Annotated in this window: 48 protein-coding genes; 4 read left to right on the forward strand and 44 right to left on the reverse strand. The window is 42.3% G+C overall.

The features are described from left to right. The 13 genes from RT269_RS17350 to RT269_RS17410 all read right to left on the reverse strand — a co-directional run. A partial coding sequence (locus RT269_RS17350; protein ID WP_313184441.1) for a PHP domain-containing protein occupies positions 1-448 on the reverse strand: 448 nt, incomplete at its 3' end. 26 nt (positions 449-474) lie between these two features. Beyond that, a complete protein-coding gene (locus tag RT269_RS17355; RefSeq protein ID WP_313184443.1) occupies positions 475-1,473 on the reverse strand; it encodes an ROK family protein in 999 nt (332 codons plus the stop codon). Positions 1,474-1,778: 305 nt separating this feature from the next. After that, complete coding sequence (gene dgoD, locus RT269_RS17360; protein WP_313184444.1) at positions 1,779-2,924, reverse strand: galactonate dehydratase; 1,146 nt, start codon at positions 2,922-2,924, stop codon at positions 1,779-1,781. Continuing rightward, complete coding sequence (locus tag RT269_RS17365; protein WP_313184446.1) at positions 2,921-4,315, reverse strand: PTS galactitol transporter subunit IIC; 1,395 nt, start codon at positions 4,313-4,315, stop codon at positions 2,921-2,923. Before RT269_RS17365 ends, dgoD begins: the two co-directional genes overlap by 4 nt. 24 nt (positions 4,316-4,339) lie before the next feature. Further along, complete coding sequence (locus RT269_RS17370; RefSeq protein ID WP_313184447.1) at positions 4,340-4,618, reverse strand: PTS sugar transporter subunit IIB; 279 nt, start codon at positions 4,616-4,618, stop codon at positions 4,340-4,342. Between the two features lie 58 nt (positions 4,619-4,676). Continuing rightward, on the reverse strand, positions 4,677-5,144 hold the full coding sequence (locus RT269_RS17375) for a PTS sugar transporter subunit IIA (RefSeq protein WP_313184449.1): 468 nt from the start codon (positions 5,142-5,144) through the stop codon (positions 4,677-4,679). Positions 5,145-5,156: 12 nt separating this feature from the next. Then, the gene (locus tag RT269_RS17380; RefSeq protein WP_313184451.1) at positions 5,157-5,774 is read right to left on the reverse strand and encodes a bifunctional 4-hydroxy-2-oxoglutarate aldolase/2-dehydro-3-deoxy-phosphogluconate aldolase; all 618 of its coding nucleotides are present in this window, start codon (positions 5,772-5,774) and stop codon (positions 5,157-5,159) included. A gap of 55 nt (positions 5,775-5,829) precedes the next feature. Next, positions 5,830-8,742 (reverse strand): sigma 54-interacting transcriptional regulator, encoded by a 2,913-nt coding sequence (locus RT269_RS17385; RefSeq protein WP_313184452.1) that lies wholly within the window; start codon positions 8,740-8,742, stop codon positions 5,830-5,832. Between the two features lie 432 nt (positions 8,743-9,174). Continuing rightward, the gene (locus RT269_RS17390; protein WP_442913829.1) at positions 9,175-10,605 is read right to left on the reverse strand and encodes a 6-phospho-beta-glucosidase; all 1,431 of its coding nucleotides are present in this window, start codon (positions 10,603-10,605) and stop codon (positions 9,175-9,177) included. Next, positions 10,592-12,013 (reverse strand): PTS transporter subunit EIIC, encoded by a 1,422-nt coding sequence (locus RT269_RS17395; RefSeq protein ID WP_313184456.1) that lies wholly within the window; start codon positions 12,011-12,013, stop codon positions 10,592-10,594. Before RT269_RS17395 ends, RT269_RS17390 begins: the two co-directional genes overlap by 14 nt. Next, entirely contained in the window at positions 12,010-13,872 is a 1,863-nt protein-coding gene (locus RT269_RS17400) for an FAD-dependent oxidoreductase (protein ID WP_313184457.1), read from the reverse strand. Before RT269_RS17400 ends, RT269_RS17395 begins: the two co-directional genes overlap by 4 nt. Beyond that, positions 13,866-14,654: a hypothetical protein gene (locus RT269_RS17405; RefSeq protein WP_313184459.1), complete on the reverse strand. Its 789-nt coding sequence runs from the start codon at positions 14,652-14,654 to the stop codon at positions 13,866-13,868. Before RT269_RS17405 ends, RT269_RS17400 begins: the two co-directional genes overlap by 7 nt. A 202-nt stretch (positions 14,655-14,856) precedes the next feature. Next, positions 14,857-15,678: a MurR/RpiR family transcriptional regulator gene (locus tag RT269_RS17410; protein WP_313184461.1), complete on the reverse strand. Its 822-nt coding sequence runs from the start codon at positions 15,676-15,678 to the stop codon at positions 14,857-14,859. Positions 15,679-15,878: 200 nt separating this feature from the next. Here RT269_RS17410 and RT269_RS17415 point away from each other — a divergent pair, with 200 nt between their 5' ends. Continuing rightward, positions 15,879-16,676, forward strand: a complete 798-nt coding sequence (locus RT269_RS17415; RefSeq protein WP_313184462.1) for a helix-turn-helix transcriptional regulator — start codon at positions 15,879-15,881, stop codon at positions 16,674-16,676. On the opposite strand, the gene RT269_RS17420 is transcribed toward RT269_RS17415, so the two are convergent. Then, positions 16,668-17,825, reverse strand: a complete 1,158-nt coding sequence (locus RT269_RS17420; RefSeq protein WP_313184463.1) for a glycoside hydrolase family 88 protein — start codon at positions 17,823-17,825, stop codon at positions 16,668-16,670. The two genes, RT269_RS17415 and RT269_RS17420, sit on opposite strands and share 9 nt — an antisense overlap. 231 nt (positions 17,826-18,056) lie before the next feature. Continuing rightward, complete coding sequence (locus tag RT269_RS17425; RefSeq protein ID WP_313184464.1) at positions 18,057-19,067, reverse strand: zinc-dependent alcohol dehydrogenase; 1,011 nt, start codon at positions 19,065-19,067, stop codon at positions 18,057-18,059. Positions 19,068-19,213: 146 nt separating this feature from the next. Between RT269_RS17425 and RT269_RS17430 the strand changes: the two genes are divergently transcribed. Beyond that, positions 19,214-19,765 (forward strand): TetR/AcrR family transcriptional regulator, encoded by a 552-nt coding sequence (locus tag RT269_RS17430; RefSeq protein ID WP_313184465.1) that lies wholly within the window; start codon positions 19,214-19,216, stop codon positions 19,763-19,765. Positions 19,766-19,837: 72 nt separating this feature from the next. On the opposite strand, the gene RT269_RS17435 is transcribed toward RT269_RS17430, so the two are convergent. The 28 genes from RT269_RS17435 to RT269_RS17570 all read right to left on the reverse strand — a co-directional run bounded on the left by RT269_RS17435 (position 19,838) and on the right by RT269_RS17570 (position 43,672). Further along, on the reverse strand, positions 19,838-20,116 hold the full coding sequence (locus RT269_RS17435; RefSeq protein ID WP_313184467.1) for a hypothetical protein: 279 nt from the start codon (positions 20,114-20,116) through the stop codon (positions 19,838-19,840). Further along, on the reverse strand, positions 20,109-21,212 hold the full coding sequence (locus RT269_RS17440; RefSeq protein WP_313184469.1) for a GntR family transcriptional regulator: 1,104 nt from the start codon (positions 21,210-21,212) through the stop codon (positions 20,109-20,111). The genes RT269_RS17435 and RT269_RS17440 overlap by 8 nt, the downstream gene beginning before the upstream one ends. Before the next feature lie 20 nt (positions 21,213-21,232). Continuing rightward, positions 21,233-22,087 (reverse strand): ABC transporter permease subunit, encoded by an 855-nt coding sequence (locus tag RT269_RS17445; protein WP_313184470.1) that lies wholly within the window; start codon positions 22,085-22,087, stop codon positions 21,233-21,235. Between the two features lie 193 nt (positions 22,088-22,280). Next, complete coding sequence (locus RT269_RS17450; protein WP_313184471.1) at positions 22,281-22,733, reverse strand: metallophosphoesterase family protein; 453 nt, start codon at positions 22,731-22,733, stop codon at positions 22,281-22,283. 156 nt (positions 22,734-22,889) lie between these two features. After that, the gene (locus tag RT269_RS17455; protein WP_313184473.1) at positions 22,890-23,330 is read right to left on the reverse strand and encodes a hypothetical protein; all 441 of its coding nucleotides are present in this window, start codon (positions 23,328-23,330) and stop codon (positions 22,890-22,892) included. Then, positions 23,327-24,850 (reverse strand): Y-family DNA polymerase, encoded by a 1,524-nt coding sequence (locus RT269_RS17460; RefSeq protein WP_313184475.1) that lies wholly within the window; start codon positions 24,848-24,850, stop codon positions 23,327-23,329. The genes RT269_RS17455 and RT269_RS17460 overlap by 4 nt, the downstream gene beginning before the upstream one ends. A 340-nt stretch (positions 24,851-25,190) precedes the next feature. Beyond that, positions 25,191-25,712, reverse strand: a complete 522-nt coding sequence (locus RT269_RS17465) for a dihydrofolate reductase family protein (protein WP_313184477.1) — start codon at positions 25,710-25,712, stop codon at positions 25,191-25,193. A gap of 278 nt (positions 25,713-25,990) precedes the next feature. Next, complete coding sequence (locus RT269_RS17470) at positions 25,991-26,449, reverse strand: cupin domain-containing protein (RefSeq protein WP_331664189.1); 459 nt, start codon at positions 26,447-26,449, stop codon at positions 25,991-25,993. 43 nt (positions 26,450-26,492) lie between these two features. Continuing rightward, the gene (locus RT269_RS17475; protein ID WP_313184480.1) at positions 26,493-27,578 is read right to left on the reverse strand and encodes an ethanolamine utilization protein EutH; all 1,086 of its coding nucleotides are present in this window, start codon (positions 27,576-27,578) and stop codon (positions 26,493-26,495) included. A 24-nt stretch (positions 27,579-27,602) separates the two neighbouring features. Then, positions 27,603-27,875, reverse strand: coding sequence for a EutN/CcmL family microcompartment protein (locus tag RT269_RS17480; RefSeq protein ID WP_312443029.1), 273 nt, complete (start codon positions 27,873-27,875; stop codon positions 27,603-27,605). A 13-nt stretch (positions 27,876-27,888) separates the two neighbouring features. Then, the gene (locus tag RT269_RS17485; protein WP_313184482.1) at positions 27,889-28,506 is read right to left on the reverse strand and encodes a hypothetical protein; all 618 of its coding nucleotides are present in this window, start codon (positions 28,504-28,506) and stop codon (positions 27,889-27,891) included. A 5-nt stretch (positions 28,507-28,511) separates the two neighbouring features. Beyond that, positions 28,512-29,147, reverse strand: a complete 636-nt coding sequence (eutD, locus tag RT269_RS17490) for an ethanolamine utilization phosphate acetyltransferase EutD (RefSeq protein ID WP_313184484.1) — start codon at positions 29,145-29,147, stop codon at positions 28,512-28,514. A gap of 4 nt (positions 29,148-29,151) precedes the next feature. Next, positions 29,152-29,895 (reverse strand): hypothetical protein, encoded by a 744-nt coding sequence (locus tag RT269_RS17495; protein WP_313184485.1) that lies wholly within the window; start codon positions 29,893-29,895, stop codon positions 29,152-29,154. Positions 29,896-29,987: 92 nt separating this feature from the next. Then, positions 29,988-30,287, reverse strand: coding sequence for a BMC domain-containing protein (locus RT269_RS17500; RefSeq protein WP_013272190.1), 300 nt, complete (start codon positions 30,285-30,287; stop codon positions 29,988-29,990). A 60-nt stretch (positions 30,288-30,347) separates the two neighbouring features. Beyond that, the gene (locus RT269_RS17505; RefSeq protein WP_313184487.1) at positions 30,348-31,826 is read right to left on the reverse strand and encodes an acetaldehyde dehydrogenase (acetylating); all 1,479 of its coding nucleotides are present in this window, start codon (positions 31,824-31,826) and stop codon (positions 30,348-30,350) included. Then, entirely contained in the window at positions 31,813-32,334 is a 522-nt protein-coding gene (locus tag RT269_RS17510) for a BMC domain-containing protein (RefSeq protein ID WP_313184488.1), read from the reverse strand. The genes RT269_RS17505 and RT269_RS17510 overlap by 14 nt, the downstream gene beginning before the upstream one ends. Positions 32,335-32,345: 11 nt before the next feature. Then, positions 32,346-32,999, reverse strand: a complete 654-nt coding sequence (gene eutL / locus RT269_RS17515) for an ethanolamine utilization microcompartment protein EutL (RefSeq protein ID WP_313184490.1) — start codon at positions 32,997-32,999, stop codon at positions 32,346-32,348. A 32-nt stretch (positions 33,000-33,031) separates the two neighbouring features. Next, complete coding sequence (eutC, locus tag RT269_RS17520; RefSeq protein ID WP_313184492.1) at positions 33,032-33,937, reverse strand: ethanolamine ammonia-lyase subunit EutC; 906 nt, start codon at positions 33,935-33,937, stop codon at positions 33,032-33,034. Further along, positions 33,937-35,316 carry an ethanolamine ammonia-lyase subunit EutB gene (locus RT269_RS17525; RefSeq protein ID WP_312501315.1) on the reverse strand — a complete coding sequence of 460 codons (1,380 nt, stop codon included), beginning with the start codon at positions 35,314-35,316 and terminating at the stop codon, positions 33,937-33,939. Before RT269_RS17525 ends, eutC begins: the two co-directional genes overlap by 1 nt. A gap of 19 nt (positions 35,317-35,335) precedes the next feature. Next, positions 35,336-36,766 carry an ethanolamine ammonia-lyase reactivating factor EutA gene (gene eutA / locus RT269_RS17530; protein WP_313184493.1) on the reverse strand — a complete coding sequence of 477 codons (1,431 nt, stop codon included), beginning with the start codon at positions 36,764-36,766 and terminating at the stop codon, positions 35,336-35,338. Positions 36,767-36,794: 28 nt separating this feature from the next. Then, positions 36,795-37,139, reverse strand: a complete 345-nt coding sequence (locus RT269_RS17535; RefSeq protein WP_313184495.1) for a BMC domain-containing protein — start codon at positions 37,137-37,139, stop codon at positions 36,795-36,797. Between the two features lie 19 nt (positions 37,140-37,158). Continuing rightward, positions 37,159-38,298, reverse strand: a complete 1,140-nt coding sequence (locus RT269_RS17540) for a 1-propanol dehydrogenase PduQ (RefSeq protein ID WP_313184497.1) — start codon at positions 38,296-38,298, stop codon at positions 37,159-37,161. A gap of 76 nt (positions 38,299-38,374) precedes the next feature. Beyond that, complete coding sequence (locus RT269_RS17545; RefSeq protein ID WP_313184499.1) at positions 38,375-38,953, reverse strand: cob(I)yrinic acid a,c-diamide adenosyltransferase; 579 nt, start codon at positions 38,951-38,953, stop codon at positions 38,375-38,377. A 5-nt stretch (positions 38,954-38,958) separates the two neighbouring features. After that, on the reverse strand, positions 38,959-39,396 hold the full coding sequence (locus RT269_RS17550) for a EutP/PduV family microcompartment system protein (protein ID WP_313184501.1): 438 nt from the start codon (positions 39,394-39,396) through the stop codon (positions 38,959-38,961). Between the two features lie 16 nt (positions 39,397-39,412). Beyond that, entirely contained in the window at positions 39,413-39,757 is a 345-nt protein-coding gene (locus RT269_RS17555; RefSeq protein ID WP_313184502.1) for a BMC domain-containing protein, read from the reverse strand. Positions 39,758-39,946: 189 nt separating this feature from the next. Continuing rightward, the gene (locus RT269_RS17560; protein ID WP_313184503.1) at positions 39,947-41,935 is read right to left on the reverse strand and encodes an FAD-dependent oxidoreductase; all 1,989 of its coding nucleotides are present in this window, start codon (positions 41,933-41,935) and stop codon (positions 39,947-39,949) included. A 22-nt stretch (positions 41,936-41,957) separates the two neighbouring features. Further along, complete coding sequence (locus tag RT269_RS17565) at positions 41,958-42,398, reverse strand: aconitase X swivel domain-containing protein (RefSeq protein WP_313184504.1); 441 nt, start codon at positions 42,396-42,398, stop codon at positions 41,958-41,960. Between the two features lie 2 nt (positions 42,399-42,400). Continuing rightward, positions 42,401-43,672 carry an aconitase X gene (locus tag RT269_RS17570; protein WP_313184506.1) on the reverse strand — a complete coding sequence of 424 codons (1,272 nt, stop codon included), beginning with the start codon at positions 43,670-43,672 and terminating at the stop codon, positions 42,401-42,403. A gap of 174 nt (positions 43,673-43,846) precedes the next feature. On the opposite strand from RT269_RS17570, the gene RT269_RS17575 reads away from it, so the two are divergent. Then, a complete protein-coding gene (locus RT269_RS17575; RefSeq protein ID WP_313184508.1) occupies positions 43,847-44,446 on the forward strand; it encodes a TetR/AcrR family transcriptional regulator in 600 nt (199 codons plus the stop codon). Between the two features lie 671 nt (positions 44,447-45,117). Next, positions 45,118-45,774, forward strand: coding sequence for a CatB-related O-acetyltransferase (locus tag RT269_RS17580; protein ID WP_313184509.1), 657 nt, complete (start codon positions 45,118-45,120; stop codon positions 45,772-45,774). A gap of 91 nt (positions 45,775-45,865) precedes the next feature. Here the strand turns inward: RT269_RS17580 and RT269_RS17585 are convergent. After that, on the reverse strand, positions 45,866-47,169 hold a 1,304-nt coding region (locus RT269_RS17585), incomplete at its 5' end, for an ABC transporter substrate-binding protein (protein WP_313184511.1).

Genomic DNA, 47,169 nt, shown 5'->3' on the forward strand with positions numbered 1-47,169 from the left:
TCTGATTTCTTTTATCCTCCAGAGCAACTTCAGCAATCATTTCACCTGTCACTACACCTTCTATGGCGAGATCCAAAACTTCTTCTATTTCAAGATGAATACCTAAATCCTGCACCAGATGTATTAGTTTTGAAGAAGCATCTTGTTCTTTCTTTAAGATATCCATTTCATTTTTTTCAAATTCAGATACTGTCGGATCAATCCCATATCCTAAAAGATGGAGATTGACTCCTTCAAATTGACAATCAAGCTCAATAGCACGAATAAATTCGATACCCAATTCATTTGCTGATTTCTGAGCATCTCCTATCCCTCGTACGGAATTATGGTCAGCTAATGCAACCGTCTTTAAACCATGTTGTTTACACAGCTCCATGAGTTGTGATGGCGTATATTCACCATCGTTACTAATATTGGAATGCATATGTAAATCTAACTGATTAACCATTTCAAGCCCTCCTTGCTACGATTTTATTAATTTTCTAATTTTGGTTCCAATGGTTTTAATGAAATTTGTTTTATACCTTCTGCAAAATCTTTGCCAAAGTCACTTGATACAATAATGTCAGGCATTACTTCTGACTTAATTGTTTTTTTACAGTCCTTTATAATGAGATCAATCGCTGCTTCAACGAGATTTTCTCTGTAAACGACAAGGATATCCGGATTTAAAAGGCAGGTGAACGTAATGATTAATTTCTTAAGTGCCACTGAAATATTTTCTGAAACATATGCTGGATTCTTCCAATCAAACCCATCCGGAAGAAATTTAGCTTCACCAGCAAAGCCATCTTTTCCTTTATACATATCACCGTTGATAAAAACACCTGCACCTAAAGGATATTTCTCCGGAATATAAATGCCAACCACGTTTTTATCGTAACATTGATTAGAAGTACAATATCCTAGTACAGCTGCATTAACATCATTTTCAAAGACTACAGGTATTTGAAATTGGTTTCTCAAATGTTCCACAAGGGATCTCCCTTCAAGAGATATATAATCACTGTTCTCCATCTTCCCTCTGATTTCCTGTCCTGGCATACCAATGCCGATCACTTTAATGTTAGGATACTTTTTCAGCATTTTCTCGATTATCAAATCAAAACTACGTTCAGATATTTCATCTAAGATAATCTCGTTGCCTTCAATCACTTCCCCATATAGATTGACAACGGCAACATGGGTTAAATCCTTCATTTCATACTCATTTGTATAAATAACTAATGCCATACTGTATTCCTCATTAAAGGAATAGACTACCGCTGGTCTGCCGCCACTGGACACTTCCAGCTTATCAAGCAGTATCTCTCCATCTCTCAAAAGCACTTCAACAAGTGAATTAATTGTTACCACGCTTAATCCTGTCAAATTTGCCAATTGAGGCTTTGTTGCTTTTTTATTTTCTTTTATCACCCGTCTAACCGTATCTAAATTGATTTGTTTCATTAAATTTACATTTCCTACAGCCATACGACTCTCCTTTATTAAAGATGCTTTATAAAGTATCTTTACTTTATCAGATATGCAGCTGATAGTCAAGTTGATTATATACATTCTATTCCCGCTAAGGCTGCCTTTGCCTTAGAAAGGGCCTGTCCTCAAAATGCAAAAGACAAACTATCAGCTTTATGCCAATAGTCTGTCTTTTGCTGCCACATATCGTTTGCAACTGCTCAATCTAAATGTTCCCTGATACGTTCAATCAGGCGCCTGAATGTGCGATCCCTTTTCTTTTATATGATTTAAAACTCCCCGTATGTCAACTAGCAAAAATCCTACCACTCAGCTTTTGTTCCATCATAATGCTTCCAGTTCGGATTCGACCAGTTGAGTCCTTCCATCGATACTTCTTTCACCTTTTCTTCGTCGATGATAAGACCCAATCCCGGTTTATCCGGTAAGCCGATAAAACCGTCCTGATATTGGAATATTTCTTTATTTTCCACAAAATCCAGGAGATCAAAACCTTTGTTATAATGAATTCCCAGTGACTGCTCCTGGATAAAGACATTGGGGCTGCAGGAATCAATTTGTAAGGTAGCCGCCAGTGCAATAGGACCATAAGGGGCATGGGGAGCAGCTGCGATATCATAGGCTTCTGCCATGGCGATAATCTTCCTGGTTTCCATAATCCCGCCGGCTAAAGCTACATCCGGCTGAATGATATCGATATATCCGCTTTTCAAAATATCTTTAAATCCCCAGCGTGTATAAAGCCGTTCACCAGTTGCCAGCGGCGTCACCACATGCTCTGCCACTTCCTTAAACGCCTCCTGATTTTCACAAAGCACAACCTCTTCTAAAAACATTGGCCGGTATGGCTCCAGCTCTTTTGCCAAAACTTTTGCCATCGGCTTATGTACACGTCCGTGAAAATCCACGCCAACATTCAAATCGTTACCAAAAGCTTCTCGCAGAGCGGCAACCCGTGCCACCACTTCATCAATTTTCTTAAAATTATCAATATAATGAAGTTCCTCTGTCGCATTCATTTTTACCGAATCAAAGCCTCTGTCCACCCGGTCTTTTGCATCCTTTACCACATCGCTGGGACGGTCGCCCCCAATCCAGGAATAGACTTTAATCCGTTCTCTGGCGGCCCCTCCCATCAAATCGTAGATTGGCGCCTGATAGTATTTCCCCTTAATATCCCAAAGCGCAATCTCAAGCCCGGATATGATCGTCATATTAATCGGACCGCCGCGGAAAAATACACGGTACAATTCCTGCCAGAGAGTTTCAATCTCCAACGGATTTCTGCCAATCAATCGTTTTGCCATTTCTTTTGTACCGGCTGCTACTGTCTCGGTCTTCGTCCCGGAAACCATCTCCCCCCAGCCCTCGATGCCCTCGTCAGTGACTATTTTCACAAAAATCCAACGGGGTTTTACTGTATATACGATTACGTCTGTTATTTTCATACTTCTGCTCCTAAACTTACAGCTTCCTTCTGCTTTTTCTCTTCTAATATTCTGGCTCTCTTCTTGTTCAAATTACTCATAAATACCCAGGTACCGGCGATAGCGGCAATCAACAGCGGAATGCTGATAACCAGATTACCGATAAATGCTTTGTAAACTAAAAAGCTGACAGTCAGGCTGGTTGCCGCAAACGAGGTTATGTAACTTCCATCTGCTGCCAGATTTAAGCCAACACTGGTTGCTAACGCGGTAAGAACCGGCGCGGTAGCAGTACCGGCAAGCAAAATCACACCAGTACAAACAAGTCCCATGATAATATTCTTAAATAAATTGCCCCTTGTAATAGCCACGACCAAAGCAACACGGAAGGTTACTACTGCCAGATCAGCAAACGGAAGAACACGGTTTCCAGGCAGAACAGCCGCCATTAAAATCGTTAATGGTATAACAATCAGTGATGTTGTAATAACATCCGGATTACCAACTACCACTGCAGCATCAAGTCCAATAAGAAATTTCCTGCCTTTGAATTTACTTTGAGTGAATTTTTTTGCCGCCTCGGAAATTGGCATTAAGCCTTCCATAAACAAAGAAGTCATCTTAGGAATCAAGACCATAACTGCAGCCATATTCACACCCAATGCCAGGATTCCTGATACCGGGTATTTAGCCAGGGCACCAATGATACAGCCTAATATCAATCCCATCATGGTTGGTTCACCGAAAAAGCCTAAATATTTCTTAGCGTTTTTCACATCAAAGTTTAGTTTGTTAATTCCTGGAATTCGGTCAAGCAGCCAGTTAAGAGGCGCCGCAATGATCACAGAAGACAATGCGGACATTGTCGGCAGGGAAACACCGGGAATCCCAAAATAATCTTCCACTAACGGCGCCGTCCAGTCTGAGAGTTTAAAGGTAATAACCGCCATTACCACGGTTGCCGCGATTCCCAACGGGATACTTTTCGTGACATAATAAACCATAATACCGACAATTGCCATGTGATGATAGTTCCAGATGTCAACATCAAGGGTATCCGTAGCCTTAAGTACAAGCATAATAATATTCGTTGCCAGTATACAGAAAATCAAAATAGCTATAATTGGTGACGACCAGGTCACCGCGGCGATCGCTCCCCAACCCACATCCAGAATATCAAGTTTAATCCCAAAGTTTTCTACCATTGCCTGGGCCGCTGGTCCCAGGTTTGATTTCATCATATTGATAACCAGATTAATACCTGCAAAACCGATTCCAATTGTCAGTCCTGAACGAAAAGCTTTTGCTAATTTCACGCGAAAAATCAAACCGATGATCGTAATAATAATCGGAAGCATCACAACCGCTCCGGCAGCCAAAATCGTATTAAATATAGAATATATAATCTGCATGATCACTTCTCCTTAGTTTTATATTTACTTTAACATTGCAATAATTTCATCCAACGTCGCTTCTTCTCCGATTCCTGTCAAAAGAGAGATTGCTCCAATCACCGGGATTCCCACATCCCCACCGGTGAACTTTCCTGTCGTAACCAGTAAGTCGAAGTTTTCCGCTTTGGATTCCACCTCCAGAAGCTTGCACTGTGTAACCGCAACGTCAATACCGCTGTCTTCACATTTCTCTTTTATTTTTGTACCTACCACTGTTGATGTTGCAATTCCATTTCCACAAGCTACTAATATTCTTTTCATTTTCTTCTCCGATCTGATTCCGTAATTTTTAAATCCTGGTTAATATTAGATTTCATATTTACTGCTGTAATAAATGGCTGGATATAATATCGTAAACAGGTTTTGTGTCGATGGCTGTTACAATATTTTTTAAATTGTCCTGATCTTTAATTAACTCCACAACCTTTTGAAGCATCTCCAAATGACCATGTGCCTCTTTTAATGCCAGGACGATGATGATATTCACATCAATTTGATGGTCCGGTTCATCCATCGCACTGAATTTTACCGGTTTTTTTAGTATTCCCACACAGATTGCTGCCTGATTGACATAACTTGTATCCGCATGGGGAATTGCAATATTGATTTCACCTGTTGACAGACCTGTCGGGAACATAGCCTCACGCTCCAGAATAGCCTCTTTATACCCCTTTTTCACATAGCCTTTATCCAGCAAGTAATCCGTCAGCTGTGTCAGTGCTTCGGTATTTTCCTCTATTCCTTCCAGTTCCAGTATCAATGATTCATCAAAAACTATTTCGCTCATTCATATTCTCCTCTATATCAGCTGTTCTGTCAGCTTCTGTACAGATGCTTTTAGCCCGGACAGATTTTCACTGATTATATCCTCTTTTTCAAACAATCCGGAACCTATTCCCGCATAAGCAGCTCCGGCATTAAAAAACTCCTTGACATTACTGCCGTTTACACCGCCTACTACCATCAGAGGAAGCCTGCCAAGAGGTGCCTGAATATCCTTTAAATAAGCTGCTCCCATGATTCCTGCCGGAAACAGTTTGATAATATCAGCTCCGTCCCTTATGCCCTGCATAATTTCTGACGGAGTCAGAGCCGCAGGGACAGAAATAACCCCCTGCTCTTTGCATAACTCAATAATTTCCTTACTGAATGTAATGGGAGATAATAAGAATCTGGCACCTGCTACAATTGCTGCACCTGCCTCCTCATAGGTGGTTACCGTCCCGGCACCGACCAGTATATCATTACCGAATTCTTTACTGATGCTTTTGATAATCTCTATCGCATCAGGCGTATTCATCGTAATTTCAACTGATTTTATTGCGGTGCCGAGAAGACTTTTCACCACGGTTCTGATTTGAGAATGGGTATACCCTCTCAAAATGACTGTAATCTTTGGAAAATCTTCCTTTTTCATCTTTCCACTCCTTTCTTGCCTCTACGCTATTATATAGAGCAAGAACCGTGCCAACTTAATTGACCGGTTTTGTGTCCAGACGAAGATTTTCCCTGATTTCATTGATAGAATTGCTGTTTCTTATTAAACTTACCAGGTTTTCGCTGCTTAACACTTGATAAAGCTGTTCAAAATATTTTTTCGAATTTTCATCCAATGCCAGTACAAAGATCAGATCGACCGTATTTGTACCATCCCACATCACTGGTTTGTCCAGTTTTGTGATCGATATGACCGGCTTTGTAACACTCGCCGGATCACCGTGGGGAATTGCTATACCACCTTTTAAATAAGTGGTCATCATTCCTTCCCGTTTATAAACACTTAGTAAAAACCGCTCGTCCACATACCCCTCGCTTGTCATCGTCTCGATCGCCTGATCTAAAAGCTGTTCCTTTAACCGGTATGGCGGATTCACAAAGATTAATTCCGGTGTAATGACCTCACCAAGAATAACATGATCCAACAATAAACTGTTTTTAATGATTTTCCGAAGCTTTGAGATACCGGAAGACTGATAGATATCGTCCAGGGAAAGAAATGGAATATCTTTTACTTCCGGATCAATTGTCCCAACGATTGCGAGGATTTCATATTGAGCCGCTTCCTGTAAGATAATTTGTTCCACATCTTCATTTTCTATATAGCCTCTGTTTATGATGACAATATTGTCCAATACTGATTTTAACCGCTCTGAGATAAAATCCCGAAGCATTTTTGCTGCTCCCTGCCCGGTGATACACAGACAAAGAACCGCTCTTTTATGCTGAATCTTATTATATTTGGCTGTTTTAGGCTGCAGCGTTTTTTTACTGCCAAGTTCATCTACAATTGTTTCGATTGGCTCTTCTGTCCAAAGTACTTTATGAAGGCACTCGATCACCATTAAGGTATCCACCCTCCCACAGACGGCAACCGGGATTTTTGTTTCCTGCCTGATTTTCTCTGCGAATGTCAGGAGGGATCCCATATCTGCAAGCAGGATGCAGCCCCGTCCCTGGTTTCTTTCGATTACCAGTTGTTTTGTTTTCTCATAGGCCGCCGCAGGATCCTCACTAAGCGCCATCTCCAATGCTGCGGCGTGGTTTACCCCCAGAATTTTATTGGCGACCTCTGCCATCCCCCCCGCGACTCTGCCATGAGACAGCACGATCACTGCCGTTTTTCCCTCCGTATCAACATGTCCGCCCTGAAACTTCTTAAGATACATTGCCAAAAAGACTGCCTCGTCGGTTGGAAGCATCACATAGAATTTATAATTGACCTTATCAACAATATGAGCTGCAACCTGATATTCTTTTGCATGCCGCTTTTTAATTTCTTCAAAGCTGCTTCCTAGCGCCACTTTTCGCTCTTTGGTTATATCCAGTGACGCACGAATATGAATGGCCATGGGAAAAATAATCGTATCCTTAAGTCCTGGTAATTCTTTCTGCGCTTCCTGATATATATATTCCGTTATTTCCAGCACATCTTCTCCTACAATCGCGGACAGCTCATGCAGGCTGAATTTGGACTCTTCCATTTTGCGGATCTGTTGAACCAGCGTTGTTTCAACCTCATCTTGTAATATCCGGCTGATCTCTTCTGCTGCTATCCCATTTTTCAAAAGCTTCGTATATCTTTCTTCCAGCTGCTCGTAAATACCAGTACCGTTCATCTTGTGTAAACGTCCTGAAAACTGCTGGTATCCAGCCTCTGAAAAAAGGACATCCCCGCTGATTAAATGGCGTATGTCATTAGGAACCGATTGATTGATACAGCTCTTTAAATGCTCCGGAAGGTTATCCGTAACTACCTCAATCGCTGTTTTATTATGAAGCTTTGCCTCTAAGAATGCCTTCGCACAGCAAACCTGGATATCTGATTTCAACTGACCGATATTACCGGGAAATTCAGCCAAAAGCAGACAGTTTAATACCGACTGGTTTACATGGATATCACGCCCAAGCCGTTCCCGTTCCATCGAAAGATAAAACTCGATAAACTGCCATTTTTCCTCCATCGGCCGTTCCGTTAATGCCGGAATTTCAATGCTCATTGGAATACGCCGGCGAAAAGTTAAAAGCAGCGAGCTTTCCGGATCCTCCGTCGTTGCCGCAATAATCAAGGGATGGCTTTCACGGCTGGTTTCTGCTTCTCCCAAACGGCGGAACCTTCCTTTATCCATTAAGTAAAACAAGATCTCCTGCCCTTCTGCCGGGAGTCTGTGTACTTCATCCAGAAACAAAATACCTCCATCACATAACTCTACAATTCCCTTTTTATGTTCTGTAGCTCCGGTAAATGCTCCCTTCGTATATCCGAATAACTGAGCCAAAAGCAGCTGAGGATTATCGGCATAATCAGCACAGTTAAACTCAAAATAAGGAGCTTCTTTTTGAAAGTTATCCGTTCTGACTGCAAAATCATGCATCAGCTCTGCTAAGAAACTCTTGCCAACACCGGAAGGACCATATAACAGCGTATGCAGCCCTTTTGGCGGATACATGACTGCCGCCTTGGCCTTACTGATTTGATTTTTCAGACTACCGTCCGATCCGATAATCTTATGGAAAATGTCATCTTGAAACTCCTGCTTATTATCATTAACCGGTGTTTCATCCTGAAAAGATTTGATCACCGGCTCCCATAATTCAGGGTAAGATTTGTGAAGCTGTCCGACTGTAAACTTTCCGATCTTAAATCCTCGCTGCTTTAGTAATTCTGCCAATTTACGATCTGATACCAATCCCATTTCATAAAATAAACTCTGAATCTCCTGAAGTAATCGTTCTTTTCTCCGTTCTGATGAAGCAGGGATTCCAGTTTCTATCCGGACTTTCGTTATATTTTCACGCAGTGTTCCCAATTCATTGGCTATGGCTTCATCCGTAAGAGGATTCCGCTTATCCTCCTGCCCGATTATTAACTTTATTTTGTCCCTCATAACTCTCCCTTCCTCACTGGCAGATAATATTTATGTTCTAAAAAAGATTCTATCACCATGTTATCATATCCGCAACTCTGCGCACAGAGAAAGTCTGCGGCAGATGAATCCATGGACTGGCGGGTGACATATTAAATAATTTTCTCCTGTCTGTAAAGCAAAAAACGGAGAATTGAAGTTGTTCTCAAAATATTCTTAAGCCAGCCCCAGGGGGATATTCAACCGTATTCTGGTATTTATTTTTAGTATATCATAAAAATATTCTCAGGATTTGATTAAAAAAATGAGCGGCTGCAGGCCGCCCATTGGAATTTGTATTTCAGATATCAAATTTTATTATGTATTTATCAAACTAGAATTCAGAAGTCAGTTATTCGACCAAATGCGCTTCACAGGTGGGTTCAAGGGCAGGATACATTGCATCTTCCGCGTTTACTGCTGCACGCTTAGACCATTGGATGCAATTACTTCTTTGTACCAATAAAAGCTGTCCTTTTTCATTCGCCTCAGTGTACCACCTCCAAAATCATTCCGGTCCACGTATATGTAACCATAGCGCTTGCTCATTTCTCCGGTAGTTGCGCTGACCAGGTCAATGGGGCCCCAGGTAATATAGCCAAATAGATCTACCCCATCTAAATCAACTGCGTCCATTGCCGCTTTGATATGCGCTTTCAGATAATCGATGCGGTACTGGTCATGGATCTTCCCATCCGGCGAAATCTCATCTTTAGCGCCAAAGCCGTTCTCAACAATCAGCAGCGGCTTTTGGTATCGGTCATACAGTTCATTTAGTGTAATTCTTAAACCGGTGGGATCAATGCCCCACCCCCACTGACTGCATTCCAGATAAGGATTTTTGACATCACCGTCCACATTGCTTAAGGTTTTCATATCTGGCATATCCGCTTTGGCGCAATGGCTCTGATAATAGGAGAAGGAGACAAAATCCACAGGGTTTTCAAGCAGGATCACCACATCCTCAGGAGCTATTTGTAACTTTACATCTTCGCGCTCCAGTCGTTTTATGGAATATTCCGGATAATAACCTCTGGCCTGTACGTCCGTAAAGAAGTAAGCCTCCTGCGACCTCTGCTGGGCACAAAGTACATCTTCAGGGCGGCAGCTGTAAGGATATACGCTGCCGGATGCCAGCATACAGCCGATTTTCATATCAGGGTCTATTTCATGTGCGATTTTGGTGACCAGTGCGCTTGCCACCAATTCGTGGTGTGCGGCCTGATACTTTACCTGTGTTTCCTGATCGCCTTCCCGGAAAACCAGACCGGCACCTAAAAACGGAAGGTGAAGGATCATGTTGATCTCATTGAAGGTGAGCCAGTACTTGACCATTCCATGAAACCGCTGGAACAGGCACATGGCATATTTGGCAAACAGGGGAATCATTTGACGGCTGCGCCAGCCGCCATATTTACGGATGAGATAGATCGGGCAATCGAAATGGTTAATGGTGACCACCGGCTCCATACCATACTTTTTGCATTCAAGAAATACGTTTTCGTAGTAACGAAGCCCTGCTTCATTTGGCGCTTCCTCTTCACCGGTGGGAAAAATACGGCTCCAGGCAATGCTGATGCGGAGGCATTTTAAGCCCATTTCGGATAAAAGCTTTATATCCTCAGGATAGCTGTTATAGAAGTCGATTGCCTGATGCGTTGGATAAAAATGCTGCGAATCAGGGCAAAGCATTTTCAGCTTACCGGAAGCAACCGCGTACCGGTCTTCGCCATAAGGAAGTACATCTACATTGGCCAGGCCTCTTCCATCTGCTTCATAAGCGCCTTCACACTGGTTGGCTGCAATTGCACCACCCCATAAAAAATCCTTTTTAAGCATTGCTATTCTCCGTTTCATCATCTAAGAACACGGCCATGTTTTCATTCTTTACGCCAAGCATGCAGGTAAAGAATGCAGCGCCGATAACCGCAGCAGCATATCCAAGCAAATAGGCCAGAGGCTTGGTGTTGACCAGTGCACCCAAAAGTCCGGACACCATCATTGTTTCTGCACCTTGAGTCTTAAACAGTCCTAATACAAAGCCGCCGCAGGCACCGCCTAAGTTAGCGGCCAGGAACGGTTTCCACAGAGGCAGGGAAATACCATAAATCATAGGTTCCGAGATACCGAGCAGCTGGGTCAGAATGTTACCGAAAACGGCAGAGCGCAGCTTGCCATACTTTTTCTTGTCGCGGTAACGGATCAGAAGGCCAACCGCAACACCTGCCAGACCTGCACCTGCCAAAGAGGTAAAGCCCTGAAGGCACGTATAGCCAACTTCTTGAAGCAGCAGCGTATTGATTGGCGTAACAATGTGGTGTATCCCCATGGCGACCAGGAAAAGGAAGGTACCGGATATAATAGCGCCGCCAAGCGCACCGGCATTGTAGACCAGCCACAGGATAGCAGTGCTGAGGGCGTCACTTACAATACCGCAAATAGGCTGGATGATAAACAGTAATGCCAGGCCGGTGATCACAACAGAAAATAAAGCGGGGAAATGGATCTGAAGCGAATTCGGAAGCTTCTTTCTTGCACTTTTTTCAATTTTAGCAGCCAGCATACCACCAATGAGTGCGGCAAATGTCCCGCCCAGGCCGCTTTTGAATTGCAGATTCATGATGCCCATGGCAATCCCGTTTAAGGCACCGACATTCGTAACGATTGCGCCGACTGCAAGGCCTACAAATAAGTTGCCGCCGCGAACCTTGGCGGCCTGTCCTGCAACCGCGACGTTCATGATGGAGAAGAAAGAGCCGGCGATCACACTAAGCGCTGCCATAAAAACAGAACCTCCATCTGCAATTCCGGCAGGATTAAACAGCTGGACACCAAAATAAATGTAAATATACTGCAGTAGCTTCATAATGCCGTATAAAAGGCCCGTACCGGCAAAGGCAGGAATCAGCGGTGTAAAGATCTGAGAGATGATCGTAAAGATCTCGTTTCTACCCTTTTTCTTTTGATTAAATTCCTCTGCATGATCTATGGACGCTTGTGACACGCACCCCTGTATTTTACGGATTTCCTGGCAGGCCGCATCCGCCTTACCAGGTCCCAGGATCACCTGGGGATTGCTGTCATCTCCGGCCAGTCCCATAACACCCGGGATCGCCTGCAGCTTCTTCCTGTCTACCAGTGCCGCATCGCGAACGGCCAGCCGCAGACGAGTCATACAGTTCCCTGCTTTCGCAATATTATCAATGCCGCCCAGTCCTTCGATAATTGCCGTAATGTTAATCGTACTGCTCATAATTTTTTCTCTCCTTTATTTTTTCTCCACTGAATGTAGTTGCGTAAGCTTCCTGTCATATCATGTAAGCAGTCAGGATTACTTTTCAGTGTACAAGACACAGTAAATTGGGGAGCCAAAACGATTTCGTCTATCCCTTGATAAATGCTCCGGTGCAAGTCCGGGTGGTAATCGGCAATTGTAAGCAGGGCACGAATCAGATGACTCACGTATTGGAATCGGTAATCCTGCATATGGCTGATAAATTTATCAAAAGATACCCGGTCGTTTATAAAGGTTTCGTTTTGCTGCAGCATATGCAGCAGTGGTTCACTTGCCTTTGCAATATGAAGTCTCCCCAATGCGTAAACGGCACTGATTCCTCTTAAGGAATTATATGATTTACTGGTTTGCGGCAGATAGCTGTCTCTTCGCTGTGCCGTTTCGGTTAAAATCGAAAAGCCAGAATCATCCTCACACAAAGCCAATACCAATGCGCTGTTCACCTGTAAATTGATATTGTCTTCGGTCAGCCAGCCTTTTAATGCGTCTGTGAACCGCCGCTTCCATGCAGCCAGCATCGCAAAACCTGGACTATCGGATAACAGGCCCTTGCGGATCTGTTCCGTTGTTGAAGCAAAACGGAGGATCCGTTCGCGTTCAGGCGGAGGATTGTCCTTTAATACATAATGATTTCCCAAAGAAAGGCAGCCTGTTTGAGTAAGCCTCTCCTTTAATGCCTGGTACGGCACATCCTGCAGCGGAAGTCCCAGACAAAGGGCCTCTTCCACAACTGCGGCTGCCGCTTCGCCTGACTTTTGGCAGTCGCGCATCATTCGCGTATGGGAAGCCATGTCGTGATCCAGCGATAAGATTCGCCCGGCTGCAATCACATTGTCCAGTGCTTTTGGAATCATCACTTCCTTATTGATTGGTACTGAAACCAGGGTGGACCACATACTCAGCCCAACGACCCAATCGCACAAAGTCTGGCTTTCAAAAGCCATATCCTTCACATGGTTATCAATGTTTGCACTGGAATAAAATAATGGCTCTGCAGCTTCCTGGTTTTGTATCACCTGCTCCATTCGAAGCTGCCGGATCCCATCTATGGCAAATCCTTCACGAACCCCCAGCAGAGGGGACATCCCCATGGTGATCTGATCTTTCTGCCAGGTGCTGTAAACGGGATTGTTCAGTGATGCGATGATGTGGCTGGCATATTCCTCTGCCAGCTCCTGGCGGACATAACCCCCATCTATGTTATCAAAATTTATGCGGCAAGTATCTTTTTCGAAAAACTGCCGTACATTGGAAAATGGCTGTGACAGGCCATCGAATTCTCTACCGCTCTTTTTGGCGGATCCGGCCATCCGGCACAGAGCCGCTTCGGCTGAGGCATCAATAAAGTAGTCGGCGGAAACTTCTTTCAGCCCGAGAGGGGAAAGATACTGAATGCCTTCGATTGTTCTTCCAGCCGTATATACGCCGGTCAATGCGGAATCAAAGCTGATTCGGCAGTTTGTATCCTCCAATTCCTGTTCGTACACGTACATACGCATCAGCGGGTGAGACCCAAACACCTCCGGAAGACGATACTGCTTTTTTTGTTGCTCGATTTGTGCGTCGTACGCTTCATAGATCCCGCCGGGAGACCCCTGATAGTAATGGAACATAGCTCCGCTGTGTACACCGCCCAGGAAATTCTGCTTTTCTACGATCAGGACGTGGCGTCCTTTTTTAGCAAGGCAGATTGCCGCAATGCTTCCGGCGGTACCGCCCCCGAGAATGACTGCGTCATAATGGTTAGAAAAAGAGACATCACCTCTTTGTTCCTTAGTTATTTCTCCATGTTCGAGAATCTGTTGAAACATCAGCATAAGCAATCCCTCCAGAATTGTTCCCCACGTTCCATCGCATGAAGCAGATCTTCCGATAAGCAGGAACACAAAATGAAACCATTGGAATCAGAAAGAACAGAAGGCTGCTTCCCTCTGACGCATATCCGATCCGCTGCCTTCAGCAAAAGATCGCTGCTGTCCGTTCGCGTGCAAGGAAAAAGCCCGAGGGCTTGTTTGCGCAGCTGCGGATATGACAGTTTGGCGTCTACCGGCATTTCAAGTATGTAATATCCGCCGGTTGGAAAATCATGAATCGTGGCATTGGGGCAGATCACCGGATCCTGGCCTGCTTTCCGGATCAGAAGGTTCAAACTTTCGGCTACCATTCCATTAGCGGCATGCTTAGCAAATGATTCGGTAGTGTCTACATAATTTTCTGCCTGTATGTGATAGATTTCATCCCGGCAGATGGCTGTAAGTGTGAAATGATTCATATCTTGCTGACGGGATATGATCAAAAAATCGAACAGGATCTGTAATTTCTGGCTTTCCGCGTATCTGCCCAGGGCGGGCATCCCTTCGGTAACAGCCAGTTGCCCCTCCTGAACAATCGATGGATACTGTTTCATGTCAGCCCTAAATTTGCGGGCGGCCTCTCCCTGTATCGCTCTTTCCGGCATGGGGTCAGTCCGCATACTGGCATAAAAATCACTTGCCAGCTGGTTTCCCCGATCCACAATCAGTGTTCCTTCCGGATCACACGAAGCAATTGCCATCCCTGCCATGGTCGCACCATTGACAATGGTCTTATATTGTTTCAAAATTTAGGATCTCCTCTCTATATTTTTGTTTTTCTGTTAACAATATTATATAATTTTCACCAGTGCACTGCAACGCTTTGGGACCAGCTTGTTCCTTATCTCAAAAGTTGGACCTTATACCTTTATCCGTGATTTATCACACAAAAAAAGCATACCCCGAAGGATCTGCTTTATGTATTGATATCTTTATGAGCGGAAATCACTAATCCGGTTTGGCATCGCTGGTAGATTCCGGCAGGGCTTTTTCTTCTTCTGTTCTCATATTGGCTTTATACTGCTGATACTGTAAAAACAATGTTTCAATGGCAATAAAGTATCCAACAGCAGACTCGGTCCGATAGCCGTGATACTCTGAATAAAATTGAAAGTCCATCGTGTGTACATAAATGTTTTCATCACAAATCGAGGACAGTAAATTGTCTTTTAGCCGGGTGATCGAAATTACAGGAACGTTTCTTGCACAGAGGTTCCGTGCGAACTCTAATGCGACCGGTGTTTCGCCGCTGAAAGAAATGATAAAAACCAGGTCCTGGGGGGTAACATTCTTCAGCAGGTACGATAATTCGCTCCCGCCCTGTATGCTGATGATATAATCACCGCTGCACTGAAACAACCGCCGCATTTCTCCAAGAACGTTGTTTTGCATATTGCCCGTACCATAGGCAAAAATGTGCTTAGCACCATAAATCATCTGGTTGATCCTGGTAAAGTCTTTGTTTTGCATCTCAGCAACGATCTGGTGATAGAGTGAAATAAGATCTTTAGGATCGTTGATGTAAATCGTAGACTTCTGCTTATAATCCAGCTTCAATAAGGTCTTCAGTTCTGCATAGCCGCTTAATGAGAGCTTCTGCGCAAAACGCAGCACCGTTGTGCGTGACACGTTACAGACATCAGCCAATTCATAGATGGTGTAATCACAGCAGGCTTTCCGGTGAGTTGAAATGTATTTCCAGATGATAAGGTCAGTTTCTTTCAGTTTATGATAATACTTATTGACAAGCTCTTCAATTTCGATAACCATAGTTGCATTCCTCCTTAGGATCAGATGGGCCATGAATACTATTATACTATGCATCAGAGGTATTACAACAATAATATACGAACTGTAAGCTGAGAAAACTTCTGGTTTCTCTATTCCATTACTTGATCCGGTTAGTTCCGGCTTCCCACCAATGTAAAAAAGCGATATAATAAGGCTATCTCATAAAAAGGAGCCAGCAGATGATTTCTATTCTTAATTGCGGTTATGAATCCAGACATCAAAAACCATTTCACATGTTTCGCCCGGAAGGTTCTTCCGACTATACCCTTCTTGTGGTCAAATCCGAAGCCTTTTTTGAATGCGGCCATACTTACAGGAATCTCCCTGCCAATACGGTGATTCTTTATGACAAATATGCTTATGTCCATTACGGCTGTCGCACACCGGATTATAACGATGACTGGATCCACTTTGATCTGGATGAAAAAGATCTACCCTTTCTTATGGATTTAGAAATCCCCTTCCAGACGCCGGTACCCTTATCTGATGCAGGGCAGCTTTCCGAATACAGCAGGCTGATCGTAATGGAAAAACACTCCTCCCACCCTTACCGGGTGCAGATTCTGGATTCCCTCATGAGGACTCTCCTTTACACCCTCGCTTCCCAGATCCATGAAAAACCGGATAAAGCGTCTTCTCATAAATACTATGGAATCATGTACGGCCTTCGGGTATCCATTTTAAATGCCCCTCACAGGAAATGGACCATAGATACCATGTCCCAGTCGGTCCACATGAGCCCCTCTTACTTTCAGCATCTTTATAAGGAGCTTTTCGGAACCTCCTGCATGCAGGATGTGATATCCGCCCGTCTGAAAAACGCCTGTTTCTATCTGCGGACCACGGAAATGTCTATCCAGTCCCTGTCAGGCTTTTGCGGATATGAAAGTGAATTTCACTTTATGCGGCAGTTTAAGAAATATAAAAACATGACTCCCAGCCAGTACCGCTCCAATTACAGGAATGTATCACCATAGGAAAAAATCCTGGCCTTTCAACTTAAACAAAGCCTCCATAAAGAAATAGTCCCCGTAAATAATAGGAAATTCATGTTCCTGGCTATGATAGGAACCGGTTCCCTTTTGGAGAATGGAATCATTTTCTTCTGTGAAATCACAGTGATGCTCATACAAAGCCCTTAACAGCTTTTCCGCTGCCTTGCAATACATATCCTGCTCCAGTTCCCCAGCCCGTCTGCCTATTTCGATCAACCCGCAGGCTGCAATGGCCGCCGCCGTATCATCACACCAAGCTGGCTCCTTTGGCTGACGAAAGTCCACCGGTATGATGCCGTCTTCCGGTATGGCTGCCATAAAATAATGGGCGATCTTTTTTGCAGTATCAAGGTATTCCTGTTTCCCGGTATGACAAAAGCTCATAAGAAATCCATAAAGTCCCCATGCCTGGCCTCTTGTCCAGGAAGAGCCTGTCTCATAGCCCTGCCCCCCGTAATCCCTTATCCGTGCTCCAGTCAAAGGATCAAACTCCACAATATGGCATACCGAGCCATCCCCTCTTACAAAATGCTCCATCACCGTATCCGCATGGAGCACGGCAATCTGTTTGAACCTGGGATCTTTTGTTTCCTCACTAGCCCAGTAAAGCAGAGGGATATTAAAGAGACAGTCAATGATCGCCCAGCCTCTTGTATCATCACTGCTTCCCGGTTTATCATTCCAGGCCCGTATAAAACGGCCGATGGGATTAAACCGCCCTGCTAAAAGACTAGCGGCGTGAAGCCCTCTTTTTCTGGATTCCGGATTCCCGGTGAGACGATAATCTGCCACAGCCGTAGGAAGGTACATAAAACCAACATCGTGATGAAGACCGTAATAATCCTCAAAACACTGATCCAGCTTTTCCTCAGAAATCCGGGCGATCTCCATATACCGTTCCTTACCGGTCTTATGATACATCTGCCACATCATGCCTCCCCAAAAGCCGTTACACCACCAGTTGATCCCATTGTCTCCTGCGAATTCACTGCCTTTGCTCCGATCGTCATGAACGCCATTTACCGTGGTATAGGGAATTTTATTTTTTGACTTTTCACTGACCCACTCCATCTTTTCCATGACCTTTAAAACAGCCTGGTCGATCCATGAACTTTCCTGTTCTTTACACATGAGCTTTTCTTTCCTTTCCATTTTAGAATATGATATTATTCGTGTCTATATAGTATAATCTGTTATCTTTATACCCTAAAGGAAGGCAGCTTTACAATGTACGTTTCAGTTTAATACTGACTTATTCTGCTTTCTTATACATCTCTGATACAAATTTAATCAGGATGGCCCATTAAATCCATAATAAAAAAGCAGGAGCCTTTTGAAATATCTTTTTCTCACATTTTCCAATCAAAACTTAATCACTACATTTAATGCTTCATGAACTTTACCTGCTGTCCGAATAGCTTCTGAAATGTCCTTAAGCGCAAACTCATGTGTGATGATTGACTCCAAATCATATTTGCCGCTCTCCATCATTACCATGACATCCCGGACATCTTCGGGCATATATCCGCCGCTGCCGATAAGAGCCTGCTGTGCGTAGGTCATGGACAGTATATCAACCGGGCGCTTGCCCGCCAGCACCGCTACAACCACAATTCTGCTAAAGATCTTGCCCATATCCTGATAGATTTCAAGTACGGAAGGAACACCTGCAGCATCGACATAAATATCAGCATTTGCTGTCTGTCCCTGCAGACCAGGAGCAGTTCCAAATACCCCCATGGCCTTTTCTTTCAAATCTTCTTTAGAAGAGTTGCAGGTTTCAAAGCCCAATTCTTTTATTTTTTCCAAACGAAAATCAGAAACATCAGTCACCATGACTTTATTACAGCCAAATTGCTTCAGTGCAATGGATACAGCAATTCCAATGGTACCCGCACCAAATACAATGGCATTTTCTCCTTTTTGGGGCATTGCACGCCTGGCCGCACGGTTTCCTATTGTAAATGGTTCGATTAAACAGCCGACTTTAGATGAGATTTTATCACTGACCGCATAAGCCTGCTTATTTAGTTCTGCGTTGGGAACTAAAATGTATTCGGAGAAACCGCCAAGTGTACCCGCACGATTTCTATCACCTTTTGCAAGAGACGGATATGGATAAACACGCTGACCTGCTTCTATACCTTGAACACGTTTACCAACAGCCACTACTTCAGATATTGTTTCATGGCCGAACTCTCCTCCGACTGTAACTTTATGGCCAGTGGCTGGGCCATGCCTAAAAACAGCAACATCCGTACCACAGATACTCGAATAGATATTTTTAATGACGATATCGTTGTCACCACAAACCGGTGTTTCAAGATCTACGACCGAAATGTCTTCTTTACCGTTATAAATTGCAGCTTTCATAAGAAAATACCTCCATCTGGTTTTTAGATTTGATACTTTATCTCAACACTTGTATTGTTAATATATAATAAGTATAATATTTGTATTATAATTATACTATCATCAATTCAGCTTCCAGTGTTGGGATAATGCCTAGAAAGGAACTTATGAACACAAAAAACAATCAGCGATACCGGGATAACGAACAGAAAATTGAAGAATGCTTTATTGATATGTTAGCCGTGCAGGAAATCAATCAGATTACGGTACGCTCCATCTGTCAGGCAGCAAATATCAATCGGACGACTTTTTATACCCACTTTCAGGATGTTTATGATCTGTTAGCTAAATTAGAGGCAAAGATGAATGCCCGAATAATGGAACAATATGATATGAACAAACTGAACGGAACATTTTTCATGACAGCAGAATATATACTACCATTTTTAACTTTTATACGTGACCACCAGAACTTTTACCGCGCTTGCTTAAACAAACGAAAAAATTTCCCTATTGAGGCAGGCTTTGAACAACTATGGAATAGAGCCGTTAAGCCTAATGCGCTGCAAAAGGGAATTACCTCGGAAGATGAAATGATGTACTATTTCGTATTTTATCAGGCTGGCATCACCATGTGCCTAAAGCGTTGGGTCGATCATGGCTGTCAGGAACCGCCAGATAAACTCTGCAATTATATTTTGAACTGTTTCCCAAAATAATAACACTATGGAATTTGTAATCGTAAAAGAAGGAGCTGTCCATATGGCAACTCCTTCTCTCATAAAAATAAATCAATTTTCCTTATTGTCTTCTTTTATCCCGTCCGCTTCTTCCTCCCCTGGGCGCTCAAATTCTCTCCGCAGCAGCTTTTTCACAGACCAGCCCACAAGCAATATCCCTACCACAAGGAATATAACCAGCGCTGTCATTTGAACCAGGTTTCGGATCCCGAAAGACATGGAAAGCTCCGGTATCATCTGGAACCCAAGGTAAACCAGATAGCCTCCGCCCACAAGCCGCAGGACCAGGGTGCTCTGAGGCGGATTGGAGGAACCTTTTTTCTCACTCATTATTATTCTCCTTTGTTATAAATTTCACAGATTCCCTTTCAACAGCCTCCGAATCAAAGAGGTAATTCCCATCAAAACATGGATTCTCTATGAGCTGTATCATATGTTCCGCCGCCTTTCTTCCCAGGGCCTCCATGGGATGGGGAAAGGAGGTGATGGGAACCTCTCCCAATGTCGCCAGATCAGAATTATCAATGCTGACAAGGGATAAGTCCTCCGGTATGCAGATTCCTCTTTTTAAGCAGATCCCAGACAACAGGTTTGCAACCTCATCGTTATAGCAGACAACCCCTGTGCAGCCCTCCAGCCGCTGGAACAGATAATCCGCCCATAACTCCATATCTTTCAGGCTCTCGGAATCGATCCACAGAATCCTCTTTCCGTCCAGCTTTAAGCCTGCCTTCTCCATGCTCTTTGCAAAACCGGAATATCTTAAATGGCCCTGGCCGTCATCCGATTTAAAAATTCCCCCAATCTCTTTGTGCCCCGCCTGAATCAGATACTCTGCCGCCTTCTCTCCTACCAGCGCGTCATTAAGTGATACGCAGGGAAGATTTAGCCCCGGATAACTGCTGTTAAAAAATAAAACCGGTACCTGCTGCCCCATCAGCTTCCTATAATAATGTAGATTCGGGTTGGGCAGGGCGCTCTTTGCAGGTTCCACAATCAAACCATCAATCAGTCCCTTATCCAGAATCTTATCCAGCGCCTCTCGTTCCCGATCAGTCCGGTTCCCGGTAAATGCTACCTGCATGGTATAACCAGACTTGGAAAGCACCCGTTCAATCCCCTTAAGCACAGCCGGAAATATATAGCTGTCCACATAGGTGCTGATGACAGCTATATTAAAATATTTTTCCTGACTTCCTCCCCGGGCACAGGCGCCTGCATAAGTTCCGCTTCCCTGTATCCGCGTCACCAGCTTCCGCTGCTCCAGCACGTCGATCGCATGGCGTATCGTCTGCCTGCTTAAATGAAACTGAAGGCTCATCTCGTTTTCAGAGGGAAGCTTATCGCCCAGCCCGATGCTGCCGTTTTCAATCTGTTCCTGTACCCATTGGACAACCATCATATATTTTGCTTCCCGTGCCTGCATATTCCATCCCTATCTTTCAGCTATTTTTTTCTCTTTGATAATAAGTCTATCGTAACTGCCCCCAAAAGTACAGCACCTTTTACGATTTTCTGGATATCGGTGGACCAGCCGTAAAGGGACATACCATTGTTCAAAATACCCATGATAAATGCGCCGACAACGGCTCCGATAATCGTTCCCACCCCTCCGGTAGTAGCAGCTCCTCCGATATAGCAGGAGGCGATGGCATCCATCTCAAACTGATCTCCCGCCTTGGGAGTTGCAGAAGCATTTCTGGCGGAGAGAACGATTCCGGCAATGGCGCACAGAATGCCCATATTGGTATATACCCAGAAAAAGACCTTTCCCGTATTGATGCCGGAAAGCTTCGCCGCTTTCGCATTGCCGCCCAAGGCATAAATCTGCCGCCCTGCCACAGTTCTGCTTGTAATGAAATGATAGAGGGCAACCAACGCGCCCATGATAACCAGAACGAACGGAATGCCGTTATATCGGGACAGCTTGTAAAAGAAAAACCAGACAATCACCAGAATCACGCCCACCTTTAATACGGACTGCCACAGGGGATTGTCCGGAAAACCATATTTCTTCTTTGTCCGTATGCTCTTTATTTCGGAGAAAATAATGAGTGCAAAGGCGGCAAAGGCAACTCCAATGGATACCACATCCAAAGTTCCTGTGCCAAATGAAATTTTAACGGTAGGCAGAAAGCCTGCACCAATGTATGTATAGTTTGTGGGAAGCGGCCCCTTTGTCTGGGCCTTTAAAAGAGTATAGGTAAGTCCCCGGCCCATTAACATGGTTGCCAGCGTCACAATAAAGACAAGGCTAACAGGACCCGACGCCGCACAAAGGCTTGTCTGAAAGACAAACAAAAAGACACCGGTTCGAGAAAAATCCGAACGGTGTCATATGGATAATGGGCGCAGAAGTCACCCATATTTAGACATGTATTTTTATATAGCTGTTTCCTTTTTCAACCTGCGAAAAGCCCATGAAAAACTGATACCACACATAACTACAAGCAAGAGAACAACGAAAACCACATCACAGACAACAATATTGCCATTATAAGGGAATCATCACTTTTTCGTACTGGTAGTGCCCTGCATCCACAACCATACGGCACATTGTGATTTCCAAATCAAAACGCCGTTTGCCGCAGCTTCCGGGATTGAGAAACAATACTCCCCCAATAATTTCTGCAGAATATTTGTGGGAGTGACCGTATATCACCACGTCAATATTTGTTAAGTATTTTGGGACATCCTTCTTGTTATGAACGATGAAGAATTTCACACCTTCAATTGTAACGGTAATGCTTTCAGGCAGGGCTTCTGCCCATTCTTTATCGTTGTTGCCACGCACCATATAGGTCTCTCCGAGCCGTCGTATGGACTCGGCAATGTATGGTGTGTTGATATCACCGGCATGAATGGAGCAATCAGCTTTGGCAAGTTCAGCTATAACAGGCTCTCGCAACAGACCATGAGTATCGGATAAGATTGCAATCTGTTTCATGAAATTCTCTTTCTTAATTATAAGTTTATTAATAATCTTAGTGCTTAAAAAATGATACTGTCAGAAATGATACTGTCAGAAATGATACTGTCAGTCAGGACTTTATAATCAGCCCATAGTTCAAAACAGCTCAATAAAGTCCTATTTTTCCTTTATTCATTCATCAGACGGAGGGAACGCCATCGTTTCGAATATCTGCCCATCTATGCTAATGATATCATCAACGGAGATCACGATGTCATTGGCCATAACGACAACCCGTTCATATTTATCTATCTTTTCAGCCGCATTGACAGCAGTAACATAGGTGCCGCCATTCTTCTTCCCATCCGGCTGAAAGTAAGTGATTGCAATTTCAGGATGCTCTTTAAGCCGGTCTGCTATGATTTGCAGCTTATTGCTCAAAGCGTCCTTCATGGATTCGTCCAGTTCTACTCTCTCATCAGTCAGCCTTGCAGTTTCTTTAATGGCGGCATCATAGCCGGTCAGTGCAGCGAAAGGGGAAAACTGAGCTGCCCGGTCAATGGCTGCCATATGGGGGTGGGTCGTAGAAACATGGTGTGGTAGATCGATGATATCGTCATATGCTTTCGTCACGCCTTGTGCCCTCCAATCTGTTTATTCCGGTCTAATGTGGTAGCGCCTTCCTCCAGATTCATGCCCTTTAAGATGGCGTTTTTTCCATATTTCTTTTTTATCTCCAGCATAGCTTTCTGCATGCTTTTCTCACGTACCAGCTCGGCTTCTTCCTCTTCTTTTTTCGCCTGGACAGCACCGTAATCCGTAAAGAGATCAAGCTGTTCAAAGCGATCTGACTTTTGAACGGTTTCCTCATCCACAACATGATTTGCTGTGATGTTGACTCTCCTGACGAGGAGATTTTTGTCGACAATGCGCTCAAACAAGTCCGTGACAGCATCCACGATCAATTTTGTAGAGGAGGTCTGTCTGCCAAGGTTTGCCGTACCGTGTGCAGATTTCGGAACGGCACGTCCGTAGTGGTCGGTGGTGACCGCCCCGTGGTATGAGTTCTTGGTCTTCGGGTTTGTCAGATTTTCAATATCATATCCGACCGTCAGAACAAGCTGGTCGGTCACAAGCTTTTTATCTACCAAATCAAGCACCAGCAGATCGGTCATTTCCCACACAATCAGCTTTGCTTTATCAAAGGTATAGGCGCTTTGCAATACCTGCCCCGATCCAATACTGTTTGTGCTTGGTTTATAGGCTTTAATATGGGCAATCGTGCATGGCTCCCACCCCCATGCATGGTCTATCAACAGCTCCGCATTGATTCCGAACAATTTGTACAATAAATCTTCTTTATAATATTCGTCAGACTTACCTATCGAGCATCTTGCAATATCTCCCATGGTAAAGAGTCCATGTTCCTCCAGCTTCTTAGCATATCCTCTGCCAACACGCCAAAAGTCGGTTAAAGGCCGATGTGACCATAGCAAGCGCCGGTAGCTTATTTCGTCCAATTCTGCTATCTGCACGCCGTTTTGATCCACCGGAATACGCTTTGCCTGTATATCCATAGCGATCTTGCAAAGATACAGGTTTGTGCCTATTCCTGCTGACGCTGTAATACCTGTCGTTTTAAGAACATCCAGAATCATTTTTGTGACAAGCTCACGGGCGGAAAGATTGTAGGTGTTCAGATAATCGGTGGCATCGATGAATACCTCGTCAATGGAGTAGACATGAATATCTTCGGGCGCGATGTACTTTAAATAGATATTGTAAATCCGCGTGCTGTACTCAATATAATGCGCCATTCTCGGTGGAGCAATAATATAGTCAAGTGAGATACCCGGTGAGGCTTTCAATTCCGTCTGGCTGGAAGAAGCACCGGAAAAGGCTCGTTCCGGTGCTTCGCGCAGCCGTACCGCATTTACTTCCCTGACCTTCTGCACGACCTCAAACAGCCTCGCCCTACCGGGAATCCCATACGCTTTGAGGGAGGGAGAGACGGCAAGACAAATGGTTTTTTCGGTACGGCTTGCATCAGCGACAACAAGGTTCGTGGTCAGCGGATCAAGCCCTCGTTCCATACACTCGACCGAAGCGTAGAAGGATTTTAAATCAATTGCAAAATAGGTTCTGTTCTTCATGTTTATTCTCCGGCCGCCTCCTTAATAATTTATCGATTTAAGATTATGTCTTTATCATAGTATGTACAACCGCAGCTTTAATAGCTCCATATCAGTATACTCTTTTTAAATAAATCTGTATTGATTATAACATAACACCTTTCATTTTTCGATGTTAAATTGGGGGAAGATAAAACTGCCAAGACTGTCCCTGGATGTACAAACAGGCCTGTTTTGTTTTAATAAAACCAGCCTGCCCTAGGGAATAACCATACAGATATCTTCTCAACTTACTGGATTTTGTATATCACCTGCTGATTTTAAAATCTTGAATACAGTATTATGCTGCGCTGGCTTCCATTCATCGTTTTGAGTAATGAAACACAGCAATTCCATCGCTAATAGTGTATTTATCAAGATGAAGCTGTATCGTCGGATTGTTTCCCAAAAACAGCGGACGGCCCTTTCCAAGTATGGTTGGAATGATTCCCACAATATATTCATCAATAGCATCGGCTTTAACAAAGTGATCTACCAAACCGCCGCCGCCAAACAGAAATATATTCTTACCACTGTTCTTTTCTTTTTCAAATATGCTGACTATATCTCCATGGATAAAACGGAGATTACCCTCATCTTCTTTCTCTTCACTTGTAGCTACATAAACCGTTTTTGTTGGATACTCTTTCGCAAAACCCTGATCATAGCAGTTTTTGCCCATAACAACAATGTCAATACACGCAAGAAACTCTTCAAAATCACTTTTTTCGGAGGTATCAATAGAGGCATCGCCTTGTCCCACAATCCAGTCAAAGCCTCCTCTATCATCAGCAATATACCCGTCAATGCTGATGGCCAGGTTCATTATAATTTTTCCACTCATTTCAATCTCTCCTTTTCATCGTGTGTTGGCTGCACCTTTAATTTTAACATAGTACTGCCAAGAATGGTAAGATTGCTTTTAAATTAACTCTTAATTAGATAGCATTGCGGATTACGGCCGGGATGATTCTATGTATATAAAAAGAGTGAGCAAATAACCCTACTCTTTTCATAAAAAGATTGGACAGCATTCCAACACAGGATCTTCTGTTTTGATGTCACAGATACCGCCTTGTTATTTTCATCAGACCATGAATGAGTTGGATATAATAATAGCAATTATTTATTTTGCCAATCAGCCGGATAAGTCACATAGATAAATCTTGCCTTTCCTTCAACTGAAAACTGAATACTTGAACCACTTGGAATCAAAATCAACTCTCCTGCATTGGCGGTTATACGACGGCCATCTATGATAATTGTTAGAGTTCCTTCGATGATATAATCAATTTCATCATATCCTAACGTCCAATCAAAGGTAGTATCTTCCATTACCATTAGTCCGCAACCCAGTCTGGGGCTTTCAGTAAGTGAGACTAAATCCTTCGTATACACTTTATGATTAGGATTGCCTGTGTCCAGCCGATCTTCTTCACTTACTGAAAACAATGGCAGCGAAATAGCCATTACACCACTAGAGTCAACATGTCTCTTAGAAGAATCATTTAACTTATTGCTGTATTCTTCCATTATAATACTACGAACTAACTTTTCAATTTCTGATCTGTCTATATTCAACTTCTTAACCTCCATCCGTACTTAAATCCCTATCGCATTCGCTTTATTCAATCCTAAATACACGTTTCGATAAAAATATGGCAACAAAAATGGCAGAAATACCACCGACCAGCTTGCCAATAATCATTGGAGTAATCAACTCTGGGGCAACACCGGCTGTAAATCCTAAATGGTCACCAAATGTAAAAGATGCTGAAACCGCAAAAGCGATATTAATCACCTTTCCACGTTTATCCATATCTTTTACTGTTTGGAACATGGCGATATTGTTGGCAAGAGATGCAATCAGACCTGCTGCCGCAACATCATTCATTCCTAACAAATGGCCTAGTTTCATCAATGGTTTTTTGAATATCTTCGTGATCAAGAACACCAATCCATAAGCACCAGCTAAAGTAATGGCAATGCCACCAACTGTTTGGAATCCAACTTCAAGCGTATCTTGATTTTCAAATACTTTGATACCTAATAGTAAGTCTAACCCTCCAATTGCCAGCCCAATGGCTCCAACAGCCACTATAATTTTCCCAAATACATTGAACCCTTTTATCATTCCTTCAGGGATTTTAAATAGTCCAATGGAAATTAAAATCGCTACAACTATTATGGGTATTAAATTCATAAAGACTTTAATGATTGGCATACCCATCATGATTCCTGCAACTAATGCTCCAATTGGAATCGTCACAATCCCGCATAATACACCTTGCGCCAGATACTTTGTATCTTCGTTACTGATAAGACCCAATCCAACCGGGATCGTAAATACAAGTGTTGCTCCCATCATGGCACCTAAAATACCACCTGAGAAAAGTACAATTAATGGGTCAGAAGTCATCTGTTGCGCTAAGAAAAAACCACCCATATCATTTGCTAATAAAGTTCCTGCAAACATTGCCGGATCTGCTCCTAACAATTTATACAAAGGAACAATGATAGGACTTAGCCAGTCCGATAACTTCGGTGCTAAAACAATGATACCAGCCATTGAAAGAGCTAAGGAACCCATTGCTAGTATACCTTCTTCAAATTGTTTACCTAAACCAACTTTATTGCCCAGGGAACGGTCGATTGCACCTATGACCATTATAATTACCATAAGCCAAATTATGATTTCATTTATACTCATACATTTCACTCCATTCAGTTTTTATCATTCCTTTGGATAGTCCACAGTGTCTATAATACCGACAATCACCATATCAACAGGAATACTTTTACCATCAAAAGACAGACGGCCAGAGCTGCCAGTCGTAATCAGTACGGACTCTCCAATGCCTGCGCCTACATGATCAACTGCAACAACCAGAGCAGGATCAGCCTCATGTTCGTTTCGTTGTTTTTCAATAAGCATGAACTTTAAACCATTTAACTTTTCATCCTTGCGAGTAGCCCATAAGCTGCCAACAACTTTTCCAATGAACATAGCATGCTCCTTTCTATACGATCTCAACACCTAAATCACGCAAATAATCCCTGGCCAATGCTGTAACAATGATGTTCTTATCTGTTTCAAAGATGTCTCCTGCATGTAAGTTCAGTTTTCGCACTTTTGCTATGGTAAGAAGCTCTTTCTTATCACTTTTATGAGCGATATCTTTATCTTCCTGATCGACCGTTTCATTCATCGATTCAAAATGCTTTAACGGAAGTATAGATGCACCATATCTTACCAATTGGTTTTTATAATTCTCAAGGACTTGCAGCAATGCTCGCGGAGCAAAATTCTGACTTGCATGAAGTTCCATTCCTTCTTCTAAAAATAAGACTTTTTTCTTATTTAATAAATGCTGAAAAATAATTACTTCATCTTCTGATTGAGGAAGTCCCAGTGCAATCCGATTCATATTTAAAATAGTAAGTTCAGTAACGATTACTATATCCGTATCAGATTTATCTTTTCCTGATGCTATTTTATAGCCTCTATTTTCATAGTAAGTCCGAATACTTGAATATTCTTTCCCTAAAAATGCAACGGTTTTGCTATTTTCTTCCTTCTGCAAACGTTGTATGATAATATCTGTGATCTTTTGCACTGCTATTTCAATATTATCCATCCATATCACCTCTTAACAATACACCCACGTACGCCTTTACTATGGCCACAAGCATTTGCTTCATCGTAATCAATGTGCATATAAGTTTCAAACCTGGGACTTATTCTCACCATAACATCCTCAAATATAAGTGGTCTTTTACTAAACACTTGAACAGCTACTCTCTCTTGATCTTTAACACCTAACTTTTCAGCATCTGTATCTTTTACATGAATATGGCGTTTTGCAACTATGACTCCTCTATCTAAAACAATAGACTTAGAACCATTCCTCACAATAATCCCTGGGGTGTTATCAATATTTCCACTTAATTGAACTGGCGCATTTACACCTAGTGAACGTGCATCTGTTAATGAGACCTCCACTTGACAGTTTTTCCGCTCTGGACCAAGAATGATAACATCGTGAATCGTGCCTTTCGGTCCTTCAATGCTCACTCGTTCTTCTGATGCAAATTCGCCTGGCTGTGATAAATACTTCGTTGGATGTAATTGATAACCCACACCAAAGAGGGTATCGACTGCCTCCCGAGTCAGATGGATATGGCGTCCGCTTGCTTCAATTTCAAAAGATCGATCCATTACATCTTGTATACGTGAGACAACTGTATCTACAATTGTATCAATGTTATAATCAGTCATATTATCACCCCTGTTTTACTGAATTTTCTTTCATCTGCACCATCAAAACCCAACAATAATCCTTCAACGTAGTTGCTATGGAAATGCATTTTATATAATCCTCAAATTTCAGGCCTTCCTTCATTTCTTTCGCAATAAAATGTTCTAATTCTTGTAAATATGCATGTAACTCAAATAAAGCAATGACACATTCTTCATCTTTATAGGTTGGAATAAAGGAACCTTCTGGATATTTACTGTTGATGTATGGCTTTTTGTCTTCCAACAACTTTTCAATTTCCTGTACCAGATCTAACCGGTATGAAGCTAACGTCTCCATTGTGATTGTCCTGACTACCATTAGGATCGTATTTAAAGCCTCTGCCAGTTCCGTATTTCCTATACCGTGACTTTTCTTTTGTAAAGCCACTATATGGCTTATTGTAATATTTATTTTAATTCCAAACTGATAAGTTAAGTGGCTTTTCCACATAACTTGTCCATTTCCATTGATATTTATTAATACATCCTGGATATTTTTTGCATTTTGGGGTTCATTTACGTTCAACTGGGTCATTGGGAAGGCTGCTTCCAGAGTCTTAGTTTCAGATGCTTCTGGTGTTTTCATATATTCGATCGTAATATCCTTTAAATACTCTTTTGCAGAAGGTGTAATTACAGTCCCAGGTTCTAAAACTAAGAATTTTGTTTCTTTTAAGTTCGTCGTACGCAGCAGTCTTTTTATTTTACTTTCCGTTAAAATGGCCATTAGTACTCACTTCCCCTCGATAAAGGAAAGGCTGGGCATACGCTTTTATTATGCCTCAGCCTCACTTTAAATCTTGCAGCTTTAAGCGTTCATCATGAGTTCGAAGCCTGTGAATCGTATTTTGGCAGGATTACGTCTACTTCCATATGCGGACGTGGAATTACATGAACAGATATTAATTCACCAACTGCTTCTGCCGCTGCAGCTCCCGCATCTGTTGCAGCTTTCACAGCTCCAACATCTCCACGAACCATAACTGTTACCAGTCCGCCGCCTACCTGTTCTTTTCCAATTAACGTTACATTTGCTGCTTTGACCATTGCATCTGCTGCCTCTACTGCTGCTACCAATCCTTTTGTTTCAATCATTCCTAATGCGTTTGTATTAGCCATTGTATCTTCCTCCTAGATTATATTTTTTATTTTGTTATCAGTGTTTGTGTTGCTCTTTGCTTATTTCAGCTTTTGCAGAACACGTTCAACGAGCAAATCGATTAATTGATCCTTATCAAGTCCAAAGTCTTCAACAGCCTTCGCACTAACATCTTCAAATTTATCTTCTCCACGTATTTCATCCAATGTCCTGACGCCATAAACGACCCGGCGAAGATTAAATAAATTCTGTGGGCCAACATTGTCAGAAGTAGAACTTCCTCCTACAGCTCCACAACCTAGTGTCAAGGCAGGTCTGAGGTTTGTTGTTGCTCCGATTCCGCCTAAGGTAGCCGAACAGTTTATAAGTAATCGCGAAACCGGTACTTTTAAGGCAAAATCTTCTGCAATTTTATTGTTTGCTGTGTGAATAACCATGGTGTGTCCTGCGCCTTCAAAGTTTAAAATCCTGATACTTAAATCGCGGGCTTCTTCCCAGGTATTTACCGTATAGAAGGCTAAAATTGGTGATAATTTTTCTCTTGAATAAGGTGCAAGATCCCCAACACGTGTTTCTTCGGCAATAAGAACTTTTGCATCTTCCGGTACAGAGATACCAGCTAACTCAGCAACAGCCTGTGCCGTCCTTCCAACGATCTTAGGATTCATTGTACCGTTTGGCCGTAGTATAAATTTTTCAAGCTTTAGTGCATCATCTTTTGATAAGAAATAACCACCTTGTTTCTTGAATTCCGATATCACATTTGCTTTACTGATTTCTTCAACAACAATAGACTGTTCCGATGCGCAAATTGTACCATTATCAAATGTCTTAGATTCAAGAATAAGCTCAACTGCTTTCGGGATATCTGCACTGCGCTCTATAAATGCAGGTCCATTCCCCGGTCCAACTCCAATTGCCGGTGTTCCAGAGGAATATGCTGCACGAACCATTGCAGAGCCGCCAGTAGCAAGAATCAAATTTGTATTTTCATTTTTCATTAATTCATTTGTTGCCTGTGTCGTAACTGTTGTAATTACACTAATAGCTCCCTCCGGTAAACCAACGCTTTTTCCTGCTTCATTTATGATGCGGACTGTTTCCTTGATACAATTTAATGCACTTGGATGAGGGGAAAATACAATAGCATTTCCTGCCTTAATGCTGATTAGTGCCTTGTAGATAACGGTTGATGTCGGATTCGTTGAAGGAATAAGGCCAGCAACGACTCCAACAGGAACCGCTACTTCCATATATTTTGCTTCTATATTGTTTGTGATTATACCGACTGTCTTCATGTCTTTCATCGAGTTTAATAAATCTCTTGATGCAAAGGCATTTTTAAGGACTTTGTCCTGCCATCTTCCAAACCCTGTTTCTTCTTGTGCCATTTTAGCCAGCTTCACACGATTGTTAAAAGCTGCTTTTGCCATAGCCTTACAGATGGTATCGATTTCTTCTTGAGATAACTTGGCTATTTCTATTTGCGCTTCTTTTGCTTTCTTCAGTAAATCCCTGGTTTCTTGAACTGAAACAAGATCTTTATCAATCAATCCCATTATGCTTAACTCCTTTATCCAGCAATGTTTCAATAAGCACTGCTTTGTTAGCAGATTTTATTTCTGACTTCTTTATGGTAGAAAGATTTGATTTATATGCAAGTGAACGTAAATCGTTCACTCTCATTTTTTCCAGATGTTCTTTATCAAAGGATGAATCCGCACCCTTTTCTATTTCTTCTACAATCGGTTGATTTGATTCATTTGAATCCGAGGGGTTATCTACCTTTTTACCAAATGATTTCATCAACATCTGCTCAACCTGGTCATCCAAGCGTGGGATAACATGACTGCTGATTAGACAATTCTTATCTGCCACAGCAACTTCACCTGCCTTAATCGCTGCTTTTACTGCCGCAATATCTCCGCTACTATGAATTGTTGTCAATCCTCCACGGATTGTTTCACTTCCAAGCAGAATTACATCTGCCTCCTTTACAGCTGCATCTGCTGCCAGGATTGCTCCTAATTTTCCACGTACTTCAATTAAACCTAAAGCTTTAGCCATATTAACGCCGCCTAATAACTAGTTGGGTTGTCAGCAACGGCTTCTACAGCTTTAGCAAATGATTCACATGCTGATCTGCAAGCAGATTGAGACCCTGTCAGTAATGCTCCTGCAAAGTTTGTTTCAGATGGCGGCCCATAAAATACACTCATTTTTACATCAGCAGCTTTCAAAGCCGAATCCAAAGCAACCATTGCTTCAAGCGGCGGCGCTATTAAATAAGCAATGGCTTCTCCCTCTTTCACATTGGCTCCTTTCGAAAGATAAGAACCAGTTCTCGATACACAATGGGCAAAATAAACGATTGAGTTATCATCATTAGCGCTATAAAAGCTGGCTTCATTATTTATTACTTCAATGGCACGATCCAGGCCACTTCGTACCTCTGCCGGACTAGGACCAGCTAAAATACCGATAACTTCTCCTGCTAATTTTGTAGAAGCATTCGCAGCTCCGGCATACATACTTCTTGCATATACAACTGCTACATCCGATGCCTTCGTTGCTTCATCTAATGCCACATAGGTCACATCATCAGAATCAGAAGTAATAATCCCTAGACTTTTTTGATTTGATGCTAACTTTAATTCCTTAGCCAATCCATCATCAACATTTGGAATAATTTTTACACATAGAACATTTGCACCTAATCGTTCGTTTTTCATTAGGAAACCTCCTTTTTAAATCAAACGGCTTTTTATTTTTCTTTCAAATCTAACCCAGACACTTTTTTATCTAACATTCTCTTGATAATTTCAGCAATATATGCTCCTGCTTCTACTGCCGGGGTTCCTTGTCTGTGAATATTGGAAACCACTGTCCTTCTGGCTTCCGGCATACCAATGGTTGGTTTATAAGCGATATACGCACTCATAGATTCTGCCGTAACAAGACCTGGTCTTTCTCCGATAAAAAGACAGACGACTTCAGCTCCTGTTGTTTCACCAATTGGATCCATCGCTGGGACGCGGCAATGTTTTATAAAAACAACCTGTCCAAAGTCAAGTCCAAACATCTTGAGTCCTTGTTGTAAAGAAGGTAAAACATCTCTGATATTTGCCTCTATTGCTGCGGAACTTAAACCATCACCAACGATAACCTGGACTTTCTGATTTGGTTTCACAGCATTTTTTATTGTATTTATTGCTTCATTTGAAAACTTGCGGCCTAAGTCCGGACGAGTAACATATTCGTCTTTATCCTTGCACTCTGTAGCAACCTCTACAAATCCCATCTCTTTGATTAAATCTTCACTAACATAGGAGAATACAGCATCTTGGGCAGCAGCATGGTCAGCACGGAATCGAAGACTAGGCTCCGTCATATATCTTGTGCCTGTCCTCCACAATCCCAAGCGGGCTGGTGTATAGGATTTCATTCTTAAATAACCTTCTTTATCTGCTGCATTTGGAACTAAAAATTGCTTGCGTATGTCTACTTCTGTAATATCTGGTATAAATCCTTCTTCAACCTCGCAGGGCTTAACAGACTGCCTGGTGCTTACCGTTGCTTCTTTTGACGGAGCATTTATAACTGGCGGTGCTTCATTTACCATTTCATTTAAAATCGATTTAATCATTTCTTTTAAGTTTAATTCGTCCATTAGTTATCCCTCCTCTGCTTCAAAAATACAGATGCATCGCCAGCTTTAGAAGTCAAATGTCCATTTTCGCTGAACCCCATTTTTTCTAACCATTGATCAAATTCCTTTATTGTTCGTTTGTTTAATAATTCTCTAATGGAAGCACCCTCTTGGTACCCTGTGGTTTGATAATTCAACATAATATCATCACCATTTGGAATAGACATAATAAAGTTTACACCAGCGGTTGCAAGTAATACTGTTAAGTTTTCAGCATCATTTTGATCTGCCTTCATATGGTTTGTGTAACAAACATCGCACCCCATAGAAATACCAGTTAATTTACCCATAAAATGATCCTCCAGGCCTGCACGGATCACTTGCTTTGAGTCATACAAATACTCTGGTCCAATAAATCCAACAACGGTATTAACAAGGAACGGATCAAAATATTTTGCAAATCCATAACATCTGGCTTCCATCGTCAGCTGATCTACGCCATTATGAGCATCGGAAGAAAGCTCAGAACCTTGTCCTGTCTCAAAGTACATAACATTGGGACCGACTGCCGTACCTAGCTTCAAAGCCATGTCCTTTGCTTCTGACAGCATCTTAGCCGTAATCCCAAAAGCTGTATTTCCTTTTTCAGATCCTGCAATCGATTGGAATACCAATCCGGTTGGCGCTCCTTGTTCCATCGCTTCCATCTGAGTCGCTACGTGAGCTAAAACAACATGTTGTGTTGGTATTTCCCACTCATTAATAAAATCATTGAATTTATGAAGAATACGCTTTACACTTTCTGTTGTGTCGTCTACTGGGTTTAGACCTATGACTGCATCACCAGATCCCATAGATAGACCTTCCATAACGGAAGCCATGATACCATCCACATTGTCAGTCGTATGATTTGGCTGCAGACGAGTTGAAAAAGTTCCCGGGATACCAATTGTCGTATTAGCAGTTTTCGTTACTATGATCTTCTGAGCACCTACTATTAAATCTAAGTTAGACATGATTTTAGCAACTGCTGCAACCATTTCAGAAGTTAAACCATTGGAAATACGATGAATGTCATAGTTTGTGGTATTGCAATCTAAAATCCATTCTCTTAATTCAGCCACTGTCCAATTTTTAATCTTTTCATAAGTTCTAAGATTCACATGATCAATAATAATGCGTGTTACCTCATCCTTTTCATATGGCACAGCAGGATTGTTAAATAAATCTGAAAGCGTTAAGTGTGATAAAACAACTTTCGCTGCAACTCTTTCTTCCGCGCTGCCTGCTGCAACTCCAGCTAATTTATCCCCTGATTTTTCTTCATTTGCTTTCCCCATAACTTCCATTACAGATGAAAACTGATAGGTTTTGCCAAAAAGTTTTGTTTTTAAAATCATTGTGCAACTCCTTTTATCATTAATTAAATACTAATGTCTTTACGATTACCGGTAAAACAGAGCCTTCTGCAATCGGCATTCCGATATCGATATAATCTCCATTTTGTACATGAACACTATCAATACATACAAAAGGATAATCTTTTGGAAGATGTGCATAAAGGCTATGTCCTAATGCCTTTGCCATGTCTTCTTTTACGATAATAACAAGTGGCAGTTTCTCCTTAATCAACAAATCTAAACCTTTTATCATTTCTTTTGCCAGGCCTTGAATAAACTGGAAGGAAGGGCTATGTGCACCTTCTATCCCTAATCCAATCGTTTGTACTTCTCCATCTACCATAAACCATTTTACTTTTTCTTCAATAATGCTCCCTAAATTCCCACTGTTATCGGCGCTTTCATCATCTTTAGATAACTGTAATATGGGGATATTCTTAAGTGGAAGTATATCCTCTTTATAGGTGATTGTACTCCCGGAAACATCAGTGGTGTGTGATCCTGCTCCTACTACTGTTGCACGAATCGTTTCTACAGTTGGAATCAATTTAAGGGCAGTCATAAGAAGGGAACCACTTAGTTTCTTACCTAACAAAAGTCCAATATCACCATATTCAAAGGGATTTTGTAAATTTTCTTTTGTAATACCATCTGCTACGCCACCCGAAAATGAGATACATTTAATCGGAAGCTTTGTGTTCAATGGTTTGTTGGTTATCAACAAGTCAAAATAAGGACTCTTATTACCTAATCCAATGCTGTTTTCCAGTACTTGTACAAATATATCTAAAAGTTTATCTAATTCCTTAAGATTTATCTTTTCATTTAGATGAATTTCTAAACCTTCTCTTTTAATGATTTCCTTTACTTTGGGTGAAATATAACGGATGATCTCACTTGTATCCACCTTTATCAAGCGGCCTCCAATATCAAAGCAAGCCGTATCCTCAACATCTCCATCGTTAAATACTGCCAGATTTGTTGTCCCGCCTCCAATATCAAAGTTTACCGCCGTTGTGTATTGACTTTCAGAATAGGAATAAGTCCCTGCTCCTTTCCCAGCGATAATACTCTCTAAATCAGGACCAGCTGTTGCCACGACAAAATCTCCGGCAAAACCACTTAAAGCTTTAGCAACTGCCTGGGCATTCTCCTTTCTGACTGTTTCCCCAGTTATAATGACAGCGCCAGTCTGAATATCTGCTTTTGTAATACCTGCTTTTTTGTATTGCTGCTCTACAAATGCCTTTATACCATCGGAATCTATTAAATTGTTTTCTAGTATAGGAGTAAAGATAATATCGCTCTTAAATATCACCTTTTTATCCTTAATGGAAACCCTTGGAATTGTAAAAACTGATGCTATATTTTCAATTGATAGTTCTGACAAAATTAATTGTGTTGTTGATGTTCCAATATCGATACCAACGCTTAATAAAGTTTCAGTCATCTTATCTACTCCCTTTGAATATGTTTCATTAAGTGCTTGATAAAGGTACAACAGTAAAATCCAAAAGACTTTCCATGATTTCTAAAATGTTTTCCAAAGCAATCTTAACCGATGAAACATCCCCTATTATTACCACTGCACCTGAAAATCTGTCGACAAAACCAATTTCAATTTCAGCGGCTTTTGTTGCTATATCGACAACGATAATCGATGCTTCACTCGGTGTTATAGTTAAAATACCGACTGCTTCATTTCCAGATTGTGCGATTCCCAGCTTTTGATATAGTTCTGAATCAGGTTTTGCAATAACATGTGCAACGGTGATTTGTTTACCAGGAACATATTCCTGTATAATCCTTTCATTTACATCCAAGTAATCACCTCATTTTAATTTATTTAAATGATTTCCCTAGAACACTGATTATATCCTCTTTCGTTGGAACAATAGGGTTTGTTGCTGTACAACGGTCTGCAAGAGCAGCTTCTGCTATTACATTTTTATCTGATTCAAATTGTTCCTTGTTCACTCCCCATTCAGAAAGACTCTTGGGAATGGAAAGTGCCTTTTCAAGTGCAAGGATCGCGTTAACCAAACTTCGTACACCCATTCGTGCATTTCCAGCATTTAATCCTAAGAATTTAGCTATTTTAGAATAACGGATTGCAACAGGTGTAGTATTTTTACTGTAATCACCTTCAATGATTCCTGCATTATAACGAATAATATTTGGTAACAAGATACCATTTATTCTTCCATGCGGAATATGCCAACGTGCTCCTGCTGCATGGGCTATCCCATGGTTCAGCCCTAATGAAGCTGTGTTAAAGGCCATTCCAGCCAAAGTTGATGCCATATGCATCTTTTCACGCGCTTCTTTATCATTTCCATCTTTATAAGCTCTCTCTAAATAAGTGAATACATAGCATATTGCTTTTTCACTTAAGGCATCGGAGATATCATTGGCACTGGTGGAAACATAAGCTTCTATTGCATGAGTAAGCACATCAATACCCGTATCAGCCGTTTGCTTAGGTGGTAAACCTGCAACAAGGCCAGAATCTAAAATAGCTTCATCTGGCAATATTTGATCCGTGATCAAAGGATATTTTGTTCCCTTTTCATCGTCAGTGATAATCGAAAAATTCGTAACCTCTGAGCCCGTTCCACTTGTTGTAGGAATCGCGACAAATCGTATCCCACGAAATCGATCAGTCAATTTACCAAAATAGAGCATAGCTTTTGCTGCATCGATCGCAGAGCCACCGCCTATTGCCAATAAAATTGTGGCTGAAAAATCCTTGCTGGATTCTAACCCGGCAACAATATTATCAATTGGGGGATCTGGAATAACGTCAGAAAACACCATTGTTTCAGTGCTGCTGTCAATATAACTTTTTATATGTGAAAGTAACTCTGATGAAGCAATAAAAGAATCTGTTACTATCAAAATCTTTTCATTCTTGAAATCGGATAATCGTTTCAGGCTTTCGTCACCAACGTACAATGTTGTTCCAAATCTTATTTCCTGCATAGCATACTCCTCCTCCTTTCTAATTAAAAAAGCCATTAAAAAATAGTCACTAAGTTCAAAAAATGTATTACTGGTTTTATAAATCTTCTTTTTTCAAATCTATATGGAATACCTTCCCGCTTCTTTCATAAAGCACATCTTCTATGCCTTCGTTTGCATTTGCAACTCGTGCTACGGAAAAAAAGTAATCGGATAAGCGATTAACAAATATCAAAACTTCTTCATTCATATCATTCGTCCATTGAAACGTTACTATCTCTCTTTCTGCTCTCCTGGCAATTGTTCTGCAAATATGCAAAACACTTGCTGCTTGTGAACCACCTGGCAGTATAAAAAACTCCACTTCTGGAGGAATACCTACATGGGCATCAATACACCTTTCAATCCACTCCGTCAAAGCAGATGTGACCCGGTACGTTCCTTTTCCTTTCGGCGTTGCCAGATCATTGCCGCAATCAAATAAACACTGTTGGATCTGCGTTAATTCCTTTTTCAAAGAATCATTGTTTTTTATTAGTGTAACAGCATAACCTACAAAACTATTTAATTCGTCAATCGTTCCATATGCTTTAATACGTTCACTGTCTTTTGCTAATTGGATGCCGCCGATTATCCTAGTATATCCTTTGTCACCTGTTCTAGTATAAATTTGCAAATTTATTATTCCTCCTTAGAAAGATAGGCAATCAACTCTGCCACTCCTTTATCTTCAACAGCAGAGAGCCGGAAAATTTTCTCAACGCCTGCTAATTCTAATCGTTTCTCCGCATTTATAATGGCTTCTTCGTTTGATGCCAGATCTATCTTTGTAATAATTCCTATACATGGTTTTGTAAAATTTTGTGCAAAATAGGGCGAAAATGTCTGGCTCTGCTCTGTCACGTTACAAACGAACCCAATGATATCTGAACTGGCAGCCATCATTTGTAACGCGCTATAGAATCTTCTATGCAATACAAACTCACCCGGCGTGTCAATCATCTGAGAATAGAATTCAACTGATTGTGTTTTTTTATAATTAATGATCTCACCTTGAATCCTTTGGCAAAGGGTGGTTTTCCCACTTCCAACCGATCCAATCAACATGATTTTCATCATTTTCCATACCTGCCTATTATGTTCTTGTTATTTTGGGGACAGAAAACTGCATAAATTCACTTAAATATATAACAACCTGTTCGATAGCAGATTGTACAGCGGCTACATCCCCCAGGATAAATACGGAACCACTGAACCTGTCAACAAATCCTATTTTAATAGGCGCAGCCTTTTTAGCTATATCTACAGCGATGATTGAAACCTCTGGCGGGGTTATGGTTAAAATACCAATTGCATGATATTTTTCTTCATTCAAGCCTAATTTTTCAAAGATTCGCTCATCTGGATTTGCTATAATATGTGCTAATGTCACTTGTTTACCTGGTACTGATTCAAATATCTTTCTTTCTAATACATTCATATGGTCCCTCATTTCATAATGAAAACACAACACACATTTTATTCTTTGCTTTTTATTGCCATATTATGTACTTTATAAATAAAATCTGATCTTTTAGAATTTGTATACAGAAAAAACAGCGCCTTTTGATTTCCTATGAAATCAAAAGGCGCTGCATAAAATTTATTCTATTAACGAACATTTAACGAATTACAGTTCTCTGGCAAGCTCGTATGAATTCCAGATGGAATACATGATATTATGGACCTTCTGGGAATCTCCAATATTGTGGACAGGTATATCCAAATCCTTCAGTTCCTCATACAATCCATGATTCTCGCGGTAGCCGATGGCTGAAATAACCGTATCTGCCGGGAATGAACGTTCTCCTTCCGGGGTCTCCGCAGTCACCTTACCTCCCTCTATACTCTTCACAGTACTGCTTGTATGGATATCCACCTCATGGAATGCCAGCAGATCCACAAGCATATCATGATTCATATGCGGAAGCGCGCCGTGACCGCCCAGAATGTCTTTCAGCATTTCGATGACTGTAACCTTGGAACCGTTCTGCGCAAGCCATAGGGCAGTTTCGCATCCAACCAATCCACCGCCGATCACAACGACATTTTTTCCTGCCTCTGCTTTTCCAAGAAGGATATCATCTGCGGTCGTCGCAAAAGCCTCCGATCCAAACTTGCTCTGAATCGGCTTTGAACCGGTTGCCGTAATGATTTCATCCGGCTTGAAATCGGATATCGTTTCTGCAGTGATTTCACAGTTCATCCTGACTTCCACATTCAGAAGCTCAAGCTGTCTCTGATACCACTTCACAAGGGCTCTGTCATAGCGTTTGAAATGAGGAACACTTCCCGGAATCAAATTTCCTCCAAGGCTGCCGCTTTTTTCACACAGAGTAACCCGGTGTCCCCTTTCAGCCAGCACTCTTGCTGCTTCCATTCCTGCTATGCCGCCTCCAATAACAAGAACATGCTTCTTCTTATTGGCCGGTACGAGTCCGTAAATTTTTTCTCTGCCGCAGGCCGGATTCACAGCACAGCTCACAGGGGCGTTTGAAATTCTGCCCAGGCAGCCTTCATGGCATCCGAGGCACGGTCTGATTTCATCAAGCCTTCCAGTTCTCACCTTTTCCGGATAATACGGATCGGTCAAAAGCTGTCTTCCAAGTCCAATGATGTCGCAGGAATCGCCAAGGGCTTCTATTGCCATCTCCGGATTTTCCATTCTTCCGGCCAAAATAACAGGGACATCTACGTTCTGCTTTACAAGTCTGCCGAATTCACGGTACATTCCATCTTCAAAATACATCGGCGGATGATTCCAATACCAGGAATCGTAGGTTCCCGCATCCACGTTCAATGCGTCATAGCCTGCTGCCACCAGAATTTTAGCAGCTTCAATTCCTTCTTCGATATCCTTTCCAGCTTCTTCATAATCTTCTCCCGGCAATCCGCCGCGACGGATTCCCTTCATGCAGCTTTTCAGACTGTAGCGAAGGCTGACAGGGAAGTCAGGTCCACAGGCTGCTTTGATGCCTTTCACAATGTCCGTTGCAACCCTCAGCCGGTTTTCCAACGAGCCGCCATATTCGTCCGTTCTGCGGTTGAAAAGAGCGATGGCAAACTGGTCCAGGAGATATCCTTCATGAACCGCATGGATCTCTACGCCGTCAAAGCCAGCTTTTTTCGCAACCACTGCGGACATGACAAATTTCTGAATCAGGTTCTTGATTTCATCTATCGTCATTTCCCGGTGCTTGATTCGGGGATCAAATCTGTTTTCATTCTCCGACGGAGCGATAAACTTGGTAGCAAATCCGGGCAGTGCGCTTCTCCCAAGACCTCCGGTGAGCTGAAGAAAAATCTTTGTGCCGTATGCATGGATTCTTTCATTCATCTGATACGCTTCATGAATAAAAGCCAGAGGATTCTGAGTCGGACATGGGAGGCCCGGTCTGACCATACCTTCGATATCCAGATCCACACTGCAGATTCCAGTAATAATCAGTCCGATTCCACCTTTAGCCCGTTCCACATAATATTCCTGCAGCCTTTGGTTCATGGCTCCCAGTGCATCGGCATATCCGACAGGCCCCATTGGCGCCATGGACAATTTGTTTTTTATTTGTACTTTCCCGATATAGGCAGGCTCAAAAAGCTCTTTGAATTTTGTACTCATGTGTTTCCTCCATTTCTCTCCATTAAAATAATGTTACAGCGCCATCTTCCGCTACTTCCACCGTCTGCCCCTCCTGAACCGACTCCAGGAAGCGGTCACCCAGCCCATCAACCGTAACGATCTTTGTGTCTTCCCAAATATCCGCCAGCAGAACTCCCGAAATCGCCAGGGACTCGGCTGTTGCTGAAAACAGCATTGCTTTCGGCTGAATCCCCATAGCTGCGACGGTCTGAATCAGCATACCCGCCGTAGTGGAACCGATCACCTGCGGAATGCACAGGATGGCCCCGGAGAGATCCTTCTGAAACAGGTCCGGATTGTTCTGGTCAGTACACAGTGTCTGTTTTCCATTTGATACCAGCGCCCCCATATAGGATGAAAGCACATTGAATCCCTTTTTGGACACCATAGCGTTTCCCCTGACCTGTCCTGGTATGACTGCTCTTCCCTGAAATTTATCCATTGCTAAAAACCTCCCTTTACTACAAGATTTACAAGCTCCTGGTCGTCTACGTACCGTGCCGAGGAATAAGTTCTCAGTTTATTTGAATTTGTAATGATTGGTTTTTTTGCACAAAGCGGATTGGACATGTACATAAGAGGACAGATGTGAGATACCTTCACTCCTGTTTTCAGAAGCCGGTCATAATACTCTGTCTTTCTGAATCTTGCGATGACATCCGGTGCACTGGTTATGACGGTATCCACCGCGATTTTGTCCTGTCCGCTCTCCTTTAAGGCCTGTTCAAAGATTTCGGTCCATTCTGTCAGCTGGTTGAAGGATGCATGGGGACATCCGATAAATGCCCTGTCAGGTTTCGCGTTCATATCTGCCCATAGGACCGGATAGGAGCTTACCACCCTCTCAAGCTCCGCATCATCGATGACATAGACGGACGCATTCTCTCTGATCAGTTCTTCTCCGTATTTTTTCGCCTCCGGTGTCAGGTTTTCCGCATGGTATAGCGCTACCGCACCGTTTGATGCAGTTGCGGCTCCCATATCCTTTAAGTAGTCCTTTACCGCCGGAGTCAATTCAGTTCCGAGAAACTGATCCAGGCCTTTTATGTATGGTACCTTTTCCACTACCTTCATTCCGATGGCGCTCCCCAGAATCTGCGGACGAGGAATTTTGGTTGTTTTCACTTCTATGATCCAGTCAGCATTTCTTCCTTCATCGGTCAGGAAACCGAATTTCGGCGTCTTTCCGATAATCCCGCTGAAGAATTCCATTACGCCAGAGGTCCTGTTTGTTCGGGCTCCCAGTACAGAATTGGCATAAACCACCGCCGAGGATTCCGCCCAAGCCAGATTGTCCCCGAAATTTGGAGTGTTGCCCACCTCATCAAAATAACAGGCGCAGGTATAGGCATTTTCATCCTTCATTCCCAGCTTCACCAGCATGCTCTCGTATTCCTTCTGGGTTCCGTATAACAGTTGATACATCTCCTTCTCCTGCTGGTCAGCCGGTACATTCTCGTAATCAAGAGGCTGCGGATCCGCCGTGAAAGGCAGCTTGGTCCTGATTCCGGCATCGATCATCTCTTTCATAATTCTTGACAGAGGCTTTAAGGCCGGCATTCCAAAGGAACACACAAGATGCACAGGTCCATCCAAAGGTACAAGACATTCTGCGTCATACATTTCTCCGTACCTTACAAGGGTCTCCATCGTTTTTTGCAGAATATCTCCGTGTTTGCCACTCAGTATCTCCTGCTCTTCGTTTGTTAACTTCATAACCTTCTCCTTTCATTTATATAGTTTTCAACGAACACATTTGACCGAACGTTGTTATGTCAATGTTAACACTTTGATATTCTTTTGTCAATTAGGTCCATGAGTTTACCTTGCATTATTTTTAAAAAAAGATTATGATTAGATAAACTGTACTTAATTGGAGCAAAATAATTTATGGCAAGAAAGAAAAGAGACGAGCAGGCCGCCCAGACAAAAAATAATATCATACGGGTCGCCTTAAATTTAATTCAAAAAAAAGGGTATCACAACATGAGCATCCGGCAGCTATGCCAGGAAGCCGGTATCTCTACCGGAGCGTTTTACCATCATTTCAGTTCCAAGGAAGAGATGATCAACAAGGGCTTTGCCCTGTACGACGATGCTTTGGATCTTCTGCTGCAGCACTATGAATTCCACAATCCCGTAGATGACATAAAATTTATATTACTGCACCAGACAAAATTTGTTATGGAAGAATCGGCAAACCTGACAAAAGAGCTGTATATCGCTCAATTGTCAACGGATGTGAAATATTCCGTAAAGCCGGTAAGAAAATACTATCAGACAGTGGAAGAACTGGCGGGAAAAGCGTTAGAGAAAGGTATGATTCATACCGATATGACGGTGCATGAGCTTACCTCCTTTCTGATCCGGATCAACCGAGGTGTGATAATTGACTGGTGTCTCAACGATTATTCTTACGATCTGATGAAACAGGCAGAAAAGGATCTTAAATTCGTTCTGGACAAGCTGACGGCTCCTTTATCCGTCTAACACGGCTATCAAAGAACTCTGACCGCTTTTTATAGAGCACAGGCGAGAAAACACCTTTTTTCACTACGTTTTTTCTATAGCCATGTTGATACAAGAACAAAATTTAAATATAAAGTGAGCCAGAAACTAACAGTGTCAGTTTCTGGCTCACTTTTTGAAACAAATCAAATAGATAACCGGATTTAAAAGTATATCATAAAAGAAAATAAGCAGCTTGTCATAATTCTTTGACACATCCCCATGAGTAGAATAATGACCACGAAAATCGATTTCACGGACAGCCTTGCCTGCAAATGCTGCCTATGAAAAAGCTTAGGGTCAGAAGAAATAAAATTAGAAATAGAAATATGGGCAGCGAAGTAATTTACTCCCAGATAACAGCATGGGAATGCAGTCTGCAAATTAATAAAAGCAATTTTGGGATTTATCCGCCAAGGCTATCCGTGTACAGCCAGGGGAATGAGGTGGAAAAGTTAAGCATCTTATGTTACAATTTACGAAAACAACGTCGTTGTTTTTTAGTTTATGCAGGGCGAAATGGGAAATAAGGAGTAGATTCGTCACTGCAAGCGAGGAGATAATGCAATGAAAGAATTGCGTAAAAAAAGAGCCATAGCAACGGAATCTAAAAATACGTTCGGAGGTGATAAACAATAGAATAGGAGCTTTTTATGAACAATATACCAAACCCAAATGTGGTTTTTCCAAACGAATACAAAACATCATGTTTCTTAAAAAACGTAATTACTGCCCCCAATATTTTTGTTGGGGATTACACCTATTACGATGACCCGGTTGACCCGACTGCGTTTGAACGCAGCAATGTATTATTTAACTGGCCAGAGTTTGGAGACAGCTTATATATCGGCAAGTTTTGTTCAATTGCCAGCGGAGTGCAATTTATCATGGGCAGTGCCAATCATCGTATAAGCAGTATCAGCACTTATCCATTCAATGTTTTTGGCGGTGCATGGGCGGAAAATACCCCGCCCCACCTCTCCCAGCTTCCTTTTAAGGGAGACACCGTGATCGGCAACGATGTGTGGATAGGGCGGGAAAGCGTCATCATGCCCGGCGTGAAAATTGGTGATGGGGCGATTATTGCTGCTTATTCTGTGGTGGTGAAAGACATAGAACCCTATACCGTCGCTGGCGGCAACCCAGCCAGGCCTATTAAAAAGCGTTTTGACGAAGAACTCATTGAATTGCTGCTTAAACTCCAATGGTGGGACTTTGAACCAGAAAAATTATTTGCTTTCCTGCCAATGCTTTGCAATGATGATTTGGAAATGGTGCGGCAAAATCTAAAGCAAACGTTAAAGCGATAAAATAGCCGCATTATTGGGCAAAGACGAACATTAATCAAGAGGGCGAAAGCAACGGATGCTTCGCCCTCTTGCCCCTGAAAACGGCATATTTTTATTTATTCTTTGAAGCCTGGAACTCATCCATCTGCTTCTGCACCTCTGCCACGTATTCATCAATACCTGCTTTTTTCAGCGCTTCCAAAGCCTTGGGATACTCTGTGTCAAAATCTACGAATCCATAGAGAATCGGCGCCATCTGCTTTCCTGCCACCTCTTTGATTGCCGTTTCAATTACCTTTACCTTCTCGTTATTGAAGCGGAAGCCAAGCATATTGGAGGTGACTGCCTTATCGTCCCAGCTTTCATAGGTATCTATGTAACTCTGTTCGATATCGGGTGCAAATAACTGATAATTCTTGTTACGGAACATCCATTCATAGAAGAACTCATCATTTACCAGCTTTTTAATTCTTCCGTCAACAATATCAAAATCCTTACCCTTCACGCCGTATAAAGCCATCAGGTAATTATCCTGTGAAGAGTAGAGCCAGTCAATAAATTTCATTGCTCCTTCCGGATTGGGCGCCGTCTGTGGTATGCAAAGGACTTCACCTCCGGTGGCTATGATATAGCGGGGTTCCTCCGGTTTCAGGATATAGCTTTTTAACCTGGCATCTGGAGCATTTGCTTTTACACTGCTGATAATCTCATTTTCTTTGCCGAGAGAGCCTTCTACCCATAAGTATAAGCCGGTCTGCATACGGGAATCCCTCTCATTGTATTTGGTCGTCAGTTCATCGGAATATAAGCCTTCATGGTACATCTGGCGGTTATACTGCGCAACCTTCTTGAAAGCATCGGTTTCATAGTAATCATAAACCTTATTTGTGGTATCACCATATACAACAGTATCTTCATTGGCGCACCAGGTAAGCTGCTCATCGGCAAAATATCTGGTCAGGGGTTTAAAGATGGGGTCTGCAGGCCCTTTCATTTCCGGATACAATTTTTTTGCCTTTTCTGCAAATAATTTTAAATCCTCTGCTGTCTTAATCTCCGTCATACCACAGGCTTCCAGAATATCCTGGCGGACACATACCATCTGAAACATACCGGAGGAAGGTGCATAAGCGGAGGGTATGCCATAGACCTCTCCGTTAATGGTAGCACCCTTTAACTGCTCTTCGGGAAGCACCTTTAATAAATTCTGGCCATATTGGTCAATGAAGTCATTCAGCACAGCAGCCTGTTTCTTGTTAACAATGGTGGCAAGATCGGGAAGTCCGTCCCAATACAGGTCAATGGGTTCCTGGGCAGCCAGCATGATATCTTTTTGTTCCCAATACTGGTCCCATGGAGTATAAACCATTTCCACCTTAATGCCTAGATCCTCTTTCACTTTCTCAGCAAACTCAT

Source organism: Lacrimispora sp., assembly GCF_032078915.1.
Classification (GTDB): Bacteria; Bacillota; Clostridia; order Lachnospirales; family Lachnospiraceae; genus Lacrimispora.

Excerpts from the sequence above, each read along its gene's own strand:
- RT269_RS17355 (WP_313184443.1), bottom strand. The coding sequence starts at position 1,473 with ATGGCTGTAGGAAATGTAAATTTAATGAAACAAATCAATTTAGATACG.
- dgoD (WP_313184444.1), bottom strand. The coding sequence starts at position 2,924 with ATGAAAATAACAGACGTAATCGTATATACAGTAAAACCCCGTTGGATT.
- RT269_RS17365 (WP_313184446.1), bottom strand. The coding sequence starts at position 4,315 with ATGCAGATTATATATTCTATATTTAATACGATTTTGGCTGCCGGAGCG.
- RT269_RS17370 (WP_313184447.1), bottom strand. The coding sequence starts at position 4,618 with ATGAAAAGAATATTAGTAGCTTGTGGAAATGGAATTGCAACATCAACA.
- RT269_RS17375 (WP_313184449.1), bottom strand. The coding sequence starts at position 5,144 with ATGAGCGAAATAGTTTTTGATGAATCATTGATACTGGAACTGGAAGGA.
- RT269_RS17380 (WP_313184451.1), bottom strand. The coding sequence starts at position 5,774 with ATGAAAAAGGAAGATTTTCCAAAGATTACAGTCATTTTGAGAGGGTAT.
- RT269_RS17385 (WP_313184452.1), bottom strand. The coding sequence starts at position 8,742 with ATGAGGGACAAAATAAAGTTAATAATCGGGCAGGAGGATAAGCGGAAT.
- RT269_RS17395 (WP_313184456.1), bottom strand. The coding sequence starts at position 12,013 with ATGAGCAGTACGATTAACATTACGGCAATTATCGAAGGACTGGGCGGC.
- RT269_RS17400 (WP_313184457.1), bottom strand. The coding sequence starts at position 13,872 with ATGCTGATGTTTCAACAGATTCTCGAACATGGAGAAATAACTAAGGAA.
- RT269_RS17410 (WP_313184461.1), bottom strand. The coding sequence starts at position 15,678 with ATGGTTATCGAAATTGAAGAGCTTGTCAATAAGTATTATCATAAACTG.
- RT269_RS17415 (WP_313184462.1), top strand. The coding sequence starts at position 15,879 with ATGATTTCTATTCTTAATTGCGGTTATGAATCCAGACATCAAAAACCA.
- RT269_RS17420 (WP_313184463.1), bottom strand. The coding sequence starts at position 17,825 with ATGTGTAAAGAACAGGAAAGTTCATGGATCGACCAGGCTGTTTTAAAG.
- RT269_RS17425 (WP_313184464.1), bottom strand. The coding sequence starts at position 19,067 with ATGAAAGCTGCAATTTATAACGGTAAAGAAGACATTTCGGTCGTAGAT.
- RT269_RS17430 (WP_313184465.1), top strand. The coding sequence starts at position 19,214 with ATGAACACAAAAAACAATCAGCGATACCGGGATAACGAACAGAAAATT.
- RT269_RS17435 (WP_313184467.1), bottom strand. The coding sequence starts at position 20,116 with ATGAGTGAGAAAAAAGGTTCCTCCAATCCGCCTCAGAGCACCCTGGTC.
- RT269_RS17440 (WP_313184469.1), bottom strand. The coding sequence starts at position 21,212 with ATGCAGGCACGGGAAGCAAAATATATGATGGTTGTCCAATGGGTACAG.
- RT269_RS17450 (WP_313184471.1), bottom strand. The coding sequence starts at position 22,733 with ATGAAACAGATTGCAATCTTATCCGATACTCATGGTCTGTTGCGAGAG.
- RT269_RS17460 (WP_313184475.1), bottom strand. The coding sequence starts at position 24,850 with ATGAAGAACAGAACCTATTTTGCAATTGATTTAAAATCCTTCTACGCT.
- RT269_RS17465 (WP_313184477.1), bottom strand. The coding sequence starts at position 25,712 with ATGAGTGGAAAAATTATAATGAACCTGGCCATCAGCATTGACGGGTAT.
- RT269_RS17475 (WP_313184480.1), bottom strand. The coding sequence starts at position 27,578 with ATGAGTATAAATGAAATCATAATTTGGCTTATGGTAATTATAATGGTC.
- RT269_RS17480 (WP_312443029.1), bottom strand. The coding sequence starts at position 27,875 with ATGTTCATTGGAAAAGTTGTTGGCAGCTTATGGGCTACTCGCAAGGAT.
- RT269_RS17485 (WP_313184482.1), bottom strand. The coding sequence starts at position 28,506 with ATGGATAATATTGAAATAGCAGTGCAAAAGATCACAGATATTATCATA.
- eutD (WP_313184484.1), bottom strand. The coding sequence starts at position 29,147 with ATGACTGATTATAACATTGATACAATTGTAGATACAGTTGTCTCACGT.
- RT269_RS17495 (WP_313184485.1), bottom strand. The coding sequence starts at position 29,895 with ATGGCCATTTTAACGGAAAGTAAAATAAAAAGACTGCTGCGTACGACG.
- RT269_RS17500 (WP_013272190.1), bottom strand. The coding sequence starts at position 30,287 with ATGGCTAATACAAACGCATTAGGAATGATTGAAACAAAAGGATTGGTA.
- RT269_RS17505 (WP_313184487.1), bottom strand. The coding sequence starts at position 31,826 with ATGGGATTGATTGATAAAGATCTTGTTTCAGTTCAAGAAACCAGGGAT.
- RT269_RS17510 (WP_313184488.1), bottom strand. The coding sequence starts at position 32,334 with ATGGCTAAAGCTTTAGGTTTAATTGAAGTACGTGGAAAATTAGGAGCA.
- eutL (WP_313184490.1), bottom strand. The coding sequence starts at position 32,999 with ATGAAAAACGAACGATTAGGTGCAAATGTTCTATGTGTAAAAATTATT.
- eutC (WP_313184492.1), bottom strand. The coding sequence starts at position 33,937 with ATGGACGAATTAAACTTAAAAGAAATGATTAAATCGATTTTAAATGAA.
- RT269_RS17525 (WP_312501315.1), bottom strand. The coding sequence starts at position 35,316 with ATGATTTTAAAAACAAAACTTTTTGGCAAAACCTATCAGTTTTCATCT.
- eutA (WP_313184493.1), bottom strand. The coding sequence starts at position 36,766 with ATGACTGAAACTTTATTAAGCGTTGGTATCGATATTGGAACATCAACA.
- RT269_RS17540 (WP_313184497.1), bottom strand. The coding sequence starts at position 38,298 with ATGCAGGAAATAAGATTTGGAACAACATTGTACGTTGGTGACGAAAGC.
- RT269_RS17550 (WP_313184501.1), bottom strand. The coding sequence starts at position 39,396 with ATGATGAAAATCATGTTGATTGGATCGGTTGGAAGTGGGAAAACCACC.
- RT269_RS17555 (WP_313184502.1), bottom strand. The coding sequence starts at position 39,757 with ATGAATGTATTAGAAAGAAAGATATTTGAATCAGTACCAGGTAAACAA.
- RT269_RS17560 (WP_313184503.1), bottom strand. The coding sequence starts at position 41,935 with ATGAGTACAAAATTCAAAGAGCTTTTTGAGCCTGCCTATATCGGGAAA.
- RT269_RS17565 (WP_313184504.1), bottom strand. The coding sequence starts at position 42,398 with ATGGATAAATTTCAGGGAAGAGCAGTCATACCAGGACAGGTCAGGGGA.
- RT269_RS17570 (WP_313184506.1), bottom strand. The coding sequence starts at position 43,672 with ATGAAGTTAACAAACGAAGAGCAGGAGATACTGAGTGGCAAACACGGA.
- RT269_RS17575 (WP_313184508.1), top strand. The coding sequence starts at position 43,847 with ATGGCAAGAAAGAAAAGAGACGAGCAGGCCGCCCAGACAAAAAATAAT.
- RT269_RS17580 (WP_313184509.1), top strand. The coding sequence starts at position 45,118 with ATGAACAATATACCAAACCCAAATGTGGTTTTTCCAAACGAATACAAA.